Source organism: Acinetobacter legionensis (genome assembly GCF_048551735.1).
Taxonomy (GTDB): Bacteria; Pseudomonadota; Gammaproteobacteria; order Pseudomonadales; family Moraxellaceae; genus Acinetobacter.
In genome coordinates, this window is sequence record NZ_JBIMBV010000003.1 from 1 (window position 1) to 57,671 (window position 57,671).

General features: G+C 36.9%; 53 protein-coding genes and 1 pseudogene (1 of these 54 running past the window's edge). 35 read left to right on the forward strand and 19 right to left on the reverse strand.

Going from position 1 to position 57,671, the window contains the following annotated elements:
* The 7 genes from ACG9ZL_RS03325 to ACG9ZL_RS03355 form a co-directional block, all read left to right on the forward strand.
* Nucleotides 1-1,799 (forward strand): RHS repeat-associated core domain-containing protein (locus ACG9ZL_RS03325; RefSeq protein WP_419359065.1); only part of this gene is annotated, 1,799 nt, incomplete at its 5' end.
* 5 nt (nucleotides 1,800-1,804) lie between these two features.
* A complete protein-coding gene (locus ACG9ZL_RS03330) occupies nucleotides 1,805-2,536 on the forward strand; it encodes a tetratricopeptide repeat protein (protein ID WP_419328101.1) in 732 nt (243 codons plus the stop codon).
* Between the two features lie 236 nt (nucleotides 2,537-2,772).
* Complete coding sequence (locus ACG9ZL_RS03335) at nucleotides 2,773-3,291, forward strand: tetratricopeptide repeat protein (RefSeq protein ID WP_419328100.1); 519 nt, start codon at nucleotides 2,773-2,775, stop codon at nucleotides 3,289-3,291.
* Between the two features lie 732 nt (nucleotides 3,292-4,023).
* Nucleotides 4,024-4,995 (forward strand): aspartyl/asparaginyl beta-hydroxylase domain-containing protein, encoded by a 972-nt coding sequence (locus tag ACG9ZL_RS03340; RefSeq protein ID WP_419359067.1) that lies wholly within the window; start codon nucleotides 4,024-4,026, stop codon nucleotides 4,993-4,995.
* A 440-nt stretch (nucleotides 4,996-5,435) separates the two neighbouring features.
* On the forward strand, nucleotides 5,436-6,713 hold the full coding sequence (locus ACG9ZL_RS03345) for a sensor histidine kinase (protein WP_419328098.1): 1,278 nt from the start codon (nucleotides 5,436-5,438) through the stop codon (nucleotides 6,711-6,713).
* 138 nt (nucleotides 6,714-6,851) lie between these two features.
* A complete protein-coding gene (glnE, locus tag ACG9ZL_RS03350) occupies nucleotides 6,852-9,602 on the forward strand; it encodes a bifunctional [glutamate--ammonia ligase]-adenylyl-L-tyrosine phosphorylase/[glutamate--ammonia-ligase] adenylyltransferase (protein ID WP_336953410.1) in 2,751 nt (916 codons plus the stop codon).
* 26 nt (nucleotides 9,603-9,628) lie between these two features.
* On the forward strand, nucleotides 9,629-10,555 hold the full coding sequence (locus ACG9ZL_RS03355) for a branched-chain amino acid transaminase (protein ID WP_004723137.1): 927 nt from the start codon (nucleotides 9,629-9,631) through the stop codon (nucleotides 10,553-10,555).
* A gap of 122 nt (nucleotides 10,556-10,677) precedes the next feature.
* Here ACG9ZL_RS03355 and ACG9ZL_RS03360 read toward each other — a convergent pair whose 3' ends face one another.
* Both ACG9ZL_RS03360 and ACG9ZL_RS03365 read right to left on the reverse strand, forming a co-directional pair.
* A complete protein-coding gene (locus ACG9ZL_RS03360; protein ID WP_336953409.1) occupies nucleotides 10,678-11,700 on the reverse strand; it encodes an NAD-dependent epimerase in 1,023 nt (340 codons plus the stop codon).
* Complete coding sequence (locus ACG9ZL_RS03365; RefSeq protein ID WP_336953408.1) at nucleotides 11,697-12,866, reverse strand: nucleotide sugar dehydrogenase; 1,170 nt, start codon at nucleotides 12,864-12,866, stop codon at nucleotides 11,697-11,699. Before ACG9ZL_RS03365 ends, ACG9ZL_RS03360 begins: the two co-directional genes overlap by 4 nt.
* Nucleotides 12,867-13,103: 237 nt before the next feature.
* Here ACG9ZL_RS03365 and ACG9ZL_RS03370 point away from each other — a divergent pair, with 237 nt between their 5' ends.
* The 4 genes from ACG9ZL_RS03370 (at nucleotide 13,104) to ACG9ZL_RS03385 (ending at nucleotide 16,674) form a co-directional block, all read left to right on the forward strand.
* Entirely contained in the window at nucleotides 13,104-13,871 is a 768-nt protein-coding gene (locus ACG9ZL_RS03370) for a glycosyltransferase (RefSeq protein ID WP_336953407.1), read from the forward strand.
* 38 nt (nucleotides 13,872-13,909) lie between these two features.
* A complete protein-coding gene (locus ACG9ZL_RS03375) occupies nucleotides 13,910-14,896 on the forward strand; it encodes a stealth family protein (protein ID WP_336953406.1) in 987 nt (328 codons plus the stop codon).
* A gap of 10 nt (nucleotides 14,897-14,906) precedes the next feature.
* Nucleotides 14,907-15,665, forward strand: a complete 759-nt coding sequence (locus tag ACG9ZL_RS03380) for a glycosyltransferase family 25 protein (protein WP_336953405.1) — start codon at nucleotides 14,907-14,909, stop codon at nucleotides 15,663-15,665.
* A gap of 97 nt (nucleotides 15,666-15,762) precedes the next feature.
* On the forward strand, nucleotides 15,763-16,674 hold the full coding sequence (locus tag ACG9ZL_RS03385; protein ID WP_419328095.1) for a glycosyltransferase family 32 protein: 912 nt from the start codon (nucleotides 15,763-15,765) through the stop codon (nucleotides 16,672-16,674).
* Between the two features lie 98 nt (nucleotides 16,675-16,772).
* On the opposite strand, the gene ACG9ZL_RS03390 is transcribed toward ACG9ZL_RS03385, so the two are convergent.
* Genes ACG9ZL_RS03390 through ACG9ZL_RS03400 form a run of 3 tightly spaced genes read right to left on the reverse strand, consistent with a single transcriptional unit; the run spans nucleotide 16,773 to nucleotide 20,620 of the window.
* Nucleotides 16,773-18,704: an acyltransferase family protein gene (locus tag ACG9ZL_RS03390; RefSeq protein ID WP_419359069.1), complete on the reverse strand. Its 1,932-nt coding sequence runs from the start codon at nucleotides 18,702-18,704 to the stop codon at nucleotides 16,773-16,775.
* A gap of 38 nt (nucleotides 18,705-18,742) precedes the next feature.
* Nucleotides 18,743-19,660, reverse strand: coding sequence for a WaaZ-like lipopolysaccharide core biosynthesis protein (locus tag ACG9ZL_RS03395; protein WP_419359071.1), 918 nt, complete (start codon nucleotides 19,658-19,660; stop codon nucleotides 18,743-18,745).
* A gap of 54 nt (nucleotides 19,661-19,714) precedes the next feature.
* Nucleotides 19,715-20,620: a glycosyltransferase gene (locus tag ACG9ZL_RS03400; RefSeq protein WP_336953402.1), complete on the reverse strand. Its 906-nt coding sequence runs from the start codon at nucleotides 20,618-20,620 to the stop codon at nucleotides 19,715-19,717.
* A 141-nt stretch (nucleotides 20,621-20,761) separates the two neighbouring features.
* Between ACG9ZL_RS03400 and ACG9ZL_RS03405 the strand changes: the two genes are divergently transcribed.
* Nucleotides 20,762-21,568, forward strand: a complete 807-nt coding sequence (locus ACG9ZL_RS03405) for a glycosyltransferase family 25 protein (RefSeq protein ID WP_336953401.1) — start codon at nucleotides 20,762-20,764, stop codon at nucleotides 21,566-21,568.
* A 55-nt stretch (nucleotides 21,569-21,623) separates the two neighbouring features.
* On the opposite strand, the gene ACG9ZL_RS03410 is transcribed toward ACG9ZL_RS03405, so the two are convergent.
* The 4 genes from ACG9ZL_RS03410 to ACG9ZL_RS03425 form a co-directional block, all read right to left on the reverse strand.
* A complete protein-coding gene (locus tag ACG9ZL_RS03410) occupies nucleotides 21,624-22,487 on the reverse strand; it encodes a lysophospholipid acyltransferase family protein (RefSeq protein ID WP_336953400.1) in 864 nt (287 codons plus the stop codon).
* A 10-nt stretch (nucleotides 22,488-22,497) separates the two neighbouring features.
* Nucleotides 22,498-22,716: a hypothetical protein gene (locus ACG9ZL_RS03415; RefSeq protein ID WP_004723114.1), complete on the reverse strand. Its 219-nt coding sequence runs from the start codon at nucleotides 22,714-22,716 to the stop codon at nucleotides 22,498-22,500.
* A 138-nt stretch (nucleotides 22,717-22,854) separates the two neighbouring features.
* A complete protein-coding gene (aspS, locus tag ACG9ZL_RS03420; RefSeq protein ID WP_336953399.1) occupies nucleotides 22,855-24,639 on the reverse strand; it encodes an aspartate--tRNA ligase in 1,785 nt (594 codons plus the stop codon).
* A gap of 193 nt (nucleotides 24,640-24,832) precedes the next feature.
* Entirely contained in the window at nucleotides 24,833-25,594 is a 762-nt protein-coding gene (locus tag ACG9ZL_RS03425) for a DUF4184 family protein (RefSeq protein ID WP_419359072.1), read from the reverse strand.
* Between the two features lie 137 nt (nucleotides 25,595-25,731).
* Here ACG9ZL_RS03425 and znuD point away from each other — a divergent pair, with 137 nt between their 5' ends.
* The 3 genes from znuD (at nucleotide 25,732) to ACG9ZL_RS03440 (ending at nucleotide 30,483) form a co-directional block, all read left to right on the forward strand.
* Nucleotides 25,732-27,846, forward strand: coding sequence for a zinc piracy TonB-dependent receptor ZnuD (gene znuD / locus ACG9ZL_RS03430; protein ID WP_336953397.1), 2,115 nt, complete (start codon nucleotides 25,732-25,734; stop codon nucleotides 27,844-27,846).
* 350 nt (nucleotides 27,847-28,196) lie between these two features.
* On the forward strand, nucleotides 28,197-29,660 hold the full coding sequence (locus ACG9ZL_RS03435) for a phospholipase D family protein (protein WP_336953396.1): 1,464 nt from the start codon (nucleotides 28,197-28,199) through the stop codon (nucleotides 29,658-29,660).
* A gap of 76 nt (nucleotides 29,661-29,736) precedes the next feature.
* On the forward strand, nucleotides 29,737-30,483 hold the full coding sequence (locus tag ACG9ZL_RS03440) for a hypothetical protein (RefSeq protein ID WP_419328088.1): 747 nt from the start codon (nucleotides 29,737-29,739) through the stop codon (nucleotides 30,481-30,483).
* A gap of 76 nt (nucleotides 30,484-30,559) precedes the next feature.
* On the opposite strand, the gene ACG9ZL_RS03445 is transcribed toward ACG9ZL_RS03440, so the two are convergent.
* Nucleotides 30,560-31,009 (reverse strand): hypothetical protein, encoded by a 450-nt coding sequence (locus tag ACG9ZL_RS03445; protein WP_336953394.1) that lies wholly within the window; start codon nucleotides 31,007-31,009, stop codon nucleotides 30,560-30,562.
* A gap of 169 nt (nucleotides 31,010-31,178) precedes the next feature.
* Here ACG9ZL_RS03445 and ACG9ZL_RS03450 point away from each other — a divergent pair, with 169 nt between their 5' ends.
* Nucleotides 31,179-31,676 (forward strand): RcnB family protein, encoded by a 498-nt coding sequence (locus tag ACG9ZL_RS03450; protein ID WP_419328087.1) that lies wholly within the window; start codon nucleotides 31,179-31,181, stop codon nucleotides 31,674-31,676.
* Between the two features lie 161 nt (nucleotides 31,677-31,837).
* Here ACG9ZL_RS03450 and ACG9ZL_RS03455 read toward each other — a convergent pair whose 3' ends face one another.
* Nucleotides 31,838-32,332, reverse strand: a complete 495-nt coding sequence (locus ACG9ZL_RS03455; RefSeq protein WP_336953392.1) for a phosphate-starvation-inducible protein PsiE — start codon at nucleotides 32,330-32,332, stop codon at nucleotides 31,838-31,840.
* Nucleotides 32,333-32,508: 176 nt separating this feature from the next.
* Between ACG9ZL_RS03455 and ACG9ZL_RS03460 the strand changes: the two genes are divergently transcribed.
* Together ACG9ZL_RS03460 and ACG9ZL_RS03465 are read left to right on the forward strand one after the other, a co-directional pair.
* Complete coding sequence (locus ACG9ZL_RS03460) at nucleotides 32,509-32,922, forward strand: ADP-ribosylation/crystallin J1 (protein WP_336953391.1); 414 nt, start codon at nucleotides 32,509-32,511, stop codon at nucleotides 32,920-32,922.
* An 8-nt stretch (nucleotides 32,923-32,930) separates the two neighbouring features.
* The gene (locus tag ACG9ZL_RS03465) at nucleotides 32,931-33,557 is read left to right on the forward strand and encodes an FMN-binding negative transcriptional regulator (protein ID WP_419359075.1); all 627 of its coding nucleotides are present in this window, start codon (nucleotides 32,931-32,933) and stop codon (nucleotides 33,555-33,557) included.
* 520 nt (nucleotides 33,558-34,077) lie between these two features.
* Here ACG9ZL_RS03465 and ACG9ZL_RS03470 read toward each other — a convergent pair.
* From ACG9ZL_RS03470 to ACG9ZL_RS03490, 5 genes and pseudogenes are all read right to left on the reverse strand, one after another.
* Complete coding sequence (locus tag ACG9ZL_RS03470) at nucleotides 34,078-35,859, reverse strand: acyl-CoA dehydrogenase C-terminal domain-containing protein (RefSeq protein WP_336953389.1); 1,782 nt, start codon at nucleotides 35,857-35,859, stop codon at nucleotides 34,078-34,080.
* 192 nt (nucleotides 35,860-36,051) lie between these two features.
* Nucleotides 36,052-37,854 carry an acyl-CoA dehydrogenase C-terminal domain-containing protein gene (locus ACG9ZL_RS03475; protein WP_336953453.1) on the reverse strand — a complete coding sequence of 601 codons (1,803 nt, stop codon included), beginning with the start codon at nucleotides 37,852-37,854 and terminating at the stop codon, nucleotides 36,052-36,054.
* Between the two features lie 337 nt (nucleotides 37,855-38,191).
* Nucleotides 38,192-38,638 carry a hypothetical protein gene (locus ACG9ZL_RS03480; RefSeq protein WP_419359076.1) on the reverse strand — a complete coding sequence of 149 codons (447 nt, stop codon included), beginning with the start codon at nucleotides 38,636-38,638 and terminating at the stop codon, nucleotides 38,192-38,194.
* Between the two features lie 310 nt (nucleotides 38,639-38,948).
* Nucleotides 38,949-40,595, reverse strand: coding sequence for an acyl-CoA synthetase (locus ACG9ZL_RS03485; protein WP_419359078.1), 1,647 nt, complete (start codon nucleotides 40,593-40,595; stop codon nucleotides 38,949-38,951).
* A gap of 234 nt (nucleotides 40,596-40,829) precedes the next feature.
* Nucleotides 40,830-41,885 (reverse strand): annotated as a pseudogene (locus ACG9ZL_RS03490) (AraC family transcriptional regulator).
* 122 nt (nucleotides 41,886-42,007) lie between these two features.
* On the opposite strand from ACG9ZL_RS03490, the gene ACG9ZL_RS03495 reads away from it, so the two are divergent.
* The 10 genes from ACG9ZL_RS03495 (at nucleotide 42,008) to ACG9ZL_RS03540 (ending at nucleotide 51,486) form a co-directional block, all read left to right on the forward strand.
* Entirely contained in the window at nucleotides 42,008-43,762 is a 1,755-nt protein-coding gene (locus tag ACG9ZL_RS03495; protein ID WP_419359080.1) for a neutral/alkaline non-lysosomal ceramidase N-terminal domain-containing protein, read from the forward strand.
* 12 nt (nucleotides 43,763-43,774) lie between these two features.
* Nucleotides 43,775-45,088 (forward strand): D-arabinono-1,4-lactone oxidase, encoded by a 1,314-nt coding sequence (locus tag ACG9ZL_RS03500; RefSeq protein ID WP_419328081.1) that lies wholly within the window; start codon nucleotides 43,775-43,777, stop codon nucleotides 45,086-45,088.
* A gap of 52 nt (nucleotides 45,089-45,140) precedes the next feature.
* Nucleotides 45,141-46,301, forward strand: coding sequence for an alanine racemase (locus ACG9ZL_RS03505; protein ID WP_419359082.1), 1,161 nt, complete (start codon nucleotides 45,141-45,143; stop codon nucleotides 46,299-46,301).
* A gap of 219 nt (nucleotides 46,302-46,520) precedes the next feature.
* On the forward strand, nucleotides 46,521-48,443 hold the full coding sequence (gene thrS / locus ACG9ZL_RS03510) for a threonine--tRNA ligase (protein WP_419359084.1): 1,923 nt from the start codon (nucleotides 46,521-46,523) through the stop codon (nucleotides 48,441-48,443).
* Between the two features lie 5 nt (nucleotides 48,444-48,448).
* Nucleotides 48,449-49,000 carry a translation initiation factor IF-3 gene (infC, locus tag ACG9ZL_RS03515; protein ID WP_336953452.1) on the forward strand — a complete coding sequence of 184 codons (552 nt, stop codon included), beginning with the start codon at nucleotides 48,449-48,451 and terminating at the stop codon, nucleotides 48,998-49,000.
* An 88-nt stretch (nucleotides 49,001-49,088) separates the two neighbouring features.
* Nucleotides 49,089-49,421 (forward strand): DUF7709 family protein, encoded by a 333-nt coding sequence (locus tag ACG9ZL_RS03520; protein WP_336953381.1) that lies wholly within the window; start codon nucleotides 49,089-49,091, stop codon nucleotides 49,419-49,421.
* A gap of 180 nt (nucleotides 49,422-49,601) precedes the next feature.
* On the forward strand, nucleotides 49,602-50,219 hold the full coding sequence (locus tag ACG9ZL_RS03525) for a glutathione S-transferase N-terminal domain-containing protein (protein ID WP_336953380.1): 618 nt from the start codon (nucleotides 49,602-49,604) through the stop codon (nucleotides 50,217-50,219).
* An 89-nt stretch (nucleotides 50,220-50,308) separates the two neighbouring features.
* Nucleotides 50,309-50,596, forward strand: coding sequence for a hypothetical protein (locus ACG9ZL_RS03530; protein WP_419359086.1), 288 nt, complete (start codon nucleotides 50,309-50,311; stop codon nucleotides 50,594-50,596).
* Nucleotides 50,597-50,633: 37 nt separating this feature from the next.
* Complete coding sequence (locus ACG9ZL_RS03535) at nucleotides 50,634-51,056, forward strand: LTA synthase family protein (protein WP_419359088.1); 423 nt, start codon at nucleotides 50,634-50,636, stop codon at nucleotides 51,054-51,056.
* Nucleotides 51,057-51,060: 4 nt separating this feature from the next.
* Nucleotides 51,061-51,486: a YqaA family protein gene (locus ACG9ZL_RS03540; protein ID WP_419359090.1), complete on the forward strand. Its 426-nt coding sequence runs from the start codon at nucleotides 51,061-51,063 to the stop codon at nucleotides 51,484-51,486.
* 98 nt (nucleotides 51,487-51,584) lie between these two features.
* On the opposite strand, the gene ACG9ZL_RS03545 is transcribed toward ACG9ZL_RS03540, so the two are convergent.
* Together ACG9ZL_RS03545 and ACG9ZL_RS03550 are read right to left on the reverse strand one after the other, a co-directional pair.
* Nucleotides 51,585-52,340 carry a TonB family protein gene (locus tag ACG9ZL_RS03545; RefSeq protein WP_419359092.1) on the reverse strand — a complete coding sequence of 252 codons (756 nt, stop codon included), beginning with the start codon at nucleotides 52,338-52,340 and terminating at the stop codon, nucleotides 51,585-51,587.
* A 137-nt stretch (nucleotides 52,341-52,477) separates the two neighbouring features.
* Nucleotides 52,478-53,728, reverse strand: coding sequence for an MFS transporter (locus tag ACG9ZL_RS03550; protein ID WP_419328076.1), 1,251 nt, complete (start codon nucleotides 53,726-53,728; stop codon nucleotides 52,478-52,480).
* A gap of 224 nt (nucleotides 53,729-53,952) precedes the next feature.
* On the opposite strand from ACG9ZL_RS03550, the gene rpmI reads away from it, so the two are divergent.
* From rpmI to ybiA, 7 genes are all read left to right on the forward strand, one after another.
* Nucleotides 53,953-54,147, forward strand: a complete 195-nt coding sequence (gene rpmI, locus ACG9ZL_RS03555) for a 50S ribosomal protein L35 (RefSeq protein ID WP_002054552.1) — start codon at nucleotides 53,953-53,955, stop codon at nucleotides 54,145-54,147.
* 11 nt (nucleotides 54,148-54,158) lie between these two features.
* Nucleotides 54,159-54,518 carry a 50S ribosomal protein L20 gene (rplT, locus tag ACG9ZL_RS03560; RefSeq protein ID WP_004723060.1) on the forward strand — a complete coding sequence of 120 codons (360 nt, stop codon included), beginning with the start codon at nucleotides 54,159-54,161 and terminating at the stop codon, nucleotides 54,516-54,518.
* A gap of 228 nt (nucleotides 54,519-54,746) precedes the next feature.
* Nucleotides 54,747-55,124: a hypothetical protein gene (locus tag ACG9ZL_RS03565; RefSeq protein ID WP_336953374.1), complete on the forward strand. Its 378-nt coding sequence runs from the start codon at nucleotides 54,747-54,749 to the stop codon at nucleotides 55,122-55,124.
* Between the two features lie 135 nt (nucleotides 55,125-55,259).
* Nucleotides 55,260-55,457, forward strand: coding sequence for a hypothetical protein (locus ACG9ZL_RS03570; RefSeq protein WP_336953373.1), 198 nt, complete (start codon nucleotides 55,260-55,262; stop codon nucleotides 55,455-55,457).
* Nucleotides 55,458-55,554: 97 nt separating this feature from the next.
* Nucleotides 55,555-56,085, forward strand: a complete 531-nt coding sequence (locus ACG9ZL_RS03575) for a P-loop NTPase family protein (RefSeq protein WP_419359094.1) — start codon at nucleotides 55,555-55,557, stop codon at nucleotides 56,083-56,085.
* A 312-nt stretch (nucleotides 56,086-56,397) separates the two neighbouring features.
* Nucleotides 56,398-56,898 carry a GNAT family N-acetyltransferase gene (locus tag ACG9ZL_RS03580; protein ID WP_419359096.1) on the forward strand — a complete coding sequence of 167 codons (501 nt, stop codon included), beginning with the start codon at nucleotides 56,398-56,400 and terminating at the stop codon, nucleotides 56,896-56,898.
* Nucleotides 56,895-57,443, forward strand: coding sequence for a riboflavin biosynthesis intermediates N-glycosidase (gene ybiA, locus ACG9ZL_RS03585; protein WP_419328073.1), 549 nt, complete (start codon nucleotides 56,895-56,897; stop codon nucleotides 57,441-57,443). Before ACG9ZL_RS03580 ends, ybiA begins: the two co-directional genes overlap by 4 nt.
* Nucleotides 57,444-57,487: 44 nt before the next feature.
* Here ybiA and ACG9ZL_RS03590 read toward each other — a convergent pair whose 3' ends face one another.
* Nucleotides 57,488-57,671: the 3' portion of a hypothetical protein gene (locus ACG9ZL_RS03590; protein WP_419359098.1), read on the reverse strand. The gene runs 845 nt beyond the window's last position; 184 of the gene's 1,029 nt are visible here — the last part of the coding sequence; its start codon lies off the right edge, out of view; it ends in the stop codon at nucleotides 57,488-57,490.

Here is a 57,671-nt window from a genome sequence, read left to right on the forward strand (position 1 = left end):
TCACAGCAGTATTACGTTATGAGTACGATGAATTGGGGAATTTGACTCAAACCATTCGTCCTGATGGACAAGTACAAGCCAATCTAAGTTATGGATCGGGGCATATTTATGGTATTGCTTTTAACAAACAAGATATGGTGGCATTCCAACGTGATGATTTACATCGTGAAACCACACGATTGCTGGCCAATGGTTTAGTGCAAACCAAGAATTATAATGATGTGGGCTTACTCAGCTCACAAATCATTCGCCCAGAACAAGAAACAACGGACAGGGTACAATTTCAAGCAGAACGTCATTATCACTATGATAACAACTATTTGCTGACTCAAGTCGATGATAGTCGTCTAGGAAAGTTAAATTACCAATATGATCCAATCGGGCGTTTAATCAAAAGCCAAAACCCATATAAGACTGAAAGCTTTAGTTTTGATCCTGCGGGGAACTTAATTGATCCGATTGCCACTCAAGCTGCGCAAGTAAAAAATAACTTGATTAGCCAGTATCAAGGCAAACATTATAAATATGATGCACAGGGCAATGTGATTGAAACCACTCAAGCCGGTCAGACCTTAAAACTCACTTGGGATAACTTAAATCGTCTGATACAAAGTGACAACAATGGTCAAATTACTGATTATGGTTATGATGTTTTTGGCAGACGATTATTTAAGAATAACCAAACAGACCACAGCCTAACCTTATTTGGTTGGGATGGTGATCAGATGGTTTGGGAATCAGTGAAATCATCAAAAGTGCAAACTGATTATACCAAGCATTATGTTTATGAGCCAGATAGCTTCGTACCGTTATTACAGACTGGTTATACAGGCTTTATTCAGCTGATAGAAACACCTGATTATCGTCAATTCCAAAACGTACCTTATTCGATTTATAAAGATCCAGTATGGAAAACTGAAACCAGAAAGAACAAAGCTGAATTAGAACGTGTTGCCTTTTATCACTGTGACCAAGTCGGTACTCCACAAACTTTAAGTAATGAGTTAGGCGAGTGTGTTTGGGAAATCAAACAAGATACATGGGGTTTAGCTTTAGAAATTAATACAGTAAACCAAGACAATCCATTGGAACAAAGTAATATCCGTTTTCAGGGGCAATATTACGATAAAGAAACAGGCTTACACTATAACCGTTATCGTTATTACGAACCGTATAGTGCAAGGTATGTGAGTAAAGATCCAATTGGGTTGAATGGAGGCATGAATAGCACTGTTTATGTGAATGATCCAAATCAGTGGGTGGATCCAATGGGACTAGATTGGTCTAATGCTTTTCCTCTTGGTTTGATGGAATATGGACGTTCTAAAGTCTCTGAACATAATTGGAAAATGCAAAATGATCCTGAATATCGTAATCAAGTAATGACTCCACCAGCCCCTGTAAAAGCAGCTACCCATGTACCATATACAACAATGACAAATGTTAATTTAGGTCTTACTGCAATAGCGGGAGGATCTGTAGGTGTTGGAGGTGGTCATACTAGAGATAAATATGGGAAAGTTATGCAATGTGTTGCCCTAAATGTATGTGGTAGTGCAGGAGCGGAGGCAAGTGCTTACGGAAGTGGAGGGCAAAGTTATACTAATACTGATACTTCACGTGGTTTTTCTACTGGAGGATCTGTTTGTGGTAGTGCTAAAGGCGCTGCTATCATTGGAGGGGGGGTGCAAGCTTGTCAAAATACAGATGGCTCTCAAACATATTCTGGTAATGTGATTATTGGAGCGGGAGCTGGTGCGACAGGATCAATTTGTACGGCAGTAAATTATTGTAGGTAAATAATATGAAAAATATTTTAGTGTTTTTGATGCTTGGAAGTTTAGCTTCTTGCACCAACTTAAATAAGCAAGATAATCACCTTACACTTGAGGAAGAATGTAAACAAGCAGGTGATCTAAGTAAACAATGTGAAATCGTTAATATAAAAGGATTAACATTGGATGAAAAAGAGAACTTATTGGGATGGATATATCTTAATGGTTCAGAAAAAATCGTTCCGAATTATGATAAAGCCTATTATTGGTTAGAAAAAGCTGCAAAATCCCAAAATAATGAAGCATTGAATTCGTTAGGAACGATTTACCTCCTAGGATTGGGGAAAAATAAAGATTTAAATAAAGCAGAAGAATATTATTTAAAAGCAGATCAGTTAGGTAATAAAGAGGCTAAACTAAATTTAGCGGAATTATATCGGAGTAATGGTCAGGATACATTGCCAGATTATGAAAAAGCCGAAAAATGGTATCTAGCTGGTATGAAGGATAATCAATTACGTGCATATGAAGGCTTGTCTAAAATGTATATTGATCAAGAAAAGTTTAAAGAAGCATTTGATTATTCTATAAAGGCTGCTGAGCTAGGTAGTTCTGAAGCTGAATATAATTTAGGTGTTTTTTTTGAAAAAGGGATATATGTTCAAAAAAATAAATTACAAGCAATATATTGGTATGGTAAAGCAGCTGAAAGGGGACATGTCGATGCAATTAATAATTTGAGAGTACTTAAGCAAAAATAAATTATAAAATTAGGAGTCTGTTGATGATTTTTTAAGCTTATAATTTATATTTTTTTTTGTGTGTGTTCTGGGTATATATTTAAGAAATTAGCTTAATTAATTGATGATATAGGATGATGTTTTTTACATTCGAAATTCAGTTTTAAAATCATTGACTTGAATAGTATCTGAGTTTTTGAAGAAAGACTCAGTTTTTATTATGTACCATCAAGTTTTTAATTTTTGAGAGTTAGTAAATGAAATATTCCTATTCTATCTTTTTTATTTTATTGATGGTAAGTGGTTGTAGTAATGGTACATCACTGAACAAAATTCATGACTCAGAAAAGATTGCATCGACTGAACAAGATTCATATCAAAAAGCAAAAAAATATTCTGAAGCTGGTGATAAAGAAAATTATCTAAAATTTTTAGAAATTTCTGCTAAAAGTGGCGACGTAATTGCTCAAAATGAATTGGCAGGGTTATATGCATTTGGTGATGGTGTACCAAAAAATGGGGAGAAATTCATTTATTGGTCAGAGTTAGCTGCATCTAAGGGGTATTCACTTGCTCAACTTAATTTAGGTACAGCTTATTTTTTGGGAACTAATGGCGTAACTCAAGATTTAGTAAAAGCAGAAAAGTGGCTAACACTTGCAGCAAATAATAATGAAGAAATTGCTAAAAATTATTTACAGCAAATAAAGAATAATGAAATACCAGATGCATCAATACCTGATGATATAAAAATTCTTATGGAAAATGATAAGTAATCCAAGCTTGTTAGTCTTATCGCTATACTATTTTATCGAGTTTACTATATTGAATTCCCCATGGTGATTATGCATTTATATTAAAAATTATGATTTTAATTGCTGTAGCATGTACCGATGTGTTTATACAAATTACGGAACTCAAAATCCACTGTCAGCGATGACGTGTCGGTTCGAGTCCGACCCTCGGACCATATATTATGAAAAGCCTTCAAGCATATTTAGACTTGAGGGCTTTTTTTATTGTTTGAAATTGGTGCTATCAGAACTTAAGAAACCAAATAAGAACATGAGTGCTTTAAAAAGAAAAAAACTGATTTTGATCAGTATGGACCAATTAATAGATTGGCATTTAAATGATGGTTTCGATGTTTAATTAAAATTACGTAATTTCTAGTGTTCCATCGCGCCCTCTTTAATGACGCATTTTTATAACAAGTATCAGTATGCGAGAAATAGCGCCTGATCACTTAACAACAACAGTTAAAATTTTTAATTTCAATCATTTAAAACTTAACCAAAGGTGTACATATTTCTTGCCTATAAGAAAATTAATTAATTATAGTTAAAAGTATTTTAAATAATTTGAAACTATTTTATTTTTTCTCGCTATTTCAAAAAATATCTAAATGATCTTTATGCAGGTTGTTCAGCAAAGAAGATTGGCTTTATTTAAGGAAAATCAAGGACACATCATGGGGATTCAGAAATCATAATCGGAGTAAAATTATAATGAATCTAAGTATTATGATCATCATTGGTTTAATCGTGTATTCGATAGCAGCCATGACTTATGTATACCGTTGGCGAGGAAATGTACGTTATGACTCACTCTCACAATATTTAAGAAAAAGTTGGCCTATATTTGCACCATTTAATTGTGTTCTGTATATGACGACACGCAGCTTTGCAAAAAAGCCAATATTAGATGCTGACTTTTTAGAAAATATTGAAGTACTTAGAGCCAATTGGATAATTATTAGAGATGAAGCAATAGCATTAGAGTCATCGGGTATATTTGAAGTGATCAAGACACCTGGAGCAGACGGTTATTATGATGTTGGTTTTCGCACTTTTTACAAACGTGGTTGGAGTAAATTTTACTTAAAATGGTACGGAACAACGCATGTTTCTGCGCAAAGATTATGTCCTAAGACATTGGAGTTACTTAATCAAGTTCCTGCTATTCGAGGTGCCATATTTTCACTGTTACCGGCGGGTTCTGAACTGAGCTTACACGCTGATCCGATTGCTAGTAGCTTTAGGTATCATCTCGGTTTGGTGACGCCTAACTCTGAAACTTGTCAAATTAATATTGATGGACAAACTAGTACTTGGTTCAATGGTAAAGACTTTGTCTTTGATGAAACATATCCACATTTTGCATATAATACAGCGAATTCAGCGCGATTGATTCTGATGTGTGATGTTGATCGTCCAATGAACATATTTGGACGAATTTTTAACAGCGCTTATCGTATTCTTGTTAAAGGTACTGTTGTTCCAAATACACCTGAAGATAAAAGAGGGGTGTATAGTGCTATTTTTAAATTTTTTGCACCATTTAGACAGTATTCAATACAATTTCGTGAAAAGCATTTCAAAACTTATAAAATACTCAAATTCATTTTAAATATGAGCCTGCTATCCATCATTTTTATCGTCTTGTATGGGATGATCTATTTTTTCGAAATGCTTTTTTAAGGGATTAAAATAACTCATTTCCTCAATCATTTGAGAGATAACTTTAGTAAAGTTGTTGCTGAATTTCGCTATTTTGTCTTTGATCTTTGCAACCTCTCTGTCACTTATACATGCCAATAGCTTGATAAATACTTTATGGTTTGATTGCGATGATTTAAATTAGAGGTTTTTATCAAAAGCTTGGTTTTTTCTATTTAAATCATAAAAATATATAAAGCAGTAACTGATTGTGCATGTTAAATAAAATGTGAAATTTATCGAAAATTTCATCCCATTGTTTTTATTTGATTGTATTGCTGTTATATTGTTTTATGTGAACATTTGTAAGTGTTTCTCTAAAGCGATGTTTTCAAGTTTGTATGTGTTTGGAAGAAGTTGATATTTAAACGTTGGCGATTTAAATAACTAGCGTGTTAACTGAAAGTGCAAATGAGGTAAACATGAAATTAGAATTCTTAGAAGCTCATCAGACTGAACAGCTTAGTGCTTGTCAACTATCGTTGATTTTAGGTGTTTATACCACAGACAATAAAATTGAACGTTATTTACGTGTAGCTCGTGCTGTTCTCAATGTAGAAAATGCTTTTTTTACTTTTCATAATGAACCTTATATTTGGGTTGCCGATGAAAGTAGTGATTTTAAAGCAGCATCTATTGCTTGTAAATTGAGCTTATCACCATATTTTGGCAATCAGTGCATCGTTTCAGAAATGCATAAAAATTATGAAAAATTCTCACAATATATGGTTGAAATTGGGATAAAACACCAACGTTTATTGTGCTACGATTTTAAGTTAGAAGATAACGACTCTATTGCACATGTTTATTTCTATGATAATAAAAAAACAACATTTACAAGCAAGCAACAGGCTTTATTAGAAGAACTTAGCTTAGGTTTGGTGACGATCTTAGAGCGTAAATCTGAATCCCAAGATTACTATGAGTTATATGAACAAGAACGCGCTTTAAATTTTAGTAAAACTAAGTTTTTCCAAGTTATTGCTCATGATTTACGTGCGCCTTTTCATGGATTGATTGGCTTCTCAGATGTCTTAGCAAACGAGCGTGAAACTTTGAGTGAAGAAGGTGTACAGGATATTGCAGATTATTTGCACGATACCTTGCAATCGACCTATTCCTTACTTGAAAACTTACTCAATTGGGCGATGGCAGAAGGTGGGCGCTTTGTTTATCACCCAATTAATTTTAAATTAAAACAGACCACAAAGATTGTTTACGATGTGCTTAAGCCTTTGGCAGTGAATAAAAATATACAACTGATTGAAAATGTTGCTGAAGATTTAAGTGTTTTTGCAGATATGAATATGGTGACCTCGGTGATTCAGAATTTGGTTTCGAATGCCTTGAAGTTTACCCGTACTGATGGTTCTGGAAAAGTTTCCATTGTTGCGCACCCAGTAGGAAAAGATATAGAAATTATTATTCATGATACTGGTTTGGGAATGACTCAGTCGCAAATTGAGCAGCTGTTTGAACCACAGATCAAAGCCAGTATAAAAGGTACGATTGGGGAGCGAGGAACAGGATTAGGGCTGGTTCTATGTAAACGGTTTGTGGATCTCAATCATGGAAAAATCTCAGTAAGCTCTAAAACAGGTGAGGGAACGACTTTTATTGTTGCTTTACCTGCTGCAAAAAATACCCATCAAGCTTTGGTTTGTCCTGAAATCAAGCAAGATAAAATAAAAATTTCATAATTTTATATTTGAATAATTTAGATTGATTGTGAGTGGTGGTTTTTTGAGCTTTGTTTTTTAAGAAAAGTACAAAAACCTCCCTAATTGTAAAGCAAACTGCTATAAATAAGCTGATAAAACATAAGTACAGGCTTTTCAATGAACATTGAGCAATTGCAAAAAACATTACATGCAAGTCAGTATGCAGAACAAGTATTAAGTCTACATCAAGCCACTTTAGAACATGATTATGCAATTGATCAATTTCAACAATCGCTCAGTACAGCACAAATTCAACAACTCGTTTACGATCATTTAGTCAATATTCAAGATGAAAATACGTGGATGAAAGTCTTACGTATTCTTCGTGCACGCTTAATGTTTCGTTGGATTTGGCAAGATGCTAACCAACTGACCAATGTGGTGAAGTTGACACGAGAACTGTCTGATTTTGCAGATGCCTGTATCATTGCAGCAAAAGATTTTGCTCGGATTCCTTTGCTGGCAAAACATGGCGAACCGATAGGTTATAACGGCAAGCTTCAAGATTTGATCGTCATTGGGATGGGCAAGCTTGGGGCACAAGAGCTGAACTTATCTAGTGATATTGACCTGATTTTTGCCTTTGATGAGCAAGGAGAAAGCAATGGTCGTAAGTGTATTGATGTACAGCAATTTTGCATCTTGTGGGGGCAAAAGCTGATCTATTTATTAGATCATATTACTGCAGATGGTTTTGTATTTCGTGTGGATATGCGTCTACGTCCTTGGGGGGATGGTTCAGCACTGGCAATAAGTCATGTGGCTTTAGAAAAATATTTAAGTCAGCATGGGCGCGAGTGGGAACGTTATGCATGGATTAAGGCGCGTATTATCACAGGTGGACAAGACGGTGATAGTTTATTGGATATGACCCGCCCATTCGTTTTTCGTAAATATGTAGATTACACCGCTTTTGAAGCCATGCGTGAAATGAAAGCCATGATTGAACGTGAGGTGGCTCGGCGTAACATTGCAGACGATATTAAGCTGGGCGCAGGTGGTATTCGTGAAGTTGAATTTATTGTGCAGGTTTTTCAGCTGATTTATGGCGGAGCAAAATTAGAGTTACAAGACCGCCAATGCCTTGTTAGCCTAAAACATTTGGGTGAGGCGGGATTACTCGATCATCAATCCGTTGAGGATCTTGAAGAGGCTTATCTATTTTTACGACGTGTAGAGCATGCTATTCAAGCCTTGAATGACCAGCAAACACAATCTTTACCTACAGAACCTGAACTTCGTCAGCGAATAATTGATACCTTGGGTTTTGATGATTGGGCTGCTTTTATTGATTTTCTCAACCAAAAGCGCAGCAAGGTGACTTTCCAATTTGAGCATTTGATTAAAGAAAAAGGACTTGATTCTCCGATTGAAAGTTTTAGTCAGTTGGAAAGCCAGCTCAATGAGATCTTAGACCGTAATGCACAAAATCTGATTCATGAGTTTTGGTATGGTCATGCAATCAAGAAACTGCCTGCTAAAGCTGTACAGCGTTTAAAAGAATTTTGGCCGCATTTGGTTGAAGCAGTCCTACAGTCGAATAGTCCGCAAGTGGCTTTAATGCGATTGATGCCGTTGGTCGAATCTGTAATGCGCCGTACCGTGTATTTGGTGATGTTGATTGAAAGCAAAGGGGCGTTGCAACGTTTGGTCAAAATGGCGACAGTTAGTCCGTGGATTTGTGAGGAGTTGACTCATTATCCTGTTCTTCTGGATGAGTTTTTATCCATGGATTTTGAACTGCCTCGACGAGATTATTTGGAAGATTCGCTCCGCCAGCAATTACTGCGTATTGAAATCGATCAAGTTGAAGATCAAATGCGAGTATTGCGCTTATTTAAAAAATCCAATGTGCTTACCGTTGCTGCAAGCGATGTGCTGGCAGAAAGCCCGTTGATGAAAGTTTCGGATGCTTTAACAGATATTGCAGAAGTTTCTGTGATTGCGACATTAAACTTGGCTTATCAGACAGTTGCTAAGCGTCATGGTTATCCTGTCGATGCAGAAGGCCTACGTTGTTCATTAGACCATATGGCCTATGCTGTGATTGGTTATGGCAAAGTAGGGGGCATTGAACTGGGCTATGGTTCAGACCTCGATCTAGTTTTTATTCATTATATGGATGAACAAGCAGATACTGATGGTCAAAAGGCCATTAGTGGCTTTGAATTTGCCATGCGTGTTGCGCAAAAATTTATGTCTCTGATGACCACACAAACTTTAGATGGTCGAGTCTATGAAATTGATACCCGTTTACGCCCTTCTGGTGAAGCAGGCTTATTGGTCACCAGTTTAAAGGCATTTGAACAGTATCAACTCAAAAGTGCCTGGTTGTGGGAACATCAAGCAATTGTTCGAGCACGCTCAATTGCAGGTGAGCAAAGCTTAAGAGCAAAATTTGAAGAATTACGCTGTAGGGTTCTCACATTACCAAGAGAAGAAGAGACAGTTCGCAAAGAAGTCCTGAACATGCGTCAGAAGATGAAAGATCATTTGGGTTCCTCAAAAGATCAGAAAAAAGATGGAATTTTTCATCTAAAACAGGATGCAGGAGGTATCGTTGACATCGAATTTATGGCACAGTATGTCGTATTAGCCTGGAGTGGGACGAATCCTGATCTCGCCCATTATTCCGACAACGTACGAATCCTTGAAGATGCCGCAAAGGCAGGTTGCTTATCCAGCGACGATGTATCCGCATTGATTCAAGCTTATCTCAGTGAACGCGCCGAGAGCCACCGTTTGGCACTTGCAAATCATAATATGCAAGTGAGTGCTGCGGATTGGCACGATACCCGAGAGGTCGTTTGCAAGTTATGGCAAAGATTAATTGATCCAACAGCGAGTTTCGCTTTGGAAAGTGAATAATTGTGTAAAAATTTGGAGTGTGCGCCATGAATTTGGCTGATCGTGATGGTTTTATTTGGCAAGATGGACAAATGGTTGATTGGCGTGAAGCTAAAATTCACGTCTTAACTCATACATTACATTATAGTATGGGTGTTTTTGAGGGTGTCCGTGCTTATGAAACACCTAACGGTACTGCGATTTTCCGTCTCCAAGACCATACAAAACGTTTGTTAAATTCTGCAAAAATTTATCAAATGAAAGTTCCATTTGATCAAGCAACTCTTGAACAAGCTCAAATTGATGTTGTCCGTGAAAATAAATTGGCGTCATGCTATTTACGCCCAATTATTTTCATTGGTTCGGAAAAATTAGGTATCGCTGCAACTGATAATACCATTCATGCGACAGTTGCTGCATGGAGCTGGGGTGCTTACCTTGGCGATGAAGCAATGGCGAAAGGTATTCGTGTTAAAACCTCATCATTTACGCACCATCACCCTAACGTGACCATGTGTAAAGCCAAGGCTTCAGGTAACTATACTTTGTCTATTCTTGCACACCAAGAAGTGGCACATTCTGGTTATGATGAAGCAATGCTTATGGACCCTCAAGGGTATGTATGCCAAGGTTCAGGTGAAAATGTATTCTTAGTAAAAGATGGTGTATTACATACACCAGATATTGCTGGCGGGGCATTGGATGGGATTACGCGTCAAACGATTATCACCATTGCGAAAGATATGGGGATTGAAGTTGTTGAACGTCGTATTACCCGTGATGAATTCTATATTGGTGATGAAGCATTCTTTACTGGGACTGCTGCTGAAGTGACGCCGATCCGTGAATATGATGATCGTGAAATTGGTTCAGGCGCTCGTGGTCCGATTACTGAGAAGATTCAGAAAGCATTCTTTGATGCTGTTCAAGGTAAAGATCCAAAATATGCACATTGGCTGACTTATGTAAAATAAGTGGCTGCATGCAAAAAAAGGATTCCTAGAGGAATCCTTTTTTTGCTTAGATCTGGCTGTTGTAATAATTGAAAAAAAATTCCAAGGCTAAAATTTAGCTTTAAACTAAATAAAAGCCTTAATTAAACTTGATAAAAATCTCGATACCAATCTACGAATTGTTTAACACCATCTTCAACAGAGACCGATGGTTTGTATCCGACCATCTGTTCTAAAGCACTGCTATCCGCAAAAGTATCCGGCACATCACCTGGTTGTAATGGAAGTAATTCTAAAATTGCTTCTTTGCCTAAGGCTTTTTCAATAGCATGAATATATTCAATCAATTTTACTGGATTGTTGTTGCCGATATTGAAAATACGGAAAGGCGCATAACTGGTCGATGGATCAGGATTTTTGCTGTTCCAATTTGGATCAGGTTGCGCAATTTGATCACTTGAACGAATCACACCTTCCACAATATCTGAAATAAAAGTGAAGTCACGGGTATGGTTGCCGTGATTGAAAACAGGAATAGGTTGGTCTTCAATAATGTTCTTGGTGAACTTAAACAAAGCCATGTCTGGACGGCCCCAAGGACCATAGACAGTAAAAAAGCGTAAGCCTGTTGTTGGTAAATTGAAGAGATGGCTATAACTGTGCGCCATGAGTTCATTGGCACGTTTCGTTGCAGCATAGAACTGTACAGGATGGTTAACGCCATGTTTTTCACTAAATGGCATGGTGGTATTTGCACCATAAACACTACTGGTACTGGCATAAGTTAAATGTGGTGTTTTGGCATAACGGCATGCTTCAATAATATTGGTAAAGCCAATTAAATTACTTTCGACATAGCTCAATGGATTTTCTAATGAGTAACGGACACCAGCTTGTGCAGCCAAATGAATCACCCGATCAAATTGATGATCTTGAAAACATTGATCAACGATTGCTTTATCGGCAAGATTGGCATGAATAAAAGTGAATATTTGCTGGGTTTGTGCCGCCGTATCTTTGAGAACCGCTAATCGGGCTTGTTTTAATGCGGGGTCATAGTAATCATTCATATTGTCAAAGCCAACAACATCATCACCACGTTCTAAAAGTTTTTTTGCAACATTGAAGCCAATAAAACCTGCTGCACCTGTGACGAGGACTTTCATTCATCTGCTCCGAAAATATCTCGTGTATAGACTTTATCTAATACATCACTTAAGTCATTAGAAACCCGATTGGCAATAATCACGTCACTTTGCTGTTTAAATTGTACTAAATCATTGACGACTTTGGACTTAAAGAACTGGTCCTCTTGTAAAGTCGGTTCATAGACAATCACTTCAATACCCTTGGCTTTGATGCGTTTCATCACACCTTGGATTGCGGACGCTCTAAAATTATCTGAACCACTTTTCATCACTAGGCGATAAATACCAACTTTATTGGGGTTACGTGCAATCACCGAGTCTGCAATAAAGTCTTTACGCGTGCTGTTTGAGTCAACAATGGCTTGAATCAAATTACTTGGAACGTGATTATAGTTGGCTAAAAGTTGTTTGGTGTCTTTGGGTAGGCAATAGCCACCATAACCAAATGATGGATTATTATAGTGATTACCAATACGTTGATCTAAACAAACACCATCAATAATTTGATGAGTGTCTAAGCCAAAAATTTGCGCATAGGTATCCAGTTCATTGAAATAGGCAACGCGCATAGCGAGATAGGTATTGGCAAATAACTTAATTGCTTCAGCTTCAGTTGAATCGGTAAATAAAACAGGGCTGTCTTTTTTGATGGCCCCTTCGATCAATAAGTCAGCAAACAGTTTTGCCCGATCAGATTTTTCCCCAACAATAATGCGGGAAGGGTATAAATTGTCATGCAATGCCTTTCCTTCCCGTAAAAATTCTGGAGAAAAAATAATATTTTCAGTGTGAAATTTTTCTTTTAAACTCTTGGTGAAGCCGACAGGGACAGTTGATTTAATCACCATCACTGCATTGGGGTTGACCTCTAAGACTTGCTGAACTACGCTTTCGACACTTTGCGTATTAAAATAATTGGTTTTGGTGTCGTAATCCGTTGGTGTTGCAATAATCACAAAATCTGCATTGCAATACGCTGCTTGGTAATTTGTCGTAGCTGTAAAATTTAATGATTTTTCTTTTAAAAATAATGAAATATCCGCATCTTGAATGGGCGATATTTTATTGTTGAGCAAGTTAACCTTAGATTCTAAAATATCTACTGCAACAACTTCATGATGTTGTGCAAATATCATTGAATTGGATAAGCCAACGTAACCTGTTCCAGCGACTGCTATTTTCATAAAAACCTAATATAGAAAATGTGCTTGCAAAAGTTGTATTCAATTTCACAGTGCATTCATTCAAAAAAGATTGCTCAATAAAATATCGAACAATTAAAATGATCATGCTCAATGTGAATTGTTAACGCATCATAGCATATTCTCATGAAACAAATTGTTCAGCATATGCAATCGAATACAGTAACTTGGCGAGGGTAATGGTATGATATGGCGATTGCTCAGGTGGAAGATTGATGCATGCAGGTCAATGAATCAAATTTACAGTCGAATTTAGTTGAATCAGAACAGAATATCGTTTTGTGTATGAAGTGGGGCAGCAAGTATGGTGCTGAGTATGTCAATCGCCTATATAACATGGTGAAACGACATACCACAATTGATTTCCAAATGGTGTGTTTGACTGATCGTACGGAAGGTATTAATCCCGAAGTTCAATGCTTTCCAATTCCGCCATTAGCATTACCTGAAGGAAGTCCTGAGCGAGGATGGAATAAACTATCTACTTTTGAACCCAATTTATATGGTTTAAAAGGCAATTTATTATTTCTAGATCTTGATGTGGTCATTGTAGACAATATTGATGATTTCTTTACTTATCCCGGTGAATTTCTAATTATTCACGATTGGAAACGTCCTTGGCGTGTGACCGGAAATAGCTCAGTTTATCGTTTTAAGTTGGGCACCTTTCCTGAAATTTTGCCGTATTTTCGTGAAAACTTTAAAGAAATTAGTCATAAATTCCGAAATGAACAAGAGTATTTATCGTGGTATGTCGATCAGCAGCAAAAACTAAGCTACTGGCCAAAAGATTGGTGTAAGAGTTATAAATACCATTGCTTGCAAAAATTACCATTGGCTTATTTTAAGCCACCAGTAAAGCCACAAGATGCCAAAATTATTATTTTCCATGGGGAAATTAATCCACCTGATGCTGTGACTGGCGGTGGTGGTAAATGGTATCGTTATGTGTTGCCTTCAGACTGGATTAAAGACGCTTGGCAGTAATTTTATTTAGATCATTAGAAAATTTGAGAACAATATAGATGCAAAACCTTGATATCGTGATTGCTTGGGTCGATGGCAATGATGTTGAGTTAAAACGTAAACGTCATCAATACCTCACAGGTGGAGATGCCTCAGATGCTGTGAGCGATACACGTTTTGCTAGTAATGATGAGATCTATTACAACATTGCATCTATATTGAAGTATGTACCTTTTTGCCGTCATATTTTCATTGTTACAGATAATCAGCAGCCTGAATTTTTAAATGAATTTGCAACACAAGGTCTTTGTGATGCAAATAAAATTCGTGTCGTTGATCATCGTGAGATTTTTGCTGGTTATACGCAATTTCTACCCACGTTTAACACCCGGTCAATTGAAAGCATGTTATGGAATATTAACGGGCTTTCAGATTATTTTATCTACTTAAATGATGACTTCTTTTTCAATTCACCTGCTCAAATTGAAGATTTTCTTGAAGCCAATAAAATCGTCACCTATGGACACTGGAAAAGTTGTTTTAGTTACAAGGCTAAGCTGAAATATCGTCAGTTTTTAAATCGAAAATTTAATAAACCGATTCAACCTGGTCATGTGATTGCACAAATGCTGGGTGCTGATATTCTAGGCTTTAAAGAATTTTTTGAAATCCACCATTATCCACATTGCGTAGATCGTAAAATTTTAAGTGAATACTTATTGCATCATCCAGACCTATTAGAAACACAGATTAAATATAAATTTAGAAGTGTCGAACAGCTAAATCCGATTTCATTGATGAATCATTTAAAGATTCAAAAAAATGAAGCAGTTTTAAAATCTGATTTAGCTTTGGCTTATTTGAAGAATGCTGAAAGCTTACCTGAGTTTGTAGAAGCATTGAATCAAGGCAATATTAAATATGGTTGTATCCAAAGTTTAGATCAACTAAATTCTGAGAATGCTGAACAGGTACGTCTTAAAATGATCGATAAATTATATGATTATTTACCTAAATCAGTTATTTCAGCCAAAGTTTTATCGTAGGAAGCCCATCATGAAAGTTAAAACATATCTGATAAATTTAGATGGTAGTGATGAGCGACTTGCTCGCGCAACAGAACAGTTACAGGCGGTAAACTGGGAGTTTGAGCGTTTTTCTGCTTACGATGGACGTGGCAAAGGATTGTCATCTTTTCAGGATTATGATGATGCGTTGACGCAGCAAACTTTAGGAAGACGGTTACTCAATTCTGAGCTAGGGTGTTATCTCAGTCATTATGGCTGTGCTCAGAAATTTTTAGCAAGTGATGCAGATTATCTTGTTGTCCTAGAAGATGATATGAAAATTACAGCTGATTTCAAACAGTCTATGGATCAAGTTTTAAATTATTTAGATACGCATCCAGACTTAGACTGGTATCTGATTAATTTAGCCGCGAAGAAGAAAAAGTTAGCCAAAGACATTACTCAGTTTGATCACTATTCATTGTGGCACGCTTATTATTTTCCTATTCGTGGTTTGGGGTTAATTTGGTCACGAAAGGGTGCTGAGGCGTTTATTGCACAAGGTAAAACAATTGCGATGCCTGTTGATATCTTTTTCCAAACTTGGTTGAGTAAGAATGGAAAAGGATTAGGTGTTTGGCCTGCTTTTGTTCGTCCAGCAGGTTTGGACAGCGATATTTTAGGTACAGTTGCAACACAGGGAATATCTCGTAAAGAGAAAGAAAATCGTGACCATTCTTATGGTTTTAAGAAGCAAAAACGTATGTGGCGTGATCGGGTATATGCTCTTAAACATCTTTATTTTTAATTGTATTAAGATGTAATTGGATAATTGTTGGTTAAATATACTGTGTAAAATGTATTTTTATCAGTATTGCTTTAGGTAAACGTTGTGGATCTATTATATGAAAATTTTTAAAAAATTATTTTATTTAGCTAAATTTCATATGATGTACTATTATAAAATTAGACATACCAATAAAAAAATTGATAATTATGCAGGACAGCTCATTTTTAATCCTGTTACTACTTCTATTGAGTTACCTAAAAAAATTTGGATTTATTGGGAAGGACGTTTCCCAGAGTTTGTAGAAAAATGTGTCGAAAATATTCGTGAAAAAAACCCATCTTATCAAGTATATGTACTTAACCCAAAAAATGTAAGTGAGTACAGTGATATTGATTTTTCTTTATTGAAGGATGCGACGCCTCAACAAAAGGCTGATCTACTCAGATTTGATCTTTTATATCAGCATGGTGGGATCTGGTTAGATGCCAGTATAATTCTTTATGATAATTTGGATTGGATTACTGAACTGATGCAAAATAATCAGACAGAATGTTTTTCTTATTACCGAAAAAAAAATACTACGAATATCGATTATCCAGTATTGGAGAATTGGTTATTGGCAAGTGTTAAAAAAAATGTTTTCTTTAAGCATTGGTATGATGAATTATATTTAGCAATTCAACAAACGCCTAAATGCTATGTACAAAATATTCAAAAAACTGAAAAAAATAGCAAAGATATTTTTCAAAGAATTAGTAATTTGGAATATTTAGTGGCTTATGTCGCATGTCAGAAAGTGCTCAGACGATCTTTCCCAAGCATTACTTTAATCGATTGTGATGAAAATGCCTTTTACTACCAAGTGAAAAATCGCTGGGTAAAAGAAAAGATTTTGATTGATATGGCAATTAATTATCCAGCTGAAGAATATCCTAAGTTAATAAAACTTGCAGGAAAAGAGCGTAATTATTTATGCCAATATTATGATAAAGGAATGTATTTTAAAGGATCTTTTATTGATTTTTAACTTAGAACTCATTCAATCATGTTAAAAAATAAGCTTTGATCTCTTTTCTGAAATCAAAGCTTATTTAGACTAAAATCCTAGCTGACCCAAATTTTTAACTAGTTTGAAGTAGATAAAAACTGTTTAAGTACTTTATATTTAGGCTGTTGAGTAAAATACTCTTCAGAGGACAATGAACCAAAAACAGATAAATGGCGACCATCCAAAGAGTAAGGAATACTTTCTTTTGCCATATGATTTGGTTTAAACAAATCTGCTTGAGTGAGCAATAACGTATTTGGATAGTGCTGAGTCGTATCTGTAATGAGCCGTGAAGCATTTTTTTGCTGTTTAGCTTTAACATTATCAAAATAACTATTTAGATTGAAATTTCGATGTAACCACAATGACCGTTTGTATAACATGCTAATGTTTGCATCAAATGCATAAGGCTCAGACATTACAATCACTTTCTTATGTGATTGATTCGCTAGTTCGAGCAAATTTTTAAAACTTTGTTCTTGATGCTGTTGCACAATATCGGACCAGCGACCTGCAAAAATTAATACACTATATCGATCTATATTGTTTTTTAAGTAATTTCGATTAATCATACATTGCTGGTAGGCCGTTGAATTCTTATCCCCTGTGAATTGATCATCCGTACTTGGATAACACCAATTTGTAGTAATTGCATGGATATTTAAGTTGAGTTTTTTACCCAGATAATGCCAAAAGGGAATATTATGTCCAGCAAAAGAATCACCAAATAAAAGTACTTTTTGAGCATCAGTTTGTTTCGATCCAATATGGCATTCAAGTCCTTGTTGACCTACCTTAAGGCTGTGATCATCTTTAATATTATAAAAACACCAGCCATTGGAAACCTTTGGCATTTCAAGTTTTTCATTGTGTTTTAAATAGAGTGAATCGGCACGATTTTTTAAACCGTCTTTATTTATATATGAATAGAGTGCGGATGAAGAGATCAGGATGATAAAGAATAATAAATAGCAGTAATATACCTTAATACTGACTAAATATTTTCTTGAACTTTCAATATATTTATAGCTTAACCAGCCTAAAATAAAAGAGATCAGAATCCCTAGACTAATATTGACTATGTTTTTTTCAAAGAAAAAATATCCAAGTAAAAAGGCAACTGGCCAATGCCACAAATAAATAGAGTAAGAAGCACTGCCTATATTTTGAATAAATTTAAATTTGGTGAAAACTGAATTTTGTTGGTTAGCAATAAGAATAAGCATCGTTCCAATTACAGGAACTAATGCGTTATAACTTGGCCAGATTGTATCTTGACCAAACAGGACTAAGCTTAGTGCAATGAATGAAAAACCAACAAGTTCAAAAAAATATTTTATGGGTTGAGTTGGCGTATATGTTCTAAAATAATAATAAGCCAAGCCACCCGCAAGCAACTCCCAAGCACGAGAGGTGAGCTTAAAAAAAGCATAGATTGAGTCTTTAGAAGAGATATAAATTGAGAAGCTTAAAGATGAAATACATAATAAAATTAAAAATATTCCTAAGAATTTTTTATTTTGAATAATTTTAAAATATAAATAAACAAGAATAGGAAATAATATATAAAATTGCCATTCTACTGATAAAGACCATGTATGAAGTAAGGCCTTATCATGAGAACTTACTGCAAAATAATCACCTGCTTGACGATAATATAAGTCATTAGATAAAAAACTTAGACTATATTTTGCATCTTTAGCAAACAGTTTGAAGTCTTCTGGGATGAAAAAAAACCATCCGCAAATTGTCATGATTAAGATGACAAAGAAAAGTGCAGGAAAAATTCGTGTGATTCTTGCTAAATAAAAGTTTATAAAAGAAAAACTATTTTTTTCAAGGTTCTCAATAATGATTTTGGTCATTAGATAACCAGAAATAACAAAGAAAACATCGACACCTAAGAATCCAGCAGAAAATCCTGAAACCCCAAAATGGAATAGAACAACAAGTATTACAGCATAGGCGCGAAGCCCGTTGATATCATCACGGAAATTTTTGGTTTGCATATTAAAAACAAATTAAGAGCTAAGGTGAATCCAAAACTTTATAAAAGCTTTGGATCTAATTTCTCAAAAGACTCTATCGCACTTTTCAGTGAAAGATTGTAAACTTTAATATTCTGCTTGTTTAAATAGTGAGAAGCGGCCTCAAATGCTGGAAATATTTCCGTTAAGTATTGGTCAAGCATCGTTGGTTGTTTGTTACCGCTTTTTTCATAAAAACGTGGTTGATTAAAGTTATTCATATCTAAACCTGCTAAATAAATTTCTTCATAAGACAGAGAATAAATAATTTGTAATGCGACATATGACACTGTGAAATAATCAAAAATAGAATCACGAATATGCAGAGAAAATCCTTTACCATCTTCTAAATAAAAATAGTCTTGATGGGGATTAATAGTGAGACGGGGACCTAAAAATCGTTCAGTTACACCATCCGTAATCGTTTCAATGACTTTGATCTGACATTTAATTTGGTCAGGATTGATTCTTCTTAGAATGATGTCTAGACAGCGATGAGTGGTGAAAAAAGTACATTGACTTTGAAGTACTTTGAGTACTAAATCAAAACGATTTTTAGTAAAATTAAAGTCGATAATGACATAATATTTAAATTGAACATAGTCCAATGAGATTGAACCATTAATTCCGATATAATCTATATCTTGTCTTTTAAAAACATCTTCTGGGCATTTTTGAACGGAAGGACCAGTTGCAACCAGCATGCTTTTTTTACAAGAGCGTGTAGGCATAACTGAATTGTCAGCAATGAGTTTCTTACGAAAATACACCTGATCAATTCCACCAAGTTCGTTCCTTTTAACGGAATAATAAGGCCAGTATTTACGATTATGTCGATGTGTTTTAGGATGGCTATGTTTATAAATAAATTTATAGATATTTCTTAAAACAAAATTTGAAAAGAATAATTGAATCGATTTTGGTGTTTTATGGTTCATATAGAGTCGTAATGAGAAAAGGATTGAAGATGGATAAAATGTCTATTCGACAATTTATCCATCTAAAGTAAATGTGGGCTTTTTAAATTTAGCTTTAATTTTTCGGATTTGCTTACTCAACCAATTGGTTTCTTGGTCTGGGCGAGTCACTTTATTCCCTTGGTAGTTAATTTGAGTTGCTTTTGAAAAAGTTCCAAAAGGTTCAATTAAATAATTTTCAGGTTTATAACCAAGCTCTAGTGCTTCCGCATAATATTGATCAAATAACTCAACCAAATCTTGGCGAGGATGAGGCATTATTTTGCCATCAAACCAATGTTTTTGATTCGCTTTGGCAAGACGTGGAATTGCATATTTATGACTAAATTGAGTTCCCATGTCCGAGTAGTGTAATACTTTGATTTGTTCAATCGCTAAGTCTTCACCATCAATATTATTATAAGAATCTTGATAAGGTTCAACTAATTGAGGCTTGTCTTTGATAAGACGCATTAAATTTTTATGACTCTCTGGATTAGTGCGGATTTCATCAAGTGGTGGGAGGTATTGTTTGGCTTTCTCACAATCCCATACACAAGTACATAAACGCGCTGTACTTTTTCCGCCTTTAGCGATAACGATTGCATCATTATTCATAGGGTGTGACCAAAGTTCTGCAATATCACAGAGTACGACCACATCAGCATCCATATAAATTGCGCGACCTGTGAAATTACATAACTCAGGTATTGCCCAACGGAAACCAGAAAAAGGTGTTGCCCATTTTTCTGTAGACCATCCATTACCTGTTTCTTGGTCGCTATACCACGGACTATTTATGTCATGACTAAGTTGCATCCAAATAAATTCAACATTATGCTGTGTATGTTTACGAACACTATGTTCTAATACCATGAGTTGTTCAAGATCACAGTTATTTGGATCGCAACCTACAAAAATTTTAATGTTTTCACTAATCATTATTTATAGCCCCTAAATCACATTTATTAGAGTGGTGCCGTATAGTATATCGCTAAATGCGATTAATTTAAATGAACATTGATCTTTATCGTGGAGTCGATCTCAAAATTAAATTTATGAGTAATTGTTGTAAGAGTTTTTATGAAAAAATTTGTCATTAGTTTATCAACTGCTCAAGAGCGCCGTAAGCATATTGTAGCTGAATTTACAAAACAAGAAGTAGATTTTGAATTTTTTGATGCGATTACGCCTGTGAATATAGACATCGCGACATCTAAACTTGGCCTGGTCGGGTATACAACAGCTTTACACCAAAATGAAGTCGGTTGCTTGCTGAGCCATATGCTGTTATGGAAAAAAGCAATAGATGAGCAACTCGATTATATTGCAATATTTGAAGATGATATCTATTTAGGTGATCATGCAAAAGATTTTTTATTGGATGATGTATGGATTCCAAAAGAATGTTCTGTGATTAAGTTAGAGGTCTTTTATAAAAAAATTGGTGTAGCGTTAAAACAACATAATCTCTCGGCTCCCGATGCCCGTAAGCTATTGTTATTACGTGAAGCGCATATGGGATGTGGCGGATATATCATATCGCAAGATGTAGCAAAAAAATTGCTGAATTTTATTGTTGAATCGAAAGCATTAATCCCTGTGGATCATTTTTTGTTTAGAGAGTGCCCAGAGCTAGAAGTGTATCAGCTTAGCCCCGCATTGTGTATTCAGGATATGATATTGACGAATGGTAATACACAGTTTCCAAGTGCCTTGGAAGAAGTTAGAAATATTAGAAAAGGGAAGTATCTGAAAAAGAAAAAATTGAAATTTAGTGATAAATTGAAAAAAGAATGTTCAAGAGTTATTAGACAAATTCAAAAAATGATGATTAAGCTGGCAAAATTTAGACAAGGCATTCGGACTGTGAAAATAAAATTTCGTTGAAACTAATGTTTTAGCTGTTAATTTTTGAAGTTCTGTTTGGTGGACATGAATTTGCTTATTTATACAAATTCCTGCCACCCTCTAATTTCCTAAATCGTTTATAGCCCCATAAATACTGTTCAGGAGCAATACTAATCATTCGTTCCATTTCTTTATTCAAGGTATCGACTGAAAGCTGTAAATCTTTAGAATTAATATTTTGTGATAGTGCGGTAAAATGTAAATCAAAACCTGAGAAATCAGAGCGGCGAACACAAGTTAAACCCACGACGGAACATTGGGTTTTTGCAGCAAGCTTTGAAAGTAAAGTTGATGAAAATGCTTTTTGCCCATAAAACTCAGAATAAATACCGCCAGACTCTTTGGGGATATGGTCGGGAAGGATGGCAGTAAATCCACCTTGTTTTAAATGTTTAAATAAGGCCCGTACACCAGTATCATCAGTGGGTACTAATGTTGCATTTAAGCGTTGGCGAGACTCTAACATAAATCGATCTAAGTCTTTATCTCTACTTGGTTTATACATGATAACAGGATGAGTATGTTGGTTGATCCACGCATTCATGAGCTCCCATGCTCCAAAATGGGGTACCACACCAATACAGCCATTGGGATTCTTCAAGGCATTGAGAAAAATATCAGCATTATAAACCTGTTTAATTTGGGCTAAGGCGAATTCTGGAGAAGATCCCCAAATTTTAATTGACTCTGCATAAGTCATACATTGGCTTTTTAAACTGGCCTTAATCAGTTGATTGCGTTGTTGTTCATCAAGCTCGGGATACGCTGCTGTTAAATTCAATGCAGTGGTACGTTTTGCTGAAGAATTACTCATAAACAATAAATTCCCCACACCTCTAGCAATACTTTGTATCATCCCTAGAGGTAATCGAGAGAAAGTTTTAAGTAGCTTATACATTTAATTAATATTAGTCGCGATCAGCATTGCCTTTCAACACCAAATAAATTAGTGCTGAAATAATAAAGAAACCAGCAATAAAACTGCTCATGCTGAAATATAGAATACGTTGATAAGTATCTAAATTAAACAACTGATGGCTTAGGATATAACGCATAAATCCCCATTGAACCACTGAAAATACAATGATAATAATTGTATGACGAAGTACATTAGGTCGCATAGCCATAGGTTTTCACCTCAAAAGTTAACAGCGATAGTATGCCATTTATGAGAACTTATCTCAATTAGAACCTATCGAAATAAAATGCATATGAAAAACAGAAAACCCTGCATAAAGCAGGGTTTTTGATGAAACAATTAAAAATTATTTAGATTCTTCAGCTTTCGGTTTTTCGCGTAAACGAATACCCAAGTCACGTAATTGATTTGGTTCAACTGGTGCAGGTGCTTGAGTTAATGGACACTCAGCAGTTTTGGTTTTCGGGAAAGCAATCACGTCACGGATAGATGATGAACCTGTCATCAACATCACTAAACGGTCTAGACCGAATGCTAAACCACCATGAGGCGGTGCACCGAATTTTAAAGCATTTAATAAGAAACTGAATTTTTCTTCAGCTTCTTCTTCGCCAATACCTAAAGCTTCAAAAATTGCTTTTTGCATTTCTAAAGTGTAGATACGCAATGAACCACCACCGATTTCGGTACCATTCAATACCATATCGTAAGCAACAGAAAGTGCTGCACCAGGATTGCTTTTCACTTCTTCAACACTTGATTTTGGAAGTGTGAACGGGTGGTGAACAGATGTCCATTTACCATCATCAGTTTCTTCGAACATTGGGAAGTCTACGACCCAAAGTGGCGCCCACTCGGTTGTTGACATGTTCATGTCATGACCGATCTTGATACGTAAAGCACCCATTGCATCATTTACAACTTTGGCTTTATCTGCACCAAAGAATACGATGTCACCGTTTTCAGCACCAACACGCTTTAACAAATCAAGCACGATTGGTTCGATGAATTTAACGATTGGAGATTGAAGACCTTCGATGCCTTTTTCAAGTTCGTTGACTTTAATATAAGCTAAGCCTTTCGCCCCATAAATTCCAACGAATTTAGTGTATTCATCGATTTGGCTACGTGGCAATGAGCCTGCACCAGGTACACGAAGTGCCACAATACGACCTTTAGGATCTTTTGCTGGGCCTGCAAATACTTTGAACTCAACGTCTTGCATCATGTCCGCAACGTCTACAAGTTTCAAAGGAATACGTAAGTCTGGTTTGTCAGATGCATAATCACGCATTGCATCAGCATAAGTCATGCGTTGGAATTTGTCGAATTTCACACCAAGAAGTTCATTGAACATCTTAACGGTCATGCCTTCCATCAAATCCATAATATCGTCATCGTTTAAGAACGATGTTTCGATGTCGATTTGAGTAAATTCAGGTTGACGATCGGCACGTAAGTCTTCGTCACGGAAACATTTTGCGATTTGGTAATAACGATCTACACCACCAACCATCAACAATTGTTTAAACAATTGTGGTGATTGAGGGAGCGCATAAAAGCTACCATTTGAAACACGGCTAGGCACTAAATAGTCACGCGCACCTTCAGGTGTTGCACGTGTCAAAATGGGTGTTTCAACATCCAAGAAGCCGTTTTCATCTAAGTAGTTACGAATTAACGTGGTCACTTTAGAGCGGAAACGTAAACGGTCAATCATTTCTGGACGACGAATATCGAGGAAACGATATTTCAGACGGATTTCTTCAGAAATATTGGCATTTTCATCATTCAATGGGAATGGTGGAGTTTCAGATGCAGCAAGAACTTCGATTTCTTTACCTAAAACTTCGATTTGACCACTCACCATATTGGCATTTTCGGTGCCTTCATAGCGACGACGTACACGTCCTACAATTTTTAATACATATTCTGAACGTGCTTTATCCGCAGTTGCAAATGCTTCTGGAGTATCAGGATCGATGACGACTTGAACGAGACCATCACGATCACGCATATCAAGGAAAATCACTCCACCGTGGTCACGACGACGATGTACCCAGCCACAAAGCGTTACAGTCTGGTCAATTTGAGCTTCGGTTAAAGAACCGCAATAATGAGTTCGCATCATAGCGTTAAAAATCCAACTATATGGGTTAAGGAAGCGAGTACGTAAACAGCGCATCGCCTAAAAATGTAATGTGAGATTATGCCTCTTTGAGAGGTGAGTCACAAGGACTTGGGGCAAAAACTACCACATTGCAGAATAAATTTAAGCTAATTCCGAGAAAGTTTAAGTGACTCAATCGGCAAATAGAGCATCATTAAAAATATTTTTTATAATTTAAATAATGAAATAGAAGACAGCCAAAAGTAAAACAAAGAACAGAAGCTTGAGTAAAGGTTTTCATAAAGAAACCAATCAGTACATACAAATCAGTGTCTTGAGGAGCTAATCCTGTGATTTTGGCAATGTAAACATAATAAATGCAACCGCTAAAAAAAGAGGTTGTAAATAAGGCTATACAGAATATTTGTATTTTAGGATTTCGTATTTGATTGACTTTATATTTAAAAAAGTAATGTAACCCCATCCACATTAAAAACGGTAAAGCCACAACAGAACAGCCGATTTGTAGGACTTTATGCATAGGATAAATACGATCAAACATACTGACAGGTTGGGCTAAAAACTCTTTAAAAGCGAAAGTTCGAAAATCTAAATGGGTTAAACCGTCCCAAATAATATGAGTTGCTGTACCTAAGATAATCGCCAACACTATCCAAATTAGAAATTGAAAAAAATTTGAAAAAGAAGCAATGTTTAATGGTTTTTGAATGCCTAAAAACTTAAATAATAACGGGCGATATAAACTATACCAAAGCAAGCAGAACAATAATCCCACCAATAAATCTGGATAGATGATTCCTTTGAATTGATGATTTAAATAAATTTCAGTTTTAACCAATACTCTATACAAATCTGGTGTCATTGTGCCAATTGCGAGTGCAGCAATCGGTAAGCGATTTCCTGAAAGTTTGGACAAAGGCGGCGCTAAAATAGCATGTGAAAGTGTGAAGGGCATTAGGATATTAAAAAGTTAAGCAATGGTTTTGATCTGATTCTATATAAAAAGCCAAAGAGCAAATGTTTTTTATTGCAAAAATATTGAAATGTTATAATATAACGTAATCCAAAAATACTGAGCTTTGAGAGCATCCCATGTCTTTTACCAAAAGCGCCCTAACACTTTCCATTTCTGCAGTTATTTCAACTTCTATTTGGGCGGAAGATCAAATCAATACTGAAAAAAATCCACAACAATTAGAGACCATTACAGTTGTTGGGCATCCCTTGGTCCGTTCAAGCCAAGATTTTGGTGTTGCAGATGAAACTGTTTCACGTGAAAAACTACAACAGGCTGGCACGACCTTAGGCGAAGCACTCAAAGATGAACTAGGGATTTATTCCAATACATTTGGGGCTGGCTCAAGTCGTCCTGTAATTCGTGGGCAAGAGGGTGCGCGGGTTAAAGTGACTCAGAATGCAACAGAAACCATGGATGTTTCAAGCTTGTCACCAGATCATGCTGTCACTGTAGATCCGCAACTTGCACAAAAAATTGAAGTTATTCGTGGACCATCAACATTATTATATGGGGCTGGGTCTGTGGGTGGCTTAGTCAATGTGGTTGACAGCAAGATTCCGACAGCGATGCCTGAAAATGGTTATGAAGGCAATGTTGGTCTGCGTTATAACACGGGCAACGATGAAAAAATGGCAAATGCTGGGGTGACTGTTGGATTAGGTTCAAATGTTGCATTACGTGTAGAAGGTTTAAAACGTGATGCCAATGATTACATTACCCCGAACTATATCGTAACAGAAGAACATGGTGATCATGCACATAGTACAAAAGAGCGTCGAGTTGGCAATACATTTTCAGAGTCTGAAAATGTAAATGTGGGCTTATCTTGGATCGGTGAACGTGGTTTTGCGGGTGTGTCTTATAGCAACCGCCAAGATCAATACGGTTTACCTGGACATAGTCATGAATATGAGTCATGCCATTTACATGGTTTATCACTCCACTGTGGTGGGCACGATGATGATCATGCAGGCCATGACCATGATGAAGGACATGGACATGGGCATGGTGAGGAAGAGCATGATCATGCTGAAGCAGGGCCATGGATTGATATGAAAACAGAACGTTATGATTTCCGTTCTGAGCTCAATGAACCTTTTGCTGGCTTTAAAAAACTTCGTGCACAAGCAAGTTATACCGACTATCAACATGATGAAATTGAAGGAAGTACAGCAATGACAACCTTCAAGAGCAAAGGTTATGAAGGTCGTGTTGAGTTGTTACACAATCCGATTGCTGCTTGGGAAGGCGTGTGGGGTGTTCAAGCCAGCCAGCAAAAATTAGATATCACAGGTGAAGAAGCGGTTCTTGCGCCAAATAAAACCCAAAAATATAGTGTATTTGGCTTAGAGCATCGCCAATTTGGTGATTTTCATGTGGAATTAGGGACTCGTTTTGATCATCAAACAGTGGATGTTGATTCAGCTCAAAAAGACTTTGATGGTAATGCATTCTCATATTCTGGTGCTGTGAATTGGGCATTTGCACCAAATTACACGCTCTCTTTAACGGGTTCTCATCAAGAGCGATTGCCTTTAGCACAAGAACTTTATGCTGATGGAAAGCATTATGCGACCAATACTTATGAATTGGGCAATCAAGACTTAAATAAAGAGAAGTCAAACAATGTGGAATTAGGTCTTCATTATGACAATGACAAGTTGAGCTATCATGTACATGTCTATCAAAATTGGTTTGATAACTATATTTATGCCAAAACTTTGGATCAATACGAAAACTTCCGTTTGATCAAATACAGTCAAGATAAAGCCAAGTTCTACGGGACAGAAGGTGAAGTCGCTTATCAGTGGAATGATGTGTATAAAACCAGCCTGTTTGGTGACTATGTACGCGGTAAAATTGAAGATGAAAATGCACCACGTGTTCCTGCTGGTCGTTTAGGCGCTCGTGTAAATGCTGAGTTTGATGAGCGTTGGTCTGGTTTAGCAGAATATTCACATGTATTTAACCAAGATAAATTTGCGTCTTATGAACAAGAAACCAAAGGTTATAACATGGTGAACCTAGGTGTTGCTTATCAATATCCTTTGGCCAACAAACAAGAAGCGAAAGTATTCTTTAAAGCCAACAACCTGTTGGACGAGAAGATTTATGAACACACTTCTTTCTTATCGAATATTCCACAAATTGGACGTAACTTTGTCATAGGTATGGACTATAAGTTCTAATTATTTGCAATCATTCACCAAATCGTTATTGAAAAATAAAGGAATTCGACCTAGGCTCTAAGGGTCTGCCAATACTTCATCTGTATTTGCGACAACGAGTGTTTTTTAGAGGATACAAGGCATGATCTATGAAATTTAGTGATCTAAATGAGTAGGTCATAACGATGTAGCATCAAAAAACACTCTAGTCCCTCAAGGGTTGTGGTTAAAATTATCTCAAACATCGTTATGAAACTTGAAAATAGTCTCGCTATTCTCTTCATTTCATGCCTCGTTTGCTCAATTTTAGCCGACAACGCAAGTTATATATGAAATGTTGATAGATCCTAAATTGGTCTAGGTCTTTTCTTATGCGTATCTTCAATAAAATTCAAAACAAACTGAATTGGTCAAAACGTCGTTATTTCGGCATTATTATCGGCATATTGGCCTTAGGATATCTCTCATCTGCGATTTATCATGTTTATAAACCGCTTCCTAAAGGGCTGAATTTTACCGGACCATTGCGTCATGCCAATGTAAAATTTATTGCCGATGAAACTTATATTGATGCGCAAGGGAAGCAGCAACTTGATCAACATATCTTTGATCAAGTGTTACAGCTGATTAAGCAAGCCAAGACTACCATTGTGATCGATATGTTTCTATTTAACAGTGAAGTCGGCGATTCTAAAGTTCAGCAACGAGAATTAACCAAGCAATTAACCCAAGCCTTGATTAATGAAAAAATTGTAAACCCAAGCTTAGAAATTAAGTTTATTACCGATCCTATCAATTCTGTTTATGGTGGAATTCAGCCTGAACAATATCGTCAATTACGTTTAGGCGGTATTGATGTGATTGAAACGAATTTAACACCACTCCGCGCATCTAATCCTACTTGGTCTGGAATATGGTATTTATGTTGTCAGGATATTGGCAATAATCCAAATAAAGGCTGGCTGAATAATCCATTTGGTAAAGAAAAAATTACAGTCCGTAGTTATTTAAATTTATTTAATTTTAAAGCCAATCATCGTAAAACCATCGTGGTCGATACAGCGGAAGGTTGGAAAACCATCGTCACATCCGCCAATCCTCATGATGGTAGTTCACGTCACTCTAACATTGCATTAATGGTTGACGGGGCAACTGCAACAGATATTTTAAATACTGAACAAACCGTCGCGCATATGTCGGGAGGAGATACGCCTTTTGTTGCCTTTGGCAAACTACCTGAAAATCCGAATGATCCTCAGGTTCAAGTACTCACTGAAAAAGCAATTTATGATGCAGTCTTAAACATGTTGGCGTCAGCAAAAGCCAATGATCAAATTGATTTAGCCATGTTCTATTTGTCAGAGCGCCAAATTATTAAAGGTTTAGTTGCTGCCAAGCAACGTGGAGTGAAATTACGTATCTTGCTTGATCCCAATAAAGATGCATTTGGTCGTCAAAAAAATGGTATCCCAAACCGTCAAGTGGCTTCAGAGTTAAATGACGCAGGAATTGATGTGCGTTGGTGTAATACCCAAGGTGAGCAGTGCCATAGTAAGATGATCGTAAAGCATAATGCGCAATCTGCGGAAATGATTTTAGGTTCTGCCAACTTTACCGCACGTAATTTAAAAAATTATAATTTGGAAACTGATTTACGCGTGGTTGGCAATCCACAACAACAAGTCTTTATCGATGCTGAACAGTATTTTAATACGGCTTGGTCAAACTTAAATGGTCGTCAAATGAGTGTGGATTACAGCAAATACGCTGATGAGTCAAAACTTAAATACGGGGTTTACCATTTTATGGAATGGAGTGGTTTGTCGACGTTTTAGTATTTATTTTGCCTAGATTCCTTTATCAATGAGGGAGTCTAGGTGGATAAGAAAAAGATAAGCAGAGTTAGAGTAAATGATTGAAACAATAAAAATATACTTAAATATTTATCAGCAGTTGATAGAAAAGTTTATTGAAAAAGAACAATTATCGATTCAGCAAAAAGATTTAATTTTTAAATCGTTAGCCACTCAGGTTGACATTGACATGCTCTCTAAGTTTGAAACACTCAATCAAGTTGAAATACCAATTGAATATAAAAGATTTTTAACTGAAATTGGTAATGGTACAGGGGATACCTGGGAAAGTGCTGGGATAGGACCTGATCTGGGAATTTTAAAAGTAATATTCCATAAGGACCAATGTCTAATTTTGGGGGATATTTTAATTGATCTGCAAACACCATTTCCATTTGTCGATGCATATAATTTGGAAAATTGGGAGGAACTTGCTGAGCAGTTTAACCAGTGGTTAGAAAAGTATAATACTGAATTTAGAGATAAATTATTTCAGCGCATCGAACCAACAACCGAAGAGTTTGAAAGATTTATTCAGCATCATGGTGAAAATCCACGTGATCAGTATTATGAAAACTTTGAGCTCAATGGGATTTTGCCTATTTGTGGTATTGGTTGTGGTGAATATTATTTTTTAGTCATTACTGGACCATCAAAAGGTGAGATATGGATCGATTCTCGAGATCTATGGGGTGGGATTGCGCCTATATTGGATGAGAGTGGAAGTAGACAAAAATTTGATAGTTGGTATTTCAATTGGTTGAAAGCAGAAGTACTGCATTTGCAAAATAAATTAAAAATATAAGTGAGTAAGAAGCTCAAGTCGATATTTGAGCTTCTTACCGCATAATTCTAAATTTTTGAGATTCATGTAGATTGAATTACTGCGGATTTGGTGGAACTAACTCATCCAAATCTTTATTTGAAATATGATCTAACTCATGTAAATCAGTTTTGATTTTCCATTGGCTTTCATCATCTACAGGTTTTGGGAGACGTGCCTCTAACCAGTCACACACCACATCAGGTGAAAAATCTGCATGGTTACATTGAATCACCCAAGCTAAAAATTGTTTCGCCTCACCATTCATATACGGAGGAGGAGATACGGGTAAAAACTGAGTCGGAAGACGTTCATTTTTAGAAATATAATTTAAAACGTGACCAAGTTCTTGCACAGTTTGCCAGGCTAAAGGGTGGTCAATATTGATTTGAAATTTAAACCACCATGCTTGTTTGCCATCTGAACCATAGCTATCAATAAATGCTTCTTGCACACTTGGGATTTTGCAAAAAAATTGATGTAAACGGTCAAAGCTCAGTTCAGCCACAATACAGCACTCATCAGATTAAAATTATATTTTATCAGATTGATGTCAGAATTTACCTAAGTTGATGTATAAACAATAAAGAAGATTAAATTTTGACTGCAATTCATCCATTATTTATCTTGAATGATATATTAAGCTGTTGTGTATACGTTCAAGTTTGGAGGTTGAAATGAAACAGATACTCAGTTTAAGTGTCTTGATGTTGATGCTTTCAGCAACTTCAACAATGACATGGGCAGACGCTAAAGATTGGGCGAATTATCGCAGTGTTGAGCGGCCTCAAAAGAAATATCCAACAACGACCTATAAATATACAGATCAATATGGCCGCCAAATGTCACAGGAGATTCCTGTTCGACCTCAATACCAGCATTCCTATCCAACGTACCCAAGTTATCCAAATAGGCCCTATCCGCATCCAAATGCCCCATATCCAAGTTACCCACCACAAAATGGTGTGACGATTATTTATAATCACCAGTTTCCAACTCAGACTGAGTATTCCGGTACTAGCTATGGTTATGTAAATGGAGAGGGCGGTCATATAGAAAGCTCACAATACACCTTAATTAGTGATTGGCGCCGTTATGGTTTACCTGATCCTCAGGTTGGTATGCATTGGATTTTCCAAAATGGTCGTTATTTACAAGTGCCTAATAATCGTTGAACATGATTTAAAAACGTCATTATGATCAATATGAATGCATACAAGAGTTTTAACATATTAAAAAGCCCCTTCTCCTTGTTGTTTTGCGCTCCAATAAAGTATTGTTTTGATTTTGCTTAGGAAGAAGGGCTTAGGTTTAGATTAAGAGGAGAGGGGGCAGACTAAGCCAACTCATCGTCTTCTGGTCGCGGTGTTTTACCGTGTGGTAATGATTTTTCAGTGTGCTTATCACGAATAACAGAAGGATATGTCCAAGAAGCATATCTCACGATCAAAATTGCAATGGCTAAGATTAAAACTGACCCTGTGATAATCACTAAATCCATATCGGCTTTATGGTCATGCTGAATATCTGAAATTAGTAATCGCGTGAGTGCGGTGATTGCGATATAGATTAAGAAACGTACAGGCATGTGATTGGTCTTAAAATAGATCCCCACCATTGCGCCTAATTCCAAATAGATGAATAACAACAAAATATCATCAATACTGGCGTATTGTTTCATGGTTAAAATTTCAATAATTGTATGTACCGCTGACCAAGCGATCATACAGCCAATGATAAACAACGCAATATAATGAAATGCTTCTACTGCAATATTGCCCAATTTATCGAGGAGGTTTTCTATTTTTTCTATACGTGGATCTTTATTCATAACATCCTCCATTTGCGTGTGTTCTTTATCATTAAACACTATGCAAATTTCATGCACATGAAAAGTGAAGTAAAATGTTTATGGCGAATAAATAACAACTATTTAATTAAGAAATTGATCATTTCACCTGATTAGTCTATAGATAGATTATTTTCAATACAATTAAAGGAATAACAATGTATTTGTACCGACCAATTGGACTTTTTGAATATCAATTGATTGAAAAGAGTGGCTTTAAAAATTTCCCACCAAGATTGTATTGGCAACCTATTTTCTATCCTGTTTTAAATCAGAAGTATGCTGAAAAAATTGCTTTAGATTGGAATACCAAAGATCAAGCAAGTGGTTATATTGGCTATGTCACACGGTTTGAATTGAATGATGAGTATCTGGCTCAGTTTGAAGTACATACGGTTGGTGATGATTTTTGTCAGGAGTTATGGATCCCAGCTGAGCGACTAGACGAGTTTAATCAGCAAATTATAGGGGAAATTGAAGTGGTTAATATTTTTAAAGGTGAAGCTTTTACTGAAAATGCTGAATTACCTGAAATATTTAAAACCAGCCCAGATGGCTCGAAAGAGTATTAGGAAAAAACATGTATCTTCCTACTCATTTTAAACAAGAGAATCTCACTGAACTTTTCGATTTAATTGAACAGAATCCATTGGGAAGTTTGATGGTTACTTATGACGGTGAAATTGAAGCGAATCATATTCCTTTTGAATTGGATCGTTCAGCTGGCAAGTCTGGATTGTTACGTGGACATATCGCCAAAGCTAATCCTTTATTTAACTTGTTAGAACAGGTTGAATCGGCTTATGTGATTTTCCATGCTGAGCAAAGTTATATTTCACCGAATTGGTATCTAGGAAAATTTGAGCATCATCGGGAAGTACCGACATGGAATTATCGTGTTGTGCATGTGAAGGGAACAATTCGAAAAATAGATGATGAAAAATATTTGCGGGGTATTTTGGCGCGATTGACACGTCAGCATGAAGCACCACAGATTGTACCTTGGAAAATGGGGGATGCGCCGAATGATTATATCGAAGAGCAATTAGAAAAAATTGTGGCGATTGAGATCGAAATAGATTCAATCTTAGGAAAATTTAAAGTCAGTCAAAATCGCAGTGCTGTGGATGCCACAAGTGCAGCAAATGCTTTGCAAACCCAAACTCCAGAGATGGCTGAATCAATTCGGAAGTTTTATCCAAAGTAAGATTTTCTGATGCAACTTGATTTATATTGCGGTCAACTTTTATAGCCACACGATATAATTTTTCTTAATTAATATTTTTAATTAAATCAACTGTATGGAAAAATAAAATTGTTTGAGTATAAAAAGCTTGCAATGTCACATCTTACAACCAAAGTTTAAATTGCTTTGCGTAGGCGATGCCAAACCTTGCGCTGCAAACAAAGCAGTGCTTTGTTTTTGCTCATGGGCGAGGGGTACGTCCTGTACTCCCACCCAACAGCGACATCCATGTCGCTCCACGGTAGGATAATCATCTAGGATTCAAAAGTACAAAATTGAATCGATAATCAACGGTTTCTAAAAGTTTATACAAAAACGTAAATTTCATTTCTGATCAATGACTTGATAGAAATTACTTGTATGAATAATTAGGTGGTTTGACTATAGAACAGTAAATGTTCTAAAAAAAAGCATTAGTTGTAAATAAAAAAACGCCCGAATGATCGGGCGTTTTAATGTCTTATTTCAGTTGATGATGAAATTAAGCCTGATTCGTAAAATAATCTTCGCTGAAATTCATAATAACTTCTGCCCCTGCTTTGATTTTAGCAACACGTGCATTTAAATCAGGCAAGAGGCGTTGGATGAAGTAATGAGTCAATGCAAGTTTGTCTTGGTAGAATTGACCTTGCTTATTTTTTGCAGCATTGGCAATACGAGCAAACATATAAGAGAAGCTTAATAACCCAACGACATGTAAATACTCTACTGCCGCAGCATTTGCGAAATCAGCATTTTCTTTAGCCCGTTCTAAAATATGCTGCGTAATCATATCTACTTCAGTTGCAATATCTAAAGTCGCATCTTTAATGAAGTTTAAGTCTGTATCTAGACCATTAGCAAAATCACGGATTTCTTCAATATATTCAGCAATGAATTCACCATTACATTTAATTGTTTTACGACCAATTAAATCTTGTGACTGAACGCCATTGGTGCCTTCATAGATTTGTGCAATACGTAAGTCACGAACACATTGTTCCATACCCCATTCACGAATATAGCCATGGCCACCAAACACCATTTGCGCGTCAATCGTGGCATTAAAAGCTGTATCCGTTAAATAGGCTTTAGCAATTGGTGTTAATAACGCAACACGATTATTTGCCTTCGCTACAGCTTCAGGATCGGTTGAAAATTTAGTAATGTCAAGTTGTTGACCAACGTAAACAGCAAATGCACGAGAAGCTTCATTGTTGGCACGCGCATTGAGCAACATACGACGTACATCACCATGTACAAGGATGCTGTCAGCAGGTTTGTTTGGTGATTTAACACCTGTTGCACTACGACCTTGTACACGATCAGTCGCATATTGTGCTGCATTTTGGTATGCATATTCAGAAGCACCTAGGCCCTGAATACCCATCGACAAACGTTCGTAATTCATCATCACGAACATCGCTGCTAGTCCTTCATTTTCTTTACCAACAAGGAAGCCTTTGGCTGCATCAAAGTTCATGACACATGTTGCAGACGCTTTGATTCCCATTTTGTGTTCAATTGAACCAGGACCCGCTGTATTACGTTCGCCCAATGAACCATCAGCATTAACAAGGAATTTAGGCACGATAAAGAGTGAGATCCCGCGTGAACCCGCAGGTGCATCAGGTGTTTTTGCTAAAACAAGGTGAATGATGTTGTCAGCAAGATCATGGTCACCACCAGTGATGAAGATTTTAGTACCAGTAATGTTGTACGTACCATCTTGGTTGCGTTCAGCTTTAGTTTTGATAATCCCTAAATCTGTACCTGCATGAGGTTCAGTTAAACACATCGTTCCAGACCATTCACCTGAATAGATTTTAGGTAAATAGGTTTCTTTCTGCTCTTGAGATGCATAGCTGTTTAACGCCATACCAGCACCGACAGAGAGAAGCGGGTAGAGCATGAATGATGGATTGGTAGCAAATAACATTTCATCTGCAAGTACAGTCAGCATTTTTGGCATTGCCTGGCCACCCCATTCCTCTTCAGCACCTAGGCCAATCCAACCGCCTTCAGCATATTGTTGGAATGCTTCTTTAAAACCAGCAGGTGTCGTGACTTTGCCATTTTCATAATGAGCGCCTTCTTCATCACCTGTACGGTTTAAAGGAAGCGTAACATTTTGTGCAAATTTAGCCATTTCTTCTAAAATTGCTTCAGCCGTTGCCGCATCAACATGTGCAAGCTTTTCGTTGGCTTGCCAGAATTGCTCTGCATTGAAAACGTCATTCAGAATGAATTTCATATCTGCAAGTGGCGCATTATAAATTGGCATGTTCGTTCACCTGTTTATTGTTTGAATCTGTAGACTTAGATCAGTTTAACCAACAAACATGTATGTTGTTAGATGGTCTAAGTAAATAACGCTCTATTTATAAAGAAAAAGGACTGCCAAAGCTATGACCGTCCTTTCTCTATTTCTGCACTCTTGAGTACAGTTTTTTAAATGTCTAACTCGACATTCTAATTAGAATGCAAAGTCTTCTGCATCTAATGACATCAATGGATCTAAGCCACCCGCGATCACGTCAACATGTGAGCGAACACGTGGTAAGATTTTCTTGAAGTAGAAACGCGCAGTCTTAATTTTTGCATTATAGAAGCCAGTTTCAGTAGAACCTTCAGCAAGCTTTTGTTGTGCGACAAGCGCCATGCGAGCCCATAAGAATGCAAGTGTTACATAACCAGAGAAGTATAGGTAGTCAACCGCAGCTGCGCCAACTTCATCCGGGTTTTGCATTGCTTTCATACCGATTTGCATGGTTAAATCACCCCACTCTTTGTTTAGAGCAGCAAGTGGTTCAACAAATTCTTTCAGTTCAGCATTGTCTTTGTTTGCTTCAGCAAATTTATGGATGATCTTGGTGAAGTCTTTCAACATTGCACCTTGCGTACCCAATACTTTACGGCCTAACAAATCAAGTGCTTGGATTTCAGTTGTACCTTCGTATAAGCAAGAGATACGTGTATCACGTACAATTTGCTCCATACCATGTTCAGAAATAAAGCCGTGACCACCAAATACTTGTACACCGTGTTTCGCTGATTCAGAACCTGTTTCAGTTAAGAACGCTTTCGCAATTGGTGTTAATAATGACAAGATGTTGTCAGCAAATTTACGATCTTCTTCAGTGACACCTTGCTCTACGATATCTGCATATTGAGATAAGAAGTAAACCAATGCACGGCCACCTTCAGCAAATGCCTTTTGCGTCATCAACATGTTACGTACAGCTGGGTGAACAATGATTGGATCAGCTTCTTTCTCTGGTGCTTTAGGACCAGAAAGTGAGCGCATTGCTAAACGATCTTTCGCATATGCAAGTGCGCCTTGGAAAGATGATTCAGATGCTGTTAAACCTTGAACAGCAGTACCAATACGTGCAGTGTTCATAAAGGTAAACATTGCATGTAAACCACGGTTTTCAGGTCCAATCAAGAAACCTTTTGCGTTATCAAAATTGATCACACACGTTGCGTTACCGTGGATACCCATTTTGTGTTCAATTGAACCACAACGAACTGCATTACGGTCTGCAATAGAACCATCTGCATTTACATTGAACTTAGGTACGATGAATAACGAGATACCTTTAGTACCTTTAGGAGCACCTGGTAAACGCGCCAAGACGATGTGAACGATGTTCTCCGCCATATCGTGTTCACCAGCAGAGATAAAGATTTTCTCGCCAGAGATTGCATAGCTACCATCTGCTTGTGGCTCAGCTTTAGAACGGATAATCCCTAAGTCAGAACCTGCATGAGATTCTGTTAAGCACATAGTACCAGTCCACTCACCTGAAACAAGTTTAGGTAAATATGTTGCTTTTTGCTCAGCAGAACCATGATGCTCAATCGTACGAACCGCACCATGTGAAAGACCTGGGTACATACCCCACGCCCAGTTTGCCGCACCCACCATTTCAGAAATAGCTGTTGCTAAAGAACCAGGTAAACCTTGACCGCCATGCTCTTCTGGAACTGAAAGAGAAGGGAAGCCTAATTCTACATATTTGTCATAGGCTGCTTTAAAGCCTGTAGGTGTGGTGACTACACCATCATTCCATTTACAGCCTTCACTGTCACCGATTTGGTTAAGTGGAGATAATTCATTTTCACAGAAATCCGCGCCAGCTTCTAAATATTGATCAATCAATTCACGGCTTACGGTTTCTTGGAATGCAGGGAGTTTCGCGTAATGTTCTTCAGCATTTAATAACTCATGCAAAACGAAGTGCATATCACGTAAGGGTGCTTTGTATTGTGGCATATCGGTTTCCTCAATACTGGTTAAACCAGATTTATAATCTTCATAAATACGACGTGTGTCTTCTATGACACATATTTGTTCCGCTACATCGTGCAACATCTTATAGTGACGTACAAGTATTTCATGGTTAATTCTCTGTGACTGTAAAGTCAAAGAAAAAAGGCTTGAAAGCTGTAAGTATATTGAGTGTAAACACTTTTCATTGAAAAATAAGGATACAAATAGTCAAAATCGTAAAAACTTGTGTCCAATAAAATGCCAGTCAAAATATGCCTCTCAATGATTTAAACCAATAGACGAATTGCATGTTTTGTTGATGGTGATATTTTTATGGCAATCATTGACTCCAAAGCCGATCCACAATGTATTCTACCGAATATTCAAAGTATCGTCCTGCTTGATCTTTATTACGTTGAAACAATTGATGTTTAAATGCTTTAAAATTGAGTTTTAAAAAGTTATAAAAATACCCGCCTGAGAAAATGGTGCGGAGGTAAAAAGCATTGATGAAATCATTTGCGTGTTGAGTATTAAAATCTGAGCTTTTAATCCGCTGGACAATTTCAGTAAGTTCTTGTTTTGAAATATTGTGGATGATTTTAGGCTCAGGTAGGCAAATATCAAAGCTTAAATTTTCAATACCTTCGGCTTCCCACCACTCCCAAAGTTCATATTGAGAAATGTCTTTACTGGTAATTTCTGTAAGTGTTTCACTGAGTTTTTGATATTCAAGCGAATCTTCATCACCAAACTCATCGCAATAGTCTATGTAATTGGTAATCAATTCGAACACAGTTGGATAAAGTTGTTGTGCTGTTTAAAAATCGGGTTCTATTTATGTACGAAGTTTATTCATCGTTTACTATGTTTAAATGATCAAAAAGTTTTAATGATGCTATCAATAAGCGACAAGAAAAGCATAATTTCTAAAATGAAGTCGAGAAATGAGAAATTAAAGTTTTAAGCCCATTTTTACCAATTTATTTTATTCTTTCAGCAATTTACCTCTCTCTCCAGGATGACCTTCTAAATAAAAACAGTCGTTTATTTTTACTGGGAAGAGGAGGGTAAATTGGATGATTCAAACGGGTAGGCTAATTAAACTCGCCCACTGAGCGCTCTTTTGCCCAGTCACGTAAGATAAATTTTTGCAATTTACCTGTCGATGTTTTTGGAATCTCACAAATCACTACACTTTTAGGGACTTTAAAGCGTGCCAAATGCTGTTTACAGAATTCAATCACCTCTTCAGGTGTGGTCTCTGCACCTTGTTTAAGTTCTATAAAGGCACAAGGAACTTCTTGCCAACGCGGATCGGGTTGCGCAACCACTGCCGCTGTCATAATTGCAGGATGAGTATAAAGAACCTCTTCAACCTCTAAAGATGAGATATTTTCACCGCCTGAAATAATGATGTCTTTTGAACGGTCCATAATTTTTGCATAACCATCAGGTTGGCAAACCGCTAAATCACCGGTATGAAACCAGCCACCTTTAAAGGCTTCTTCTGTGGCTTTAGTATTTTTTAAATAGCCTTTCATGACGATGTTGCCACGGAACATAATTTCTCCCATGGTCTTGCCATCATTAGGCACAGGTTGCATCGTTTCAGCATCCAACACACGCATACCATCTTGTAATGGATAAGGTACACCTTGGCGCGAGTGTAGTTGAGCTTGCTCTTGAATAGACAGTTCACTCCAACCTGCTTGAGATGCACACAATGCAGAAGGGCCATAAGTTTCAGTGAGACCATAGACATGATTGACTTGAATGCCGATATGATGCATTCCTTCAATAATTGCCGCAGGCGGTGCAGCCCCAGCCACCATTACTTCTACATGATGTTTAAATTTAATTTGTTGCTCTTTTGGAGTGTTGATCAACATTGAAAGGACAATCGGTGCACCACAGAAATAGTCAACTTTGTATTGATCAATGAGTTGATAAACCAACTTAGGATCAATTTTACGTAAACAGATATTGGTACCGCCATTGGCTGCAACAGTCCAAGCAAAACACCACCCATTGCAATGGAATAGCGGAAGTGTCCATAAATATTTACAACGTGGCGTCATACCGCAGGCAATGATATTACTGGCAGCATTGATATAAGCGCCACGATGGTGATAAACCACTCCTTTTGGATTGCCTGTGGTCCCTGAGGTATAATTTAGACTAATCGCATCCCATTCATCCTGAGGTAAATGCCACTCAAAATCTGCATTGCCACCTTTTAGCCATTCCTCATATTCAATTTGACCAATACGCGCTGTAGCCTCATTATTTTCGTATTCCTCATCTGCAACATCAATGATATAGATTTGTTGATCAATAAGCGCTACAGCTTCTTTAGCTAAAGCCGCAAACTCTGGATCAACCAAAAGGACTTTGGTTTCAGCATGTTCTAACATAAATGCAATGGTTTTGGCATCTAAACGAGTATTGAGGGTATTTAAAACGGCGCCAGCCATGGGTACTGCAAAATGTGCTTCGACCATCGCAGGGATATTGGGTAAAAGAACAGAAACAGTATCGTTTTTTTGAATCCCAAGATTTTGTAATTGATGGGCAAATTGACGACAACGGGTATAGGTATCACGCCAAGAGATATGACGAGCGCCATGTACAATCGCATCTTGATTTGGATAAATGTAGGCTGCACGTTCTAGATAACGTAAAGGTGATAATGCTACAAAGTTTGCAGGGGTACGTGGTAATTGATCATAGGCACTAACCATGTTTAGCTCCATCTATATTTGTTCTAATTTCCGTGTTTAAAAGATATGCATAAGCCTATAAGAATTCATTTAGGCTTTAGTCGAGTATTTCAGCTAAATATACATCGTTAGACATCTTTACCATTGTTTAAATATTTTGTAATATTTAATTTATTGAATTAAATTAATATTTTGGACATTTGATGTAAATATTAATCCTGATTTTATTCAGAATCTTATTTAAAATCTCATCATTTAAATACGAATAACTGAACCCATCAGTTTCGCTTTTTTGTATTCCGTTGGCGAAGATCCAGTCCATTTTTTAAATGCACGACGAAATTCCCTTAACTCACTAAAACCAAGATTGAAACTGATTTCACTAATCGATTGATTTTCTTCAATCCACTGTTTGGCTTTTTTTTCTAACACCAGTTGCTTTAATAACTGAAAATTTAGCCCCTCATTGAGTAGTAAACGCCGTAAATGACGTTCGCTAAAATGAAAATATTGCGCTGCTAGTTGCATATCAAAGCGTTCAGGTAGATGGCTTTCAATCAAATGTGCTAATACCTTTGCCAAACTGTGCTGATTCATTTGATCAAATTGTTTTAAAGCTTGATCACAAATCAGAATTGCGCTTTGATAATTGACAGGGCTATAGTTTTTGAGTCTTCTCGACAAGAGTGTTTTGTTAAATCTGATAATATTTTTAGTCGATTTAAAATAAATCGGGCAATTGAAAATTCTTTTATAATCATTGAGGTATGCTGAATGATCGTAGCTAAGTTCCAGACTCACCAACTCATAGCTATCGTCTAGCATCATATTGACACAGGTAATAATACTGGCAAATACTTCATCACAGAAAAATGCTTTTAGCTCACCACAGTTACTTCGCTCAGAAAGTTCAATTTCACAATAATCATCAACAAGATTGACGGTTAAATCTAAGACACTACCTGAAATGGGATGATAGTGCAGTGCGGTCTCCAATGCTTCAGCTACTGTTTTGCAGGCTTGCATGGCAAAGCCTAAAATACCAATTGAAATCTAACCTTCACTACTGCCCAGCAATAAACCTAAATTTTGTTGCTGAGTATCTTTAACTGCGAGATGAATAACCTCACACAGTTCTGAAAAACCAACAAAACCATGCCCTTGGCGAATTTTTTCCAAATCTAAATTTTGTGCTGTAAACCAAATGTCATATTGCCAGTGTCGTTGTTCGGCATAATGAATCAAACTCGTCAATATCATTGGTGGAATATAAAATTGAGAATTGGCAATTTCCTTTTGCTGCAAGCTCATAAAGTCCGCTTCGCCCCCCATATTATTGTTGCTTTTACCCTAGTTGGTATCGCATATTTTTGATTAAGATTCAATCTACTTCTCGTGTTCGCTGATATAAAAAAGATAAAGGATGATCGCATATGTTTTTGGTGGGGTGGGATAAGCAAGAAATAAACATTCAGCCGCAAGGTTATGCCATGTTTGGTTATGGTATGTGGTCGCATCGTGCTTATGAAAAGCGTACAGCTTTGTTTGCTCGATCATTTAGTATTCGTAGTTTAGCTTTAGAACAGCCGATTATTTTTTGTTGTCTGGATTTTGGTTGTATTACATATGCGATAAGAAGCGGCGTTGTTGAGCGCTTAAAGCAAAAATTTACAGACCAATTTAATGAACAGCATTTGGTATTGATGGCAACGCATACTCACTCTGGGCCAGGCGGTTGTGCGTATGAAGCGTTATATAATATGCCGACTCCGGGTTTTGTAGCAGAGCATCTCGAAACTGTGATTAATGCGGTCATGCTCAGTATTTCCAATGCTATAGGCACAGAGAAAGAAACTGAAATTCGTTATCAATGTTGTCAATTTCCTCACGATATTCCTGTGGCATGGAATAGATCCTTGCAGGCTTATAATCGTAACCCAGATGTGATTCAAAGAACCGAAGCAGAAACTCATCTCGCCTTAAACCGTGAAATGCAATTAATAGGTTTTTATCGGGACGATCAATTATGTTCTTTTATTTCATTATTTGGGGTGCATGCAACATGTTTGAGTAGCCAACTCAAAGCACATGATGGTGATAATAAAGGCTATGCTTCGGCATTAAGTGAGCAATACTTATTAACACAAGGCATTCAACAACCTGTTGCAATTTTTGCACAAGCAACAGCAGGTGATGTATCGCCACATTTTCATGGTCCTAAACAAGATGCGATTCGCAAGAAAGTTAAGGGTGAAAAAGAATATCAATATGCTGAGCAAAATGGGCGTTTTCAAAGTGAAATTGCGCTTAAAGCACTGACTACACCGATTGAAAAAAATACCAACATAGTAATGGAAGCATGTTTACTCCAAGGTGGTATCGATGCTGTTTTATCCTATGTAGATCTGAGTCAAGTTGATGTGCCAAGTGAATTTAGTCAGGGAATCCAAGGGGCTAAAACCAGTGCAGCTTGTCATGGTGTCGGCTTCTTTGGGGGAACGCCTATAGATGGTAAGGGGACACCTAAAGCGATTCTTAAAGTGATGTCTTTACTGGCTAAGCGAGTACGTAAGCAACGTTTAGTAAACTCGAATTCTCCACATTACAGCAAATATAAAGCACTCTATGACTCACAATTCCCGAAAGAGATTGTTTTAGAAAGTCCTGACAATCAGTTGTTGGGTCAACATTTAGATTTTCCCCCAAGTATTTTTGATCCTTTAATTGCAGAAATGAATCGCCAAGTCAAAGCTGGTGCCATTCAAGATAGCCCACTGGTTCCGAGTGTTATTCCGCTACAGATAATCCAAATTGGTCAATTGGCCTTGATTTGTTGCCCCGGAGAAATAACTACAACAGCAGGGCAACGAGTGATTCAGACTGTGACAAAACAGTTTGCAATCTATCGGGGTATTTCAAAGGTTGGTTTGGTGTCTTATTGCAATGATTATATGGGCTATATCACCACCAATGAAGAATATCAGCAACAAGCTTATGAAGGTGCACATACCTTATATGGCCAATGGACACATGCTGCAATTCAGTACAAATTTTGGCAATTAGCAGCGCAGTTAAATCTAGATAAATCTCAACGCGAATATGATCAAGTCACACGCCCATCAACGATTCCACTACACGAAATAGAAAAAAGAACAAATCACGGCAATTTAAAAACTGCTGTACGCTAAAGGATGAGCATTATGAATCAGTTGATTAATCAAGCACCAAACAAGCACAAATCAAATCAGCAAAAATGGAACAATTGGTCGGGCTATCAACAGTCTCACCCTGAGCTGATTTTAAAGCCTGATAGTCTTGACGAGTTAAAACACATTGTCGAAACCCAAGCAAAGATTCGGGTGGTGGGAGCAGGTCATTCATTTACACCTTTGGTGTGTACTGATGCAACATTGCTGTCTTTGGATGGTCTTTCTGGTGTGGATCAAGTCAATACTGAATTTGCTCAAGCCAGTATTTGGGCGGGAACACGATTATTTAATTTAGGGCAATATTTAGAACCGATGCAACAGTCATTAATGCAACAGGGTGATATTGACCAGCAAAGTTTAGCTGGTGCTGTTTCAACAGGAACCCATGGTACTGGCATAGGCTTATATTGCATTTCCGGTTATGTACAAGCATTTGAATTACTCACAGCATCAGGAGAAACACTTCATTGTAATCACCATGAAAATCCAGATATTTTTGCTGCAGGACGAGTGTCTTTAGGGAGTTTAGGGATTTTGACTAAAATCACCATGCAAAATAAACCACGTTATAAACTCAAAGAGCAAGTTAGACTGTGCGCGGTCCAAGACTTTATTCAAAATATTGACCAATGGAAAGCACAATATCGGCATATTGAGTGTTTTGCATTTTCTCATGCAGATAAGTTGATTTTAAAAACCTTAGATATTACTGAAGATGAGATTCAACCAAGAACTGAATCATGGCCATCTGAAGATACGTTATTAACCTTATGTTGCGAGTTAACCAAATCTTTTCCGGCATTGAATCCAAAACTACAAAAGCTCTTAGGCGTTTTTATTAAGCCAAGCACATTTGTTGATTGGTCAGGCAAGATTTTCCCGACACCGCGTGAAACGAAATTTAATGAAATGGAATATCAGGTTCCAGTTGAATTGGGTGTGGAATGTTTGCAAGCTGTTCTAGCAGCGCTAAAAAACTCAAAAATACAAACCTTTTTCCCTGTGGAGTTTCGATTTGTCAAAGGTGATGATATTTGGTTGAGTCCGTTTTATCAGCGGGACTCTATTTCCATCTCAGTACACCAATATCATAAGCAAGCACCTAGACAATTATTTGATGAAGTTGAGTCGATTTTGCAACATTATCAGGGACGACCACATTGGGGGAAAATGCATAGTATGACAGCAACACAACTTCAGACCTTATACCCTAAGTGGGATGCCTTTATGCAGTTGCGAGAACGACTTGATCCAAGCGGAAAGTTTTTAAATCCTTATTTAGAAAAGCTATTCTTATCTGAATAATGGATAAAATTAAGTGAATGGGTAAAACTAAAATAGACCATAAAGGTAGACTATGAACAACTTTTTTGAGCAATTAAATCGTGATTTAAAACAGTCAAATGGTGCATTACCTCGATTAATTGTTGATGATCAGGCGCTTGAACAAAATCTACAGTACGTTGCCAAAAAGCTTAAATACGCTAGCCATTTGCAACCACGCCTCGTGGTAAAGTCTTTGGCATGCTTAGCATTATTAAAAAACATTAGTCTAAAGCTTTCGACTCAACGATTTATGCTATTTCACATGCCACAGCTTTCCCCCATCCTTGAGAACTTTTCGGATGCAGATGTATTGTTTGGGAAACCGATGCCTGTGAGTATAGTTCAGCATTTTTATGCGATGAATCACAATTGCAGACAAGCCGATATACAATGGTTAATTGATTCTAAAGCACGTTTATTACAATATCTTGATGTTGCAAAACAGTTTAGTTTAAAGCTTAAAATCAATATTGAAATTGATGTGGGTTTACATCGCGGTGGTGTTCGTTCTGATTTTGCACTGATCGAAATATTAAGATTGATTGAGCAACATCCTGAGTATTTAGCACTTGCTGGCTTGATGGGGTATGATGCTCATGTGACGAAGCTGCCTTCAGTGATTAAAAAGATTGATGTTGCCTATCGAGAGTCACAAGACATTTATCAAAATTATAAAAATATTATTCAACAGCAATTTCCACATTTATGGCGAGCTAATCTTTGTTTTAACGGTGGCGGTAGCCCTACATTTTACCTCCACGTGGAGCAAAGTGTCTGTAATGATCTTTCTTTTGGCTCTATGTTACTCAAACCAAGTGACTTTGACAGTGATGGTTTAAGTGTTTTACAAGCTGCACTATGGATTTCAACCCCTGTTTTAAAAGTGCTGCCATTTACCCAGTTACCTGGATTAGCCGTTTTAGATAAATTACCACATAGCTCTAAAGCCTTATTTGTGTATGGTGGATATTGGATGGCCCATTATGTTTATCCGCGGGGGATTCATCCGCATGCACTTTATGGGCGAAGTACCAATCAAGAAATGGTTAATGTGCCTAAAAATACTGAAATAGCTGTTGATGATTTTGTATTTTTAAGACCCACGCAAAGCGAAGCGATTATTCCTCAATTTCATAAATTATATTGTTATAAAAATCGAGATTTTGAAGCGTGGGAAACCTTAAGAGAGTAATTTGCTAAAAAGGGAGAGTCGATGGATAATCAAAAGTACAATTTAAATCAGAATAAAGAATAATTTTAAGACAAAGGTTTATAAATATGCTGTAAAGGTGTAAAATTTGACACACTTTTATTTTGTTCCACCGATTTTATCTTGAGGATTTTCCTCGATCATAATCTCGCGGTGACATGCTCCATTGTACGGGGCATCACTCCTTAAGGATTTTTAAATATGCCTATTATCACATTGCCAAATGGCGATCAAAAAAGTTTTGATCAAGCTGTTTCCGTTATGGAAGTTGCTCAAAGTATTGGACCTAGACTGGCTAAAAATACAGTTGCTGGGAAAGTAAATGGTCGCTTAGTCGATGCAAGTGATTTAATTACCGAAGACTCAACCTTACAAATCATTACTCCAAAAGATCAAGACGGTGTAGAAATTATTCGTCACTCTTGTGCACATTTGGTGGGTCATGCGGTAAAACAACTCTTCCCTGAAGCAAAAATGGTGATTGGCCCTGTCATTGAAGAAGGTTTCTACTATGACATCTGGATGCCCCGTCCATTTACTTTAGATGATATGGCTGCAATCGAAGCGCGCATGAAAAAGCTCATCGATCAGGATTATGATGTCATTAAAAAAATGACACCTCGTGATGATGTGATTGCTGAATTCACTGCACGTGGTGAAGATTATAAGTTACGTTTGATTGCTGACATGCCTGAAGAAACTCAAATGGGCTTGTACTATCATCAAGATTATTTAGATATGTGTCGTGGTCCACACGTACCGAATACCAAATTTTTAAAATCATTCAAATTGACTAAAATCTCTGGCGCATATTGGCGCGGTGATGCGAAGAATGAACAATTACAGCGTATTTATGGTACTGCTTGGGCAGACAAAAAAGAATTAGCAGCTTATATCAAGCGCATTGAAGAAGCTGAAAAGCGTGATCATCGTAAAATTGGTAAAGCTTTAGATTTATTCCATATGCAAGAAGAAGCGCCAGGTATGGTGTTTTGGCATGCCAATGGTTGGACGATCTACCAAGTGCTTGAACAATACATGCGTAAAGTTCAACAAGACAATGGCTACCAAGAGATTAAAACACCACAAATTGTAGACTTCACTTTGTGGGAAAAATCGGGTCATGCTGCCAACTATGCAGAAAATATGTTTACGACACATTCAGAAAGTCGTAACTATGCGGTAAAACCAATGAACTGCCCATGTCACGTTCAAGTGTTTAACCAAGGTTTAAAATCTTACCGTGATCTTCCAATTCGTTTGGCAGAGTTTGGTTCATGTCACCGAAATGAGCCATCAGGTTCGTTACACGGGATTATGCGTGTACGCGGCTTTACTCAAGATGATGCACATATTTTCTGTACAACTGAACAAATTGGTAAAGAAGTTGCAGACTTTATTAAACTGACTTTAGATGTTTATAAAGATTTTGGCTTTGAAGAAGTACAAATGAAATTGTCTACACGTCCTGAAAAACGTGTGGGTGCTGATGAACTTTGGGATGTTGCAGAAAAATCTTTAGCAGATGCTTTAGATGCTGCAAATCTTAAATGGGAAGAACAACCTGGTGAAGGTGCTTTCTACGGTCCAAAGATTGAATTTTCATTAAAAGACTGTTTAGGACGTATCTGGCAGTGCGGTACAATCCAGTGTGATTTTAACTTACCGTTACGTTTAGACGCTTCATATGTAACAGAAGATAACGATCGTGACCATCCTGTGATGTTACATCGTGCAATTCTTGGCAGTTTTGAACGTTTTATTGGTATACTAATTGAACACTACGCAGGCTTTATGCCACCATGGTTGGCTCCAATCCAAACATGTGTCATGAATATTACGGATTCTCAAGCGCAAGCTTGTGAGCAAGTCGTCGCAAAACTCAAAGAAAATGGAATTCGAGCAATTTCAGACTTGAGAAATGAGAAAATCGGCTTTAAGATTCGTGAGCGTACACTAGAGCGTATTCCATACTTATTGGTACTTGGAGATCGAGAAGTAGAGGAAGGGACTGTGAATGTTCGTACTCGCTCTGGAAAAAATTTAGGTACTATGTCAATAGACGCATTTATTGACCTAGTGAAAGCAGCCGTAGCCGAACGCGGCCGGTATATTGTGGAGTAAGAAAGATTAAACAGCCTGACCGTAACCAACAACAAGGTGCTAAAAGTAATCGTCCTGCATTAAATGATGAGATCAAAGCGAAAGATGTGCGTCTCGTTGCTGCAGATGGAGAGCAAAAAGGCATCGTTTCACTTGCTGAAGCTTTGCGTGCTGCTGAAGAGGTTGATCTTGATCTTGTTGAGATCGTGGCGAATGCAGAGCCACCTGTTTGTAAAATCATGGATTTCAACAAACATTTATTTGATCTGAAGCAAAAGCAAAAAGATGCGAAAAAGAAACAGCATCAAGTTCAAGTGAAAGAAATCAAGTTGCGCCCTGGTACAGACATTGGTGATTACAATGTTAAGTTGCGTGCTATTCTGAAGTTTCTTGAAGAAGGCAACAAAGTCAAAATTACTCTACGTTTCCGTGGTCGTGAAATGGCTCACCAACAGTTGGGTCTTGCACAATTGCAAAAAATTGAAGCAGACGTAGCAGAGTTTGGTATTGTTGAACAAGCACCAAAAATGGAAGGCCGTCAAATGGGTATGTTACTTGGACCTAAAAAGAAAAAGTAATTATTCATCTGTTAAAAAAGCACTGCATTAAGCGGTGCTTTTTTACGTTAAAATGGTAGTAAATCAATCTGAATCGAGTGGAATTGATATGTCATCTATCCAAAATTCAAATGAATTATCGAGTATTAACCAAAAAATTATTCAAGCAGGTGAGGTCTTGCCTGTGGTTAAATTAAAGGATGGTAGTGCTGTACAAACTGGTACAGTGGCAACCATGTTGCATAATATCAATCTGTATAACTCAGGTTTACGTGGAGAGATTGAGCAAGAACTGATACTCGCTATCCCTACCTTAGTGAAAGTCGGTTTATTTGACTTATTTAATCCCGATGAGTGGATATTGGGAAACAATGCTGGGCGTAAATTTGTGGGTGAAAAGGCCAAAACATATATAGATGCAATTGCTGAAGTAGATATTTGAAATTAGTATCATAATATGAGAACGTGCTGTATTTTATAAAATGCAATAACATAATTTTAGAATAGATTATTAGAATAATCTCTTTTTATAGCATACTGAATTAAGCAAATTCATGTTATAAAAGTAACCGATTAACGCAATAAAATTCAGAAAATACGTGAAAACGCAGAAGGATGAAATATGATTGATCTCTATTATTGGGGTACGCCCAATGGCCATAAAATTACCATTGCACTTGAAGAAATGGGTTTGGATTATCAGATTTTCCCCATCAACATCTTAGAGAATGACCAATTCCAGCCCGATTTTCTTCGTATCTCACCGAACAATAAAATTCCCGCTATTGTCGATCAAGATGGCCCAAATGGTGAGCCGATTTCAGTATTTGAGTCAGGCGCAATCTTGCAATATCTTGGTCGTAAAACAGGCCTGTATTATCCAAGCGATGAGCAAGATCGTGTTGAAGTTGAACAATGGTTAATGTGGCAAATGGGCGGGCTGGGGCCGATGTTAGGGCAAAACCATCATTTTGGTAAATTTGCTAAAGAAAAAATTCCTTATGCAATTGATCGTTATGTTACGGAAACTCAACGTTTGTATGGTGTTTTAAATAAGCAGCTCATTGGACAAAAATATGTGGCTGGTGAATATTCGATTGCAGATATGGCCATTTTACCGTGGGTATTACGCTATGAGTGGCAGCAAATAGAGCTAGAGGATTATCCTTATGTTAAAGAATATATTGAGCGTTTAACTGCGCGCCCAGCGATACAAAGAGCGCTATCAATAAAAGTGTGAAATGTATTTTATGTTAAGATGAGAAACCACGTAACGTGGTTTTTTATTTTTTAAATAATCGATTTTTGGATGGTTGGTAGGCTTTAGTCATGAAAGATTTCTTTTTGAACTTTACGAAAATATTAGAAACGAATCCAAAAATTTACTGGAGTATCATTTTTGGTATTGCCGGTTGTTTAATGCTCTATATTGCGGAAATTGTGCATATTCAAAATATTTTAGAGGAATTAAATGGTCAAGCGTCAGCCCTGATTAGAAGTGTGATAGACCCGATTGCGCAACGTTATCAATGGTCTCGGATTATCTTTATGTTGTTGGCGATTATTTGGGCACATTTTCAGTATCGTAAAACAAAAAAAATGCTAGATTTAGGATGATTGAATTGTAAGTAGTAAATCCAACAAGGAGGTGAGTATGAAGCAAAACTTTGTTTGGCATTTCCTCATCTCTTTTGCCGTGATGCTAATCACAGCAATGCTTTGTAGCATCTTGCAGTATCACTCCGCATATGATTACTTCTGGTTTATTATTTTGAGCATCGTGAGTGTTTCAGGCTTGGTTTTTGCTATGCTCTTTGGCATTTTTCAAAATAAATTACAGCAAAGCATTTTGAATACCATGATCTTAGTCATTTTGCTTTCACTTTATTTTATTGTTTTATTCTACGGCTTTATTCATATCAGAATCGATTGGCAAGCGATTTCAGAGGGTAAAGCTCAACTCACATTGTTGCAGAAGTTTTTTAAATCAGACCTTTCATTTTGGTTGGCTTTTCTTGCTCCCTTTATCCTGTCATTCTTGACTTATACCTTAAAACCTAAACCCAACTTTAGCTAATTTTATGGCTTATTTTTTACTCTTCCTTTCAGCATTTGGTGCTGCTACTTTACTCCCGTTGCAGTCTGAAGCGGTATTGATTGGATTATTGATACAAACCCAGCATTCTGAATATTTATTACTTGTTGTTGCAACGATTGGCAATGTTTTAGGCTCATGCGTGAATTGGTATTTGGGACTTAAAATCGAGCAGTTTAAAGATAAGAAATGGTTTCCTGTTTCTGAAAAGAATATGCTCAAAGCGGAAAAAATATATCAAAAGTATGGCTTTTGGTCTCTGTTATTAAGCTGGACACCTATTATCGGAGATCCAATCACACTGATTGCAGGGCTAATGAAAGAGAACTTTTGGCGTTTTCTTTTGATCGTAACCATTGCAAAAGCTGGTAGATATGTTTTTATCTATTTGGTGTATATCGGATTATTTTAATAGAAAGTTAGGGTCTGCTGGTAAGCCATTTATGAAATGTCAACAGACCCTAAAGACACAAAACTATCTTTAACCTTAAAAGACGCATCTTTATGAATTTATTTACATTCATTGATTTTAAATTGAATCGCATCATTGAAGCTGGATTGTTTATAAATCCATAAAGTCCGGTAAGAACGTTTTACATTGATTGATGCATGCTCTACGGCTGTAAGTACTTGTTGATCAAGTGCATTAATACCAGAACGTTGAGTTAGCTTAACTTGGGTAATTTCGCCTTGTTTATTGGCTTTAAATTTAAACTTTACTGTACGATCTTTATTCTTTAATAGTGGTTGATCCAATGTAAGTTGTGGTTGTTTTAAATAAGCAAAGGGAACCGACTTATCGAGTTGTTGTTTGTTCCAATTCTTTGAATTAAAACTATAGGTACATTGCTTAGCGCGCTGAACATGATCCGTTGCATTCTCTAGTGTTAAAGTAAATGTTTGATAACCGACTAAAGCAATGGCTTTTCCATTTTTTGAATAGGGTTTAACTTTTGCATTTTCCACAGCATCTACAAGTTTCTGATCCAATGCACGGATGCCTGTACTCTCTTGGATATCAGCATCTGTGACTTCACCAACATTATTGGCTTTTACACGAATGATCGCTGAACGATCTTGATCTTTTAATTCAGCGATTTGATAGTGAATTTGGGGAAATTTGACCCATTGTATACGTGTAGTTAAATGCTGAGGATCATTTTGTTCAGATTGCTCCCCTTTGACCTTTATTGTAGGAAGTTTATCCGCACTATAGCTATAGGTTGAAAGGCACAATAAACAAGTGGTAAAAAGAGCTTTATTCATAGGTTTGGCAATCCATGCAGTTTAATACGCATGAGAGTAGTTTAATTGCGCAAAGTATTTATCGAATTTTGTATTCTCGCAATAGAAAATGCACCCGAAGGTGCATTTTTTTACTGTTTTTTATTCAGCCAAACACATTACTCTTGGCCTTTGGTAATGTCTACTTTAAATAAATCAGAGGTTTTTACCCAACTTATTGCGACGACGGCCAAGGTCATACATCCACCAAATACTGTGGCAGTGATTGTTCCTAAATATTTTGCAGCCAGCCCAGATTCAAATGCACCCAATTCATTACTCGATGAAACAAACATCCCATTCACTGCGGCGACACGGCCACGCATATTTTCAGGAGGGTAAACTTGTAAAATGGTTTGGCGTACAACCACTGAGATACTGTCACAAGCACCTGTCATAGCCAAAGCAAATAAAGAAAGCCATACGTTGCTTGAGAATGCAAAAATAATGGTAAACACCCCAAAACCTGCAACGGCAATCAGCATATTTCGCCAAGCATGATGTGTGGGTGGAAATTTGGTTAAAGCGATCATGGTTATTAACGCGCCAATAGAAGGGGCTGCACGTAAATAACCTAAACCTTCAGGTCCTACTTTAAGAATATCTTCTGCAAAAATAGGAAGTAGGGCAATCACACCACCAAACAAGACTGAAACCAAATCTAAAGATATGGCCCACAGTACAATTTTAGTTTTCCAGATAAAGCGAAAGCCTTCACTTAAACTGCCCCAAAGATTGTCTTGTTCCATGGTGGGAAAAGTACGCTTCTTTAACAAGTTAATCAGACAGAAGCAAATAAATAAAAGTACCGCTACCGAGAGTAAGCTGTTTTCACGACCGATTCCTGCCAGCATAAAACCACCCAGCATTGGGCCAATAATGACGCCACTTTGCCATCCAATCGTGGTCCATGTTGCACCATTGGCATACAGTTCACGAGGAATTAAAAATGGTTTTAACGAGGTTGCTGATGGATTGTAGAACCCCCGGATGGTACCCAAACCAAAAATAACCGCATAAATCCCCCAAGACAGTGTAGTCACACCAATTTGCCCATGATCATAACTGTGAAATAACCACCAAAGCACCAATGGCAAAGGGAAGGAGAAAAATAAGCAAACTTTCATAATAGTTTGTTTATTCAGCTTGTCTGCAAAATAACCACCCCAAAGCGACAGTGCAATAAACGGGATTGCTTCTGCTAGTCCAATCAGACCCAAGGTGAGTGGGTCTTTGGTAATTTGATAGAGTGAATAGGCAACAATAATTTCTTGAATTAGAATTGCGAGTGTTAAACAAAATTGATTGATGGTAACAATTGAGAAATCTCGATAGCGAAGCGCAGCAAAAGCATCCTGTGCAGGGGTCATAACTGTCCAGTTTTATCATGATGTGATGATTATAAAGATTTAATCCTGATTTTTCTTATAAAACTATGTGGAATTTATATCGAAAATTACATTGGAGAAATGTGAAATTGTTGGATGTTTTGCTTTTGTTTTGTACAGAGATGATTTAGAATATTGCCTCCCTTACCTGCAGGTCGTTGTCGCAATGGTGCGAACGTACCGAACAGGTGTTTAAAGAGGTTGTTATGGCTAAGTTAAAAACTCGCCGTGGTGCAGCTAAGCGTTTCAAAGCGACTGCTAACGGTTTCAAGCGTAAACAAGCGTTCAAACGCCACATTTTGACCAAAAAATCTGCTAAACGTATTCGTCAATTGCGCGGTTGTGTCATGGTTCACGTAAGTGACATGAATTCAGTTCGTCGTATGTGCCCATACATCTAAGGAGATTATAAATGGCTCGTGTAAAACGTGGTGTACAGGCTCATCGCCGTCATAAAAAAATTCTTGCTCGTGCTAAAGGTTACTATGGCGCGCGTTCACGTGTTTATCGTGTAGCGTTCCAAGCAGTAATTAAAGCAGGTCAATACGCTTACCGTGACCGTCGTCAAAAGAAACGTCAATTCCGTGCTTTATGGATTGCGCGTATCAATGCTGGTGCTCGTCAAAATGGTTTGTCGTACAGCCGTATGATCGATGGCTTGAAAAAAGCTCAAGTGATCATCGACCGTCGCGTACTTGCTGACATCGCTATGCATGACTCAGTTGCATTTGCTGCTTTAGCTGAAAAAGCTAAAGGCGCATTAGCTGCTTAATCATCTTTGATGATTAAAAAAAAAGACCGCTTTTATAGCGGTCTTTTTTATACCTAAAAGTTTGTTTTCAGACTATTGCAGGAACTTTTAGAGCTGAGTTTCCTTTGAGTTTGATTGTTGAAATACAGCACTAATCATTGAAATTTCTGTTGAAGTAAAATCTGTCATTATGAATGCTCTAACTATTTTGTTATGGCACTGAATTGACCAAATTGTGAATCTAGTCTTATGCGTAAACAATATCATTTTCGCCAAGTTGGTGAAGACACTTATATTTGGGATGTACATCATCTAGTTGAACTAAGCCGAGACATCCCAATCGATGAAGTTCTATTGTCTAATATACAAGAACTCAATGAAGCGTATTGGTTTCCAGATACACATCCAACAACACAGCAAATGATTGAACATTTTCAATTGATACAGCAGGCAGATTTAAGTTATCCAATTATTCTATCTGCTGATGGCAAGGTGATGGATGGTATGCATCGTGTGGCAAAAGCAAAATTACTCAATCATCTTACGATTAAAGCCATCAGGTTTGAAATTACACCACCAGCAAATTTTATCAATATTGATGAGGATAATTTGGATTATGATGATTGAGCAGGCCTTGTGAATGATTTAAACAATCAAATAACTTTGCATACACATTACACAATATCAACGTGAAAGCATTATTGTTTTAGAAATAGCTCGCATAGAGTAGAACAATGAACAATAGAAAATGATGGAGCAGATATGCGTGTTGAGATTGAAGGTTTACAACAAGGTGCAATTGAAGTTGAGTTGCAATTATTACCCAGAGTTGGGGAAGTTTTAAAAGTGATGTATGGTGCAGATGCTGAAGTTAAAGGTGAAGTCACAGCAGTGGAGCATTATATCAATCAACATGCAAATGAACATAAAGTGATACTCACCATACGCCCCTTATTTTGATATACATCATCTAAAATGATTGAATCATGAGTGGGTTGTTGCGTGATTTAAAGTAGCTTGTTTGGCTACTTTTTATTTCTAGAGAGTTCTTAAATCTATGAAACGCATCAATGTCGTGGGGACTTCTGCGTCAGGAAAAACAACATTTTCAATAAAATTAGCTCAAAAATTAAAACTCATCTACATTGAAATGGATGATTTATTTTGGTTGGATGATTGGCAAGAGTCTACCGATACTATATTTTTTCAGAAAATTCAGACCAAATTAGATCAAGCTAAATCTGGCTTTGTCATCGATGGTAATTATACGCGAACCACGCATATCAAATGGCAAGATATCGATACCGTAATTTGGTTAGATATTCCTTTTTATATTAATCTTTACCAATCCATACAACGAGCTGTTCGTCGTGCTGTTTTTAGACACAGACTTTGGGAAAATTCCAATAATCGTGAAAGTTTTGGTAAAATGTTTAGTCGTGATTCGATTATTTGGTGGATGATTAAAACGCATCAAAAAAATCGTCAGCAATATATAACGATGATGAATGATCCTCAATATTCACATATTCGATTTATCCATTTAAAATCGCGAAAAGATATTGATCAATTTTTAGCGTCTATTTGACGCGTCATAACTCACTAGTGCCTCTAAATAGTTAACTTATCCTGCTATACCTTGTATTGATTGAATATATGTGTGTAGCTGATATCTTAAGTTGTGCTATAGACAGCTATGTTTTTACTTGGCATACAAAGTGATAAGCATTTTAGATTTGGTCAGGGGTATGTGCAGTATTTTCACCCGTTCTCCGCATTCCTGTCGTTATGCGATAGATAAAAACATGTAAGATTAAACAATATAAAAAAGTTTTTTACCTAATTTTTTGAAGGGTATAAAGTTTGGTTTCGACATAAGTCCCAATTAAATGAGGATGATATGATTCGATTAGCTGTTATAGGTGATGCTCAGCAGATTGCTGAAGTACATTTGCAAAGCTGGAATGAAACCTATACTGGTATGATTAAGCAAGAAATTATAGATCGCGCAGATATCGAAAAGCGAGTACAGCTTTGGCAACAGATTTTTTCGCATCAAGATCACCATGTACTGGTATATGAGCAAGATGGCCAAATTGCAGGTTTTCTAAGTGGTTATTTTAATACAACGCATAATATCGCAGAAATTAATGCTTTTTATTTATTAAAGAAAATTCAAAAACAAGGTGTTGGTCGTGAGATGTTTGAGCGCTTTTATCAATATGCTCAAGCTAAGCATTATCAATTTATTCGCTTGGGCGTGATCAATAAAAATCCAAGCCGTCATTTCTATGAGAAATTAGGGGGAAATGTACTTGGAGAGGAGATTCTTTCTGATTATGGTGATGGCATAACAGAAGTATCGTATCAGTGGGATATTAATCATAGGACAATAAAATGAGTGATTCTCAATTTTTAACAACTTTACAAGAACAAGTAAAGAACGGGCAAAAGTATAGTTATTTGTGTTTTTGGGGGCATAGTCAAAAGACTTCTGGAAAAATAGACAAGAGCTGTTTAAGTCAATGGTTTCCTGCAAAATTTGAAATTGAAGGTGTCAATTATCAAAGTACAGAACAGTATATGATGGCGCAGAAAGCCAAACTATTTAATGACGAGAATATTTTTCAGAAAATTTTACAAACAGACGATCCTAAGAAAATAAAAGCATTAGGTCGTTTGGTCAAAAATTATCAAGATGAGATTTGGATTGCTCATCGTTATGAAATTGTGGTTCAAGGTAATTTGGCTAAGTTTTCTCAAGACAATGATCTTAAAGCGTTTCTACTGAGTACCTCAGATCAGATCATTGTTGAAGCCTCGCCTGTAGATCAAATTTGGGGGATTGGACTTGCAGCAGATCATGTTAATGCGACAAATCCAAACGCATGGCAAGGTTTAAATCTTTTGGGTTTCGCCTTAATGGAAGTGAGAAAGCAACTTTAATGTTGCTTTCTTTTTAAGATTCATTTTATCAAATAGATAAGACATTATAGTCCAAAATAATAAGCTGCAAGGCAGATTAAAATGGTCACAATAATTAATGCAAAAACACCTGTTTTACCTGGTTTATGCTCAGGATTTGTCTTGTTGCTAAAAGCCTGACGCTGCTCGATTTTGATATTGTCATGCATGTCAAAAGGCGAAGCAATTTGTTTTGGCGTTAAGCGTGCA

Excerpts from the sequence above, each read along its gene's own strand:
- ACG9ZL_RS03330 (WP_419328101.1), top strand. The coding sequence starts at position 1,805 with ATGAAAAATATTTTAGTGTTTTTGATGCTTGGAAGTTTAGCTTCTTGC.
- ACG9ZL_RS03335 (WP_419328100.1), top strand. The coding sequence starts at position 2,773 with ATGAAATATTCCTATTCTATCTTTTTTATTTTATTGATGGTAAGTGGT.
- ACG9ZL_RS03340 (WP_419359067.1), top strand. The coding sequence starts at position 4,024 with ATGAATCTAAGTATTATGATCATCATTGGTTTAATCGTGTATTCGATA.
- ACG9ZL_RS03345 (WP_419328098.1), top strand. The coding sequence starts at position 5,436 with ATGAAATTAGAATTCTTAGAAGCTCATCAGACTGAACAGCTTAGTGCT.
- glnE (WP_336953410.1), top strand. The coding sequence starts at position 6,852 with ATGAACATTGAGCAATTGCAAAAAACATTACATGCAAGTCAGTATGCA.
- ACG9ZL_RS03355 (WP_004723137.1), top strand. The coding sequence starts at position 9,629 with ATGAATTTGGCTGATCGTGATGGTTTTATTTGGCAAGATGGACAAATG.
- ACG9ZL_RS03360 (WP_336953409.1), bottom strand. The coding sequence starts at position 11,700 with ATGAAAGTCCTCGTCACAGGTGCAGCAGGTTTTATTGGCTTCAATGTT.
- ACG9ZL_RS03365 (WP_336953408.1), bottom strand. The coding sequence starts at position 12,866 with ATGAAAATAGCAGTCGCTGGAACAGGTTACGTTGGCTTATCCAATTCA.
- ACG9ZL_RS03370 (WP_336953407.1), top strand. The coding sequence starts at position 13,104 with ATGCAGGTCAATGAATCAAATTTACAGTCGAATTTAGTTGAATCAGAA.
- ACG9ZL_RS03375 (WP_336953406.1), top strand. The coding sequence starts at position 13,910 with ATGCAAAACCTTGATATCGTGATTGCTTGGGTCGATGGCAATGATGTT.
- ACG9ZL_RS03380 (WP_336953405.1), top strand. The coding sequence starts at position 14,907 with ATGAAAGTTAAAACATATCTGATAAATTTAGATGGTAGTGATGAGCGA.
- ACG9ZL_RS03385 (WP_419328095.1), top strand. The coding sequence starts at position 15,763 with ATGAAAATTTTTAAAAAATTATTTTATTTAGCTAAATTTCATATGATG.
- ACG9ZL_RS03390 (WP_419359069.1), bottom strand. The coding sequence starts at position 18,704 with ATGCAAACCAAAAATTTCCGTGATGATATCAACGGGCTTCGCGCCTAT.
- ACG9ZL_RS03395 (WP_419359071.1), bottom strand. The coding sequence starts at position 19,660 with ATGAACCATAAAACACCAAAATCGATTCAATTATTCTTTTCAAATTTT.
- ACG9ZL_RS03400 (WP_336953402.1), bottom strand. The coding sequence starts at position 20,620 with ATGATTAGTGAAAACATTAAAATTTTTGTAGGTTGCGATCCAAATAAC.
- ACG9ZL_RS03405 (WP_336953401.1), top strand. The coding sequence starts at position 20,762 with ATGAAAAAATTTGTCATTAGTTTATCAACTGCTCAAGAGCGCCGTAAG.
- ACG9ZL_RS03410 (WP_336953400.1), bottom strand. The coding sequence starts at position 22,487 with ATGTATAAGCTACTTAAAACTTTCTCTCGATTACCTCTAGGGATGATA.
- ACG9ZL_RS03415 (WP_004723114.1), bottom strand. The coding sequence starts at position 22,716 with ATGGCTATGCGACCTAATGTACTTCGTCATACAATTATTATCATTGTA.
- aspS (WP_336953399.1), bottom strand. The coding sequence starts at position 24,639 with ATGATGCGAACTCATTATTGCGGTTCTTTAACCGAAGCTCAAATTGAC.
- ACG9ZL_RS03425 (WP_419359072.1), bottom strand. The coding sequence starts at position 25,594 with ATGCCCTTCACACTTTCACATGCTATTTTAGCGCCGCCTTTGTCCAAA.
- znuD (WP_336953397.1), top strand. The coding sequence starts at position 25,732 with ATGTCTTTTACCAAAAGCGCCCTAACACTTTCCATTTCTGCAGTTATT.
- ACG9ZL_RS03435 (WP_336953396.1), top strand. The coding sequence starts at position 28,197 with ATGCGTATCTTCAATAAAATTCAAAACAAACTGAATTGGTCAAAACGT.
- ACG9ZL_RS03440 (WP_419328088.1), top strand. The coding sequence starts at position 29,737 with ATGATTGAAACAATAAAAATATACTTAAATATTTATCAGCAGTTGATA.
- ACG9ZL_RS03450 (WP_419328087.1), top strand. The coding sequence starts at position 31,179 with ATGAAACAGATACTCAGTTTAAGTGTCTTGATGTTGATGCTTTCAGCA.
- ACG9ZL_RS03455 (WP_336953392.1), bottom strand. The coding sequence starts at position 32,332 with ATGAATAAAGATCCACGTATAGAAAAAATAGAAAACCTCCTCGATAAA.
- ACG9ZL_RS03460 (WP_336953391.1), top strand. The coding sequence starts at position 32,509 with ATGTATTTGTACCGACCAATTGGACTTTTTGAATATCAATTGATTGAA.
- ACG9ZL_RS03465 (WP_419359075.1), top strand. The coding sequence starts at position 32,931 with ATGTATCTTCCTACTCATTTTAAACAAGAGAATCTCACTGAACTTTTC.
- ACG9ZL_RS03470 (WP_336953389.1), bottom strand. The coding sequence starts at position 35,859 with ATGCCAATTTATAATGCGCCACTTGCAGATATGAAATTCATTCTGAAT.
- ACG9ZL_RS03475 (WP_336953453.1), bottom strand. The coding sequence starts at position 37,854 with ATGCCACAATACAAAGCACCCTTACGTGATATGCACTTCGTTTTGCAT.
- ACG9ZL_RS03485 (WP_419359078.1), bottom strand. The coding sequence starts at position 40,595 with ATGGTTAGTGCCTATGATCAATTACCACGTACCCCTGCAAACTTTGTA.
- ACG9ZL_RS03495 (WP_419359080.1), top strand. The coding sequence starts at position 42,008 with ATGTTTTTGGTGGGGTGGGATAAGCAAGAAATAAACATTCAGCCGCAA.
- ACG9ZL_RS03500 (WP_419328081.1), top strand. The coding sequence starts at position 43,775 with ATGAATCAGTTGATTAATCAAGCACCAAACAAGCACAAATCAAATCAG.
- ACG9ZL_RS03505 (WP_419359082.1), top strand. The coding sequence starts at position 45,141 with ATGAACAACTTTTTTGAGCAATTAAATCGTGATTTAAAACAGTCAAAT.
- thrS (WP_419359084.1), top strand. The coding sequence starts at position 46,521 with ATGCCTATTATCACATTGCCAAATGGCGATCAAAAAAGTTTTGATCAA.
- ACG9ZL_RS03520 (WP_336953381.1), top strand. The coding sequence starts at position 49,089 with ATGTCATCTATCCAAAATTCAAATGAATTATCGAGTATTAACCAAAAA.
- ACG9ZL_RS03525 (WP_336953380.1), top strand. The coding sequence starts at position 49,602 with ATGATTGATCTCTATTATTGGGGTACGCCCAATGGCCATAAAATTACC.
- ACG9ZL_RS03530 (WP_419359086.1), top strand. The coding sequence starts at position 50,309 with ATGAAAGATTTCTTTTTGAACTTTACGAAAATATTAGAAACGAATCCA.
- ACG9ZL_RS03535 (WP_419359088.1), top strand. The coding sequence starts at position 50,634 with ATGAAGCAAAACTTTGTTTGGCATTTCCTCATCTCTTTTGCCGTGATG.
- ACG9ZL_RS03540 (WP_419359090.1), top strand. The coding sequence starts at position 51,061 with ATGGCTTATTTTTTACTCTTCCTTTCAGCATTTGGTGCTGCTACTTTA.
- ACG9ZL_RS03545 (WP_419359092.1), bottom strand. The coding sequence starts at position 52,340 with ATGAATAAAGCTCTTTTTACCACTTGTTTATTGTGCCTTTCAACCTAT.
- ACG9ZL_RS03550 (WP_419328076.1), bottom strand. The coding sequence starts at position 53,728 with ATGACCCCTGCACAGGATGCTTTTGCTGCGCTTCGCTATCGAGATTTC.
- rpmI (WP_002054552.1), top strand. The coding sequence starts at position 53,953 with ATGGCTAAGTTAAAAACTCGCCGTGGTGCAGCTAAGCGTTTCAAAGCG.
- rplT (WP_004723060.1), top strand. The coding sequence starts at position 54,159 with ATGGCTCGTGTAAAACGTGGTGTACAGGCTCATCGCCGTCATAAAAAA.
- ACG9ZL_RS03565 (WP_336953374.1), top strand. The coding sequence starts at position 54,747 with ATGCGTAAACAATATCATTTTCGCCAAGTTGGTGAAGACACTTATATT.
- ACG9ZL_RS03570 (WP_336953373.1), top strand. The coding sequence starts at position 55,260 with ATGCGTGTTGAGATTGAAGGTTTACAACAAGGTGCAATTGAAGTTGAG.
- ACG9ZL_RS03575 (WP_419359094.1), top strand. The coding sequence starts at position 55,555 with ATGAAACGCATCAATGTCGTGGGGACTTCTGCGTCAGGAAAAACAACA.
- ACG9ZL_RS03580 (WP_419359096.1), top strand. The coding sequence starts at position 56,398 with ATGATTCGATTAGCTGTTATAGGTGATGCTCAGCAGATTGCTGAAGTA.
- ybiA (WP_419328073.1), top strand. The coding sequence starts at position 56,895 with ATGAGTGATTCTCAATTTTTAACAACTTTACAAGAACAAGTAAAGAAC.